The organism is Ruegeria sp. CDSC068, assembly GCF_059610545.1.
Genome location: NZ_JBXWNV010000009.1, coordinates 57,672 through 112,922 on the forward strand (window position 1 = coordinate 57,672; position 55,251 = coordinate 112,922).

Below are 55,251 nucleotides of genomic sequence, written 5' to 3' on the forward strand. Positions count from 1 at the left end.
CCTGCCGCAAGCGGCGAAGAAAAGCGCCGCGGTCCGCGCTATACCCCGCTGTCCAAGCGTCAGGACCGTCCGAACTCGATCCTGTGGCTGGTCAAGTTCCACCCTGAACTCAGCGACGGTCAGATCGCCAAGCTGGTGGGCACCACCAAACCGACCATCCAGTCGATCCGTGAACGGACCCACTGGAACATTTCCAACATGCAGCCGATTGACCCCGTTGCCCTGGGCCTGTGCAAACAGTCCGAGTTGGACGCGATCGTGCAGAAAGCCGCAGCAAAGAAAGCTGCCGAAGGTGGCGTCATGAGCGATGACGAGCGCCGCAAGCTGGTCTCGACCGAACAGTCGCTGGAAATGGACGCGGCGCCGAAGATCCCGACTGCCATCGAAGGTCTGGAAACCTTCTCGCTGTCGGACGAGCCTGCGGAAGAGAAAGAAGAAGAACCAATCCTCGACGCGGACAGCTTCTTCAACCTGCCCAAAGGCGGTGCCGACGACGAAGACGAAGACGATCCGCGCCCCTAAAGCACAGACAGCCCCGGCCTGAACGGACCGGGGCTTTTTTACGAGAAAACCATGCTGAACGTTCTTTCCAAACTATTTGGACCGCATCGCGCCGTTTCGATCTATGCCTTCCTGAAGACCTGGGGTTTGCCCGTGGCAGGCGGTGTTGGTCTTGTTGCCGTCGCTGCTGGTTTGCTGATCTTCAACGACAGCGGCGAGCACGAGCATGAGGCATTCATGACCGTCAACGTCTTGTCAGCGACACCCATCAACGGGGACCTCAAGAACGGCGTCATTGCTTCGGTCCGACTGCCGGACGGGTCTGCGACCTCGGTCACTTCGACCGACGCTCCGGTCTCACAAACCGTTGGCACCACGGCATGCATCGAAAAACGTGTGTACGTGGACAGTGGCGAGGCTCGGTATCGGTTCAAACTGCCGCGCCACTGCGAAGCAGGATAAGTAAAGCCGCCCGGTAAGAACACCGGGCGGCTTTGGTTTCAGATCATCTGGAACAGAATGCCAGCGGTGATGGCCCCAGTGATCCCCAGCCCCAGATAGGTCGCAAAGACCCGTGGTTTGACCAATGACCAGACCGCGGCCATTGCCGGGATCGAACTGACGGCACCCGCGACCATGAAGGACATCGCGGCCCCTGCGCTCATCCCTTGTTCCATCAGGCCAGCCAGCAGCGGCGGCGCGACGTAGGAGTTCAAGTAAGCGGGCATCCCGACCAACGCGGCAATGACAATGGGTACAACACCGTCACCGCCGACAACGCGCGCGATCAGATCGGCCGGCACATAGCTGACCAACAACGCCTCAAGCACATAGGCCAGAGCCAACCATTTAAGCAGGAACAAGCTGTTGTGAATGAACTCGGACCGGAAGCGCTGACGACGCTCGGGTACCTTCCAGAACTTCCAGACAGGTTTGTCCTCCTGTTTAGGTCCGCATCCGCAGCCAGCCGGTTTGTATTCGCGCAGAGGCTGGGCAAACGCGCCGCCTCGCATCAGGGCACGGACGGCAAAGCCTCCAAACAGACCCAATGCGACCGCTGCAATGGCCTTGCCGATTGCAAATGGCCAACCCAATGCGCCTGCCGTGATCAACAAGGTCGGTGGGTCAATCAGTGGCGAGCTGAGCCAGAACGCCATGACAGCCGACAATGGCGCACCAAGCGCCAGCAGACCAGCAATGAACGGAATGACTTCGCAAGAACAGAACGGTGCGAGACCGCCGAAGACTGCGGCCAAAAAGATCATCCGCGTTTCGCGCCCCTCAAAGGCGCGCGCAACCATCACTTCGGCACCGGTCGCCTTGAGGTAAGACAGCAGCAAGACGGCGAACAGAATATACTGGCCGGTATGTGCAAGGGCTTTGCCCGCAAAGGTTACAACCTCTCCCCAATTGCCGGGGTCAAGGACGGCCACAAGCGCCAAAATGGCCACGATCACCGCCCATGGGGTTTTGATCAGATCAACGGCCACCTTTGCCGGTGCCTTTGGGTTTTGTGTCAGCTCAGCCATCGTTCGCAGCCTTTCCCACTTCGTCCGCGCAGCATTCGCTAAGAATGAACTGCGCGAGGTCTCTCAATTCTTCGTAATTTGCGCGGTTGATGGTGGCGCGCCCGATTTTCTCTTGCTCGACGACCCCGCCGGCCGCGAGGAACCGCAGGTGATGGGCCAATGTCGAAGGGGCAATGCCTGTGCGGTTCTGGATTTCCCCAACGGTCAACCCAGCCTCACCAGCCCGAACCAATGTCTTGAGAACCTTCAGTCGCGCTTCAGAGCCCATGGCCGAGAATCCTGCTGCAGCTGTTTCCCACATCTGATTTCTCCATTAAACTAGATTTCTAGTTATTTAGGTGAGTCGTTCTTTTTCGTCAAGCGCCTTGTTCACGAATTCTCGAGACGAGATTAAGTCCAGATTGCCCTCACCTTAAGTCCACCCTATAAGGCGCTATGGGAATATCGGTCGACACATTCTTTCTGGAATTGAACGGACAGGGCACACTGCAGGCGCAGATCCAACAGATGATTGCCGAAGGCATCTTGTCTGGCCGGTTTCACGTTGGGGAAAAGCTGCCCTCGTCTCGTAAACTGGCGGCGCATCTGGGTGTTAGCCGGATCACGGTGACACTGGCGTATACTGAACTACTGGCCAATGACTACCTGACTGCCAAAGGCCGGTCGGGGTATTTCGTGTCGCAAAACGCGCCCGTGCCACCCAAGTATTCGCCCGTGCAAAAACGCGATGAAAATGTCGACTGGGACACGGCCCTCGCACGCAGGTTCTCGGACGGGGACGTGCTGCCCAAGCCCAGTAATTGGCGCGATTACAAATACCCTTTCATCTATGGTCAGGCAGATCGGAAATTGTTCGACCACGCCAATTGGCGTCTCTGCGCGGTCCGTGCACTGGGTCACAAGGATTTTGCCTCCCTGACCGGGGACTACATGGATCAGGATGATCCGCTGCTGATCGAATTCATCGCCCGTCACACGTTGCCGCGCCGTGGAATCGCCGCCCGCCCCGAAGAGATCTTGATCACTATGGGCGCGCAAAACGCCCTGTGGCTGGCCTCACGCATCCTGTTGAACCGCAACCGCACGGCCGTGATTGAAGACCCTTGCTATTATGCACTGCGGGATTTGCTAAATCACTCCGACTGCAAAGTTTCACCACTGGCTGTTGACCGTGACGGACTGACTCCGGATGCGTTGCCGGATGAAACAGATGTAATTTTCACCACCCCCAGCCACCAAAGCCCGACGACCGCAACCATGCCCGTCGATCGCCGCCACGAGTTGCTGAAACGCGCCCGCGAACTGGACGCCATGGTCGTCGAGGACGATTACGAGTTTGAAATGGCCTTTCTGGGATCTCCCTCCCCGGCCCTCAAGTCAATGGATCGCGACGGACGGGTGATCTATGTAGGCAGCTTCTCGAAATCGCTGTTTCCCGGATTGCGCCTTGGCTACATTGTCGGATCCGAGCCTTTTATCCGCGAGGCCCGTGCTTTGCGTTCTTTGGTGCTGCGCCACCCGCCGGGCCATATCCAGCGCACCGCGGCCTATTTCCTGTCCCTAGGCCATTATGATGCTCAGATTCGACGTATGTCGAAGACCCTTGCCCGGCGACGCGAAGCGTTGGACAGCGCGGTCGAACAGTACGGGCTTACCGTTGCCGGACGCGGAATCATGGGCGGGTCGTCGCTTTGGATGTCGGCCCCCGATCGTGTGGACACGACCAAACTTGCCAAAAAGCTGCAGAGCCAGGGCGTGCACATCGAACCAGGCGCCTCGTTCTTCAATGGGTTGCACCAACCGCGCAACTTCTATCGCCTTGGATACTCGTCCATTGGCCGAGACCGCATCGGGCCGGGCGTTAAACTGATCGCGGATGCCATCCGTTCCGCCTAGCACGACTCTGGACATATCCCGCCTAACGTTCTGGCCCTAACGCCGCTTCGCCCCTTGCGCCAAAACCGTATCAAAGGCGGGTGCTGTGCCCGAACCTTTCTTCAATTGTGCGGAGAACACTCAGATGAAAATGACCACTGAAGAGGCCTTTGTTAAGGTTCTGCAAATGCACGGTATCGAACATGCGTTCGGTATCATCGGTTCGGCCATGATGCCGATTTCGGATATCTTCCCGGCCGCAGGCATCAATTTCTGGGACTGCGCCCACGAAGGTTCGGGCGGCATGATGGCGGACGGCTACACCCGTGCCACCGGCAAGATGTCGATGATGATCGCGCAGAACGGCCCCGGCATCACCAACTTTGTGACTGCCGTTAAAACCGCATACTGGAACCACACCCCGGTTCTGCTGATCACTCCGCAGGCAGCCAACAAGACCATCGGCCAGGGTGGCTTCCAGGAAATGGAACAGATGCGCATGTTTGCGGACTGTGTTGCCTACCAGGAAGAACTGCGTGACCCCAGCCGTGTCGCCGAAGTTCTGAACCGCGTCATCCTGCAAGCCAAGCGTGCTTCAGCACCTGCTCAGATGAACATCCCGCGCGACATGTGGACTCAGGTCATCGACGTCGAACTACCCAAGATCGTCGAATTCGCAGCGACCGCTGGTGGCAACGAAGCACTGGACGAAGCCGCGGCCCTGTTGTCCGACGCCAAATTCCCGGTCATCCTGAACGGTGCTGGCGTTGTTCTGTCCGGCGCGATCCCTGCGTCCGCCGATCTGGCCGAACGTCTGACCGCACCGGTCTGCGTTGGCTATCAGCACAACGACGCCTTCCCCGGCTCGCACCCGCTGTTTGCTGGCCCGTTGGGCTATAACGGTTCGAAAGCCGGTATGGAACTGATCGCCAAAGCGGACGTTGTTCTGGCTCTGGGCACTCGTCTGAACCCGTTCTCGACCTTGCCTGGTTACGGCATCAACTACTGGCCGACCGATGCCAAGATCATTCAGGTTGACCTGAACCCTGATCGTATCGGCCTGACCAAAGATGTGACCGTTGGCATCGTCGGCGACGCCAAGAAAGTGGCCGAAGGTCTGCTGGAACGTCTGGGCGACAACGCCGGTGAAGCAGGTCGCGAAGACCGCAAGAACCTGATCGCCACCACCAAATCAGCTTGGGCGCAAGAACTGAGCTCGCTGACCCACGAGAACGACGATCCGGGCACCACCTGGAACGAGCGTGCACGTGCCGCTAAGCCCGACTGGATGAGCCCCCGCATGGCATGGCGCGCAATTCAAGCGGCGCTGCCGACCGAGGCAATCATCTCGTCCGATATCGGCAACAACTGCGCCATCGGTAACGCGTACCCGTCCTTCGAAGAAGGCCGCAAGTACCTGGCACCTGGCCTGTTTGGCCCCTGTGGTTACGGCCTGCCTGCCGTTGTTGGCGCGAAAATTGGTTGCCCGGACGTTCCGGTTGTCGGTTTCTCGGGTGACGGCGCATTTGGTATCGCTGTGAACGAACTGACCGCGATTGGCCGCGAAGAATGGCCCGCCGTGACCCAGATCGTTTTCCGCAACTACCAGTGGGGCGCTGAAAAGCGTAACTCGACCCTGTGGTTCGACGACAACTTCGTTGGCACCGAACTGGACCAACAGGTCTCTTATGCCGGTATCGCAACCGCATGTGGTCTGAAAGGCGTCGTTGCACGCACTCAGGACGAGCTGACCGCAGCCCTGAACCAGGCGATCATCGACCAGAAAAATGGCATCACCACTCTGATCGAAGCCATGATCAACCAGGAACTGGGCGATCCTTTCCGTCGCGACGCCATGAAAAAGCCGGTCCGTGTTGCCGGTATCGACGCGGCTGACATGAATACGTCGGCCGGGGCATAATCGCGTGAAGCCACTACGCACAATTCTCGGAGCTGCTAGCAGCTCCGACAAGATCATCGCCCTCGCTGAGGGCGATGATCCACGTGTTGTTGAAGGTGCATTGAAGGCCCGCAAGGAAGGTGTCGCGCGCATCATTCTGGTTGGTGACAAAGCCAAAGTAACTGCCCTGCTGGCCGAACAGGCTGGTCAGGATGTCGACGGCATCGAAATCCACGATCCATCGGACTCTCCCTATGCCGAAGCGTTTGCAGCTGAGCTTTTTGAGCGGCGCAAGCACAAGGGCATGACACCTGAAAAGGCCGCTGAAGAAATCAAACACCGCCTGAACTATGCCGCGATGCTGGTTCATACCGGTAATGCCGACGGAACCGTCGGCGGAGCTGTTGAGACCACGTCGGCCACAGTGCGCGCCGCTTTGCAGATCATCGGCAAAGCGCCCGACGCGGCCATGGTTTCCAGCTTTTTTCTGATGCTCTACTGCCGCGATCACCACACGGTCCGCGGAGCGCACATCTTTGCCGATTGCGGCCTGGTTGTTGATCCGAACGAACAGGAATTGGCCGAAATCGCCCGGGCATCTGCCGCGTCTTTCAAGGCGCTGACGCACGAGACGCCCCGCGTTGCGATGCTGTCCTTTTCCACCGGTGGCAGCGCCAATCATCCGAAAGTCACGAAGGTCAGTGAGGCCACGCAGATTGCAAAGTCGGCTGACCCCGATCTGTTGATCGACGGCGAGCTGCAATTTGACGCCGCATTCGTCCCCGAGGTGGCTGCAAAGAAAGCCAAGGATTCGCCCCTGCGCGGTGAGGCAAATGTCTTTGTGTTCCCGAACCTCGACGCAGGCAACCTTGGCTACAAGATCGCGCAACGTATTGGGGGTGCCGAAGCAATCGGCCCGGTCCTTCAGGGACTGGCGAAACCGGCCAACGACCTTTCACGCGGATGCTCCGCCGAGGACGTTCTGCACATGATCGCGGTTACGGCCGTGCAAGCAGAAACATCCAAAACCCGGACAGACGCCTCGTAAATCCGGCTAAAGCGAAATACTGTTCCGATTGATCTCTGCTCATGAGAATAATCGGACCAAAAGCCACAGGGACCAGAAATGAACCAGCCAATCATTAATACCTCTCCCAAGGTCTCTGATGAGGTCAGAAAAACAACGTGCTACATGTGCGCCTGTCGCTGCGGCATCAACGTACACATGAAGGACGGCAAGGTTGCCTATATCGAAGGCAACCGCGATCACCCGGTTAACAAGGGCGTCTTGTGCGCCAAGGGCTCGGCAGGGATCATGCAGGTCAATGCCCCTTCGCGTCTGCGCGCCCCACTGAAACGCGTCGGGCCGCGTGGCTCGGGCAAGTTCGAAGAGATCAGCTGGGACGAGGCGCTGGACATCGCCGTTGGCTGGCTCAAGCCGATCCGCGAGGATAACCCCGAAAAACTGGCCTTCTTCACCGGTCGGGACCAAAGCCAAAGCTTTACCAGCTTTTGGGCGCAGAATTTCGGCACCTGTAACTATGCAGCACACGGTGGCTTCTGTTCCGTCAACATGGCTGCGGGCGGCATCTATACGATGGGCGGTGCGTTCTGGGAATTCGGCCAGCCTGACTGGGATCACACCAAGCTGTTCATGCTGTTCGGTGTTGCCGAAGATCACGACAGCAACCCAATCAAGATGGGCATCGGCAAGATCAAGGCCCGTGGCGCACGGGTGATCGGCGTCAACCCGATCCGCTCGGGCTATAACGCAGTTGCTGACGATTGGGTCGGGATCACTCCTGGCACTGATGGGTTGTTCATCCTGTCGATGATCCACGTGCTGATGAAGGCCGGCAAGATCGATCTGGACTATCTTAGCCGTTACACCAACGCGCCGGTTCTGGTCGACGCGTCCGAAGGCCCCACCAAGGGTCTGTTCCTGCGCGATGAGGACGGCAAACCACTGGTTGTTGACCGCAACACGGGCGAACTGACGGCGTTTGACAAACCGGGCGTCCGCCCCGACCTGTCGGCCACCTTTGAAAAGGATGGCGTCACCCATCGCCCCGTGTTCCATCTGATGGCCGAACGCTACCTCAGCGACGAATACGCACCCGAGAACATCGCCGAGCAGTGCGGCATCCCCGCCACCCGTATCCGCGCCATCGCGGGCGAGTTGGCCCGCGTTGCTTTTGACGAGGCGTTCGAGTTGGAGCGCGAATGGACTGATTTCCGCGGCGAAAAGCACACCAAGATGATCGGCCGCCCGGTTGCCATGCACTCGATGCGCGGTGTCTCGGCCCATGCCAATGGCTTCCAGACTTGCCGCGCACTGCACGTGTTGCAGATTATCCTTGGCACAGTCGAAGTCCCCGGCGGCTTCCGCTTCAAGCCACCCTATCCCAAACCGGTCGAGGCGCACCCGAGACCGCACTGCAAGGTGACTCCGAATACGCCGCTCGACGGCCCGCATCTAGGCTTCGTTCAAGGACCAGAGGATCTGGCGCTGAAGGCAGACGGCAGCCCGGCGCGGATCGACAAGGCGTTCACATGGGACAACCCGATGTCCAGCCACGGGCTGATGCATATGGTGATCTCGAACGCACATGCGGGCGATCCCTACAAGATCGACACGCTGTTCATGTACATGGCCAACATGTCCTGGAACTCATCCATGAACACCAAAGGTGTCATGGAAATGCTGACGGACAAGGATGAGAACGGCGATTATGTAATCCCTCATATCATCTACTCCGACGCCTATTCGTCGGAAATGGTGGCCTATGCCGACTTGATCCTGCCGGATACCACCTATCTAGAACGCCACGACTGTATCTCGCTGCTCGATCGCCCGATCTGCGAAGCAGACGCGGCAGCCGACGCAATCCGCTGGCCTGTGATTGAACCCGACCGGGACGTCAAAGGCTTCCAGTCAGCGCTTGTCGAACTGGCCAACCGCTTGGGCCTGCCGGGCTTCACCAATGAAGACGGCAGCGCCAAATGGACAGATTACGCCGACTATATCGTCAATCACGAGCGCAAGCCCGGCATCGGCCCACTTGCCGGTTTCCGTGGTGAAAACGGCGACAAGGAAGGCCGGGGTGAGGTCAACCCCGATCAGTTGAACCGCTATATCGAAAACGGCGGCTTCTACGTGGCCCATATCCCCGAAGGCGCGGATTACTACAAACCATGGAACGCAGCCTATCAGGATTGGGCGGTCGGCATGGGCATCTATGACAGCCCGCAGCCATACCTGTTCCAGCTCTATTCCGAGCCGATGCGCAAGTTCCAGCTTGCCGCCGAAGGCCATGGCGAACGTCAGCCCCCGGAACACCTGCGGGAACGCATCAAAGAGACGTTGGACCCGATGCCCATCTGGTACGACACCGACCAGACCGGCAACGAAGGCTTCACTGTCAACGCTCTGACCCAGCGCCCCATGGCGATGTATCACAGCTGGGGCACCCAGAACGCATGGCTGCGCCAGTTGCACGGCCGCAACCCACTTTATGTTCCGACCAAGCTGATGCGCGAGAATGGCCTGAGCGACGGTGATTGGGCCAAGGTGACCTCGCCGCATGGAGAGATCACGGTTCCGGTCATGGAAATGGCGGCCCTGAACGAAAACACCGTCTGGACTTGGAACGCCATTGGCAAACGCAAAGGCGCATGGGCTCTGCAAGAAGACGCGCCCGAGGCCACCAAAGGGTTCCTGCTAAACCACCTGATCCACGAGCTGCTGCCGCCCAAGGGCGATGGTCTGCGGTGGGCAAACTCTGATCCGATCACCGGTCAGGCCGCATGGTTCGACCTGAAAGTGAAGATCGAAAAAGCTGACGCACCAACGGATGCGGAAAGCCAACCGGAGTTCCCACCGATTGAATCTCCGGTCGGAACTGGACCGAAGGATTTGGCATGGAAGGTAGGCAAATGATTCGATCCCTGCTTCATCTGGTTAAAAGTATCCCGGGGTCTAGGGCAGCGCCCCAGTCCGCCCTCACCACAAAAGCGGAGGCAAGGTAGTCATGACCCAGCTCCCCACATCCACCGACCGCAAGATGGGTCTGGTCATCGACCTGGACACCTGCGTTGGCTGCCACGCCTGCGTCATCTCATGCAAAGGCTGGAACACCGAAAACTACGGCGCGCCGCTATCCGATCAGGACGCTTATGGTGCCAACCCATCCGGCACATTCCTGAACCGGGTGCACTCTTACGAGGTGCAGCCTGCGGAAGGTCACGCCCAGCTAATCCACTTCCCAAAATCCTGCCTGCACTGCGAGGACGCGCCTTGCGTCACCGTTTGCCCCACAGGGGCCAGCTACAAGCGGGTCGAGGACGGCATCGTGCTGGTCAATGAAAGCGACTGCATCGGCTGTGGCCTGTGCGCGTGGTCCTGCCCCTACGGCGCACGTGAACTGGATCAGGCCGAAGGGGTGATGAAGAAATGCACCCTCTGCGTTGACCGTATCTACAACGAAAACCTGCCGGAAGTAGACCGTGTTCCGTCTTGCGTACGCACCTGTCCCGCAGGCGCGCGCCACTTCGGTGATCTGGGCGATGCGGACAGCGATGTCAGCAAACTGGTCGCCGAACGCGGTGGCATGGACCTGATGCCGGAAATGGGCACCAAACCCGTCAACAAATACCTGCCGCCAAGGCCCAAGGATAACGTCGAAGATCAGATCGACATCCTGGCCCCGTTGCTGGCCCCGGTCGCTGAAGAGCCCAAAGGGTTCCTTAGCTGGCTGGACAAGACCTTGGAGAAGCTCTGATGCATCCAGCACCTTCCGTCATCATTTTCACCACCCTGTCGGGTCTTGGCTTTGGACTGTTGTTCTTTTTGAGCCTCGGTCTGCCAGACGTCTCTGGCTGGGTCGCTTTTGTCTTTTTCGCCATCGCCTACGCCCTGTCCGTTGGCGGCCTGATGGCGTCCACCTTTCACCTTGGCCACCCCGAGCGGGCTTGGAAAGCGTTTACGCAATGGAAGACCAGTTGGCTCAGCCGCGAAGGCTGGTGCGCGGTCATCGCTCTGATCGTCATGGGGCTTTATGCGATTGGCGTGATCTTTCTGGGCCAGCGCTGGAGCCTTCTTGGCTGGATCGGTGCGCTGTTTTCGCTGCTGACCGTATTTACCACGTCGATGATCTACACGCAGCTCAAAACCATTCCCCGCTGGAATATGAACCTGACTCCGGCCATGTTCCTCAGCTTCAGCCTTGCGGGCGGCGCGCTGTTGGCCGGGCAGGTCCGAGTGGCACTGCCGCTACTGCTGATCGCTGCTTTGGTGCAGATCCTGTACTGGAAAAAGGGCGACAAAGCACTGGAGGAGTCCGGCACAAATCTGGGCACGGCAACCGGATTGGGCGATCGCGGCACAGTGCGTGCATTCGAGCCTCCTCATACCGGCACCAACTATTTGCTGCGTGAATTCGTTCACGTCGTTGGCCGCAAGCATGCCGAAAAACTGCGCATAATCTCGTTTGCGTTGGCGTTTGTTCTGCCGGTTATCCTGCTGCTGTTGCCATTCGGTCATTTCTTCGCGCTGCTGGCTGTGCTGTCCCATCTGGCCGGTGTTGCGACGTCACGCTGGCTGTTCTTCGCACAGGCCGAGCATGTCGTCGGGCTGTATTACGGAAAACGGTAGGGGGCTCTGCCCCCGTCGCGGCAAGCCGCGACTCCCCCGGGATATTTTTGGCCAGATGAAGTCTGGATCCGGAACAAAAAAAGGCGGCGCTCGAGGTTCGAGGCCGCCTTTTTCTTTCTTGAATTCGCCTTAGATAAGGCCTGCGTGCTGAAGCGCCGCGTCGATCGCCGATTTGGTGCTGCTTTCCAGCCCGGACAGGGGCGAGCGGACTTCTTCGCTGCACAGGCCCAATTTGCTGAGCGCGTATTTGGCGCCTACAAGACCGGGCTCGATAAAGATCGCTTCGTGCAGGGGCATCAGGCGGTCCTGATACTCCAACGCTTTGGCATAGTCGCCGTTCAGCGTCGCCTGCTGGAATTCGGCACACAGTTTGGGCGCGACGTTCGCGGTAACCGAAATACAGCCCACACCGCCATGCGCGTTGAAACCAAGCGCCGTCGCGTCCTCGCCGGACAGCTGGCAAAAGTTTGGACCGCAGGAGGCGCGCTGTTGGCTGACGCGGGCCAGATCTCCGGTCGCGTCCTTTACACCCACAATGCGCGGCAGTTTCGCCAACTCGCCCATGGTTTCAGGGGTCATGTCGATTATTGATCGACCGGGAATGTTGTAGATGATGATCGGAATATCCGCGCAATCATGCAGCGCACGGAAATGCATCAGTAGACCCTTTTGCGTGGGCTTGTTGTAATATGGCGTCACGACCAGAGCTGCATCGGCGCCTACTTTCTGCGCGAATCGCACAAACCGGATGGCCTCAACAGTGTTGTTTGACCCAGCACCTGCGATCACAGGAACACGACCAGCCGAGGCTTTGACAACCTCGTCGACAACAGTTTCATGCTCTTCGTGGCTCAGCGTGGGGCTTTCGCCGGTGGTGCCAACGGGAACCAGCCCGGTGGAGCCTTCCTGAATCTGCCATTCCACCAAGTGTTTGAGCGTCTTCAGGTCCAACTCGCCGTTGCTAAACGGTGTGACGAGGGCTGGCATAGAGCCTTTGAACATGACACGCTCCTTAGGTGCAGTTTGTAATTTTTACGCCTCGGTTTGCCAGAAATCTGTCTTTCTTGAGTTGAACCCGACGGCGCAAGCTTTATCCTGAATGGCTGTATCCTTGGTTGGTTGGGAAATGCAAGGGATGACACGCTTTCTGGCGTTTTTGACGGTCGTAATTTTGATTTCGGGCACACATGTGCGAGCCGACGCCGCAGGTGATCTGCGGGCCGGTATGAATGAAATGCGCAAGGGGGACTGGAATGAAGCCTTGCGTGTTTCTGGTGCGCGGGGTTCAGTGCCTCGGGACATCATTGTCTGGCACTGGCTGCGCGAAGGGTTTGGCAGTTCGGGTGACGTTCTGGTGTTTTTGGATCGTCGTCCAGACTGGCCTGGTCTGGCTTGGTTGCGGCGTAAAAGTGAGCCCGCCTTCACTGGCGCCGACCCGGATCGCGTTCTTAGATTCTATGCAAAACAGCCGCCGCAAACCGCTGAGGGCGCGTTGAACTATGCCGTCGCATTGAAGGCAAAGGGTCGTCAGGGAGATGCTGAGGCCGATATCGTCGCGGCCTGGCGGACGATGCCAATGGGCTCGGGTCTGCAAAAAGACTATCTTGAGAATTTTGGCAAGTTGCTGAAACCGCATCACGCCGCACGCCTGGACCGGATGCTATGGGACAACCATCTTGTCAGCGCAGGTCAGATGCTGCCGCTGGTCAGCGCCGATCAGCGCAAACTGGCTGAGGCGCGGATCGGTCTTCAGAAACGGCAACCCGGTGTCGACAGCAAGGTGGCGGCGGTTCCGAAATCGCTGGTCGATTCACCGGGCTTGGCTTTTGACAGATTCGTCTGGCGTGACAAGAAAGAGTTGGACGACAGCGCGATAGACTTGATGCTGGCGCGCTCTAACGGCCCTGATGCGTTGGGAGAACCTGACAAATGGGCCGAAGGCCGTCGCCGGTTGGCCCGGCTTGAGATGCGAAATGGGGACCAGAACCGCGCCTATCAGATTGCTGCCAATCACCACATGACGCCGGAAATGGGCTATGGCTATGCCGATCTGGAGTGGTTTTCCGGGTTTCTGGCCTTGCGGAAGCTGAATGATCCGGCGACCGCGATCCGGCATTTCCAGAACTTCTCGGACGCGGTGAAATCGCCGATCTCGAAAGGACGCGCCGGGTATTGGTTGGGTCGTGCCTATGCGGCCCATGGTGACGCCGAAAAAGCCTATGACGCTTATGCGATGGGTGCGGATTATCAGTCCTCTTTCTACGGCTTGCTGGCGGCAGAGCAGATCGGGCGTCCTTTCGATAGTGAGCTGGCTAACCCCCGCCGGGCACCCCATTGGAAACAAGCTGAGTTCTCCAATTCAAGTGTGCTGGAGGCCGGGCTACTGCTGCTGAAGGCTGACGAAGACACCCTATCTGAGCGGTTCCTGACTCATTTGGTGGAAGGGCTGGACCCGGTTCAGGCCAATCAGTTGGGCGATTTGGTGATCGAGTTGAAGCAGCCGCATCTGGCCGTGATGATCGCCAAACGCGCTGCAACAGTCGGCCTGGTTTTGCCAGCCGCCTATTACCCGGTGCATCCGGTTGCCGACATGGGTCTGCCCATGGCCAAGGAAATGACGCTGGCCATTGCCCGTCGGGAAAGCGAGTTTGACCCCGTTGTGATCAGTGGAGCCGGAGCGCGCGGGCTGATGCAGGTCATGCCGGCCACGGCAAAGCTTGTGGCCAAGGAATTGGGTATCCTAAGCGGCCACAAGACGATCAAGCTGACCTCGGATTGGCAATATAATGCCAAGTTGGGTGCCAATTACCTGTCCGGTCTGGCCGCTGATTTCAACGGAAACGTCGTGATGATGGCGGCCGGATATAACGCAGGTCCGCGTCGGCCGATGTCGTGGATGGATCGCTATGGCGACCCGCGCGCAGGTGAAATCGACGTGGTCGACTGGATTGAGGCGATCCCGTTCAGCGAGACCCGCAACTACGTGATGCGTGTGTCGGAAAGCCTGCCGGTCTATCGCGCCCGTCTTGGCCAACCTGCCTTGCCGATCCCGTTCTCGCAGGAACTGGTCGGGTCAACGCTGGCGTCTTTCGCGCCATAGGGTGAACAGCCCAGCGGCGACAACCAGCGCTGCGCCTATGACCACTTCGGGGCGCAGCGTTTCACCAAAGACCGAGATTCCCAGGATCGCGCTCCAGACCAAGTGGAAATAGGCGAAGGGCTGCACCGCGCTGGCCTCGGCCATCTCATAGCATTTGATCAGCAACCAGTGTCCAAGAACGCCGCTCACGCATAGCAGCGCCATCCAGGCCCAATCCGTTTGGGCCATCGGTTCCCAGAACCACATTCCCACTAGCGTCATGGCGACGGCACCGCTGACGCCCGTCCAGAAAAAGCTGGTGGCGGAATTGTCCCGGCGGGACACGTAACGGGTCAGCAAACCATAGACTGCAAACATGAAAGCCGAGATCAGCGGTACAATGGCCCAAGGGTTAAAGACACCCACGCCGGGCTGGAGAATGATCAGAACACCGATGCACCCAACGCCGATTGCGGCCCAGCGTCGCCAGCCGACCTGTTCGCCCAATACCGGCCCGCTGAGAGCGGCGATCAACAACGGGTAGCAGATGAATACGGCCATCGCGTCGATCAGGCCCAGAACAGTGAAACTGAACACCGCGACACAGATCTCGGCCGCCAGCAGAAGGCCACGAAATATCTGCAGCTTCAGCTGGCTTGTCTGGGTGGTGGCCTTCAATCCGCCGGGCGCACGTGCGGCCAAAGCGATGACAAAGGCGGCGAAGAACCAATAGCGGATCATCACCACCATGTATGTGTTGTATGTTCCCGCCAGATGGCGCGAAATACCATCCTGCAGTGCGAAGACGATGGTCGCCCCGATCATCAACGCAATCCCGGCGCGCGTATTGTTCTGCTGCGTCATGATTTGACCGCCCGGGTCATGTGGCGCTTGCGGCCATAACCGGGTGCGCGTGTAACTGTGAAACCGGCGTCCCCAAGCCCCCGTCGCACGAACCCGGCGGCTGTATACGTTGCCGCCGTTCCGCCAGTGGCCGTGTGGTCGGCGACTTGCTGCATCAGGTCTGCACCCCATAATTCGGGGTTTTTAGCCGGAGAGAACCCATCCAAGAACCACGCATCGGCGGCACCTTCCCATGCTTGCAGGGTTTGACGTGCATCGCCTTCAACAACCTCCAGCCGCAGGGTGCCCAAATCACATGTGCCGCCCTCCCATTGCGCAAGGAACCGGTCAGACCAAGGCGCAAGTTCAGGAAAGGCCGCCAGCGCTCGGGACATGTCCGCGGGTGCCATCGGATAGGCCTCAAAACTGGTAAAGGACAGCGGCGTGGTCTGGCCCGATCTCTCCCACTCTGACCAGACAGTCAGCATGTTCAACCCGGTGCCAAAGCCCAATTCAGCAATGTGGAAGCCAGGTGCGAACCGCGCAGGCAGTTCATTGCCCGCCAGAAACACATGCCGCGTCTCTTCCAGCCCGTTTTGCAACGAGAAATACGGATCGTCGAAACGATCCGAGACCGGGATCTGATCCTCAGTCCATGTCAGTTCGGCACGCTGGTCTGCCATCGGGGAATCCTGTAGCTAAGCGGCGCGACACTGAACAAGGTAAAGGGGAATGGCAATGGTCGATGTGACGGTGCGCGGTGCAGGGATTTTCGGCCTGTCAATCGCCTGGACCTGCGCACGGCGAGGCGCAAAGGTGCAGATCGTCGACCCTTTTGGTCCCGGAGCCGGATCCAGCGGTGGCCTGGTTGGCGCACTGGCACCGCATGTGCCCGAAAACTGGAATGCCAAGAAGGCGTTTCAGTTCGACAGCCTGATCATGGCCGAACCATTCTGGAAACAGGTCGAGGCCACAGGCGGTGTCTCACCCGGATATGCGCGGCTGGGACGGCTGCAACCCATCGCCGACACCCGAACACTGGATCTTGCCCATGCGCGCGCCATCACAGCAGCGGACCTGTGGCAAGCCCGCGCCAAATGGAGCGTTGTTGAAACAGCCGCAATCGGTGCTTGGTGCCCACCCAGCCCCACGGGCTTTGTCGTCCATGATACACTCAGCGCACGCATGCATCCCCGCCGGGCCTGTGCTGCATTGGTTGCCGCACTGGCGGTGATGGGGGTCGAGGTCGTAGCCGACGCACCAGATCGCGGACAGGTTGTCCATGCCACCGGCCTTGCCGGTCTGCAGGAACTGACCGAAGCTCTTGGCAAAACCGTTGGCAACGGCGTCAAGGGTCAAGCCGCACTTCTGCGGTTTGATGCGAGAGAGGTTCCACAACTGTTTGCGGACACAATCCACTTCATACCGCATGCGGACGGGACGTTGGCAATCGGTTCGACCTCGGAGCGTGACTATGACGACCCGACCAGCACGGATGCAGCTCTGGATGACGTTCTGGACCGGGCGATGCGGGCCGTTCCCGTCCTGCATGGCGCAGAGGTCATCGAACGATGGGCGGGTGTACGGCCGCGCAGCAAAAGCCGCGCACCGATGCTGGGCGCGCACCCGGTACACAAAGGTCAATTCATTGCCAATGGTGGTTTCAAGATCGGCTTTGGCATGGCCCCGAAAGTAGCTGAGGTCATGGCGGATCTGGTTCTTGAGAACCGGGACGCGATCCCGAGTGATTTCAGACCCGAAGCATCACTCTGATCGCGGGACAAACTCGGCGGACATGCATTGCCGCCCATCTGGTCCGCGCACCCACATCGCTTGGCCATTCCGGCACAAGGTCGCCGTCTCAGAGTGCATTAGCGGCGATGACGCGCGAAATAAAAACTGAGCCAAGGGACCTGCCAGATCCTCGGCAAACAGCATCAATAATTGTGCCAGCAAAGGGCCATGAACGACCAGGCCGTCATAGCCTTCGACATCCCGCGCGTAGTCCAAATCGTAATGGATACGGTGCCCATTGAAGGTCAGCGCCGAGTATCGGAACAAAACCGTGCTGTCGAAAGTGACGTCTCGCCTGTCGGGTTCATCGGTACGGGCCATAGGTGGCTTGGGCTTGATGTCAGTACCCGAAGGGTCAGGCCGATAAACTAGATCCTGCCATTCGCTCAGACACAATTGACCGTCCTGAGAAATCTCGTGTCGCAGGGTAACAAACCCCAGCGGTCCCGTCCGTCCGGTTTTTGTCGCCGCACTTTCAAGAACAGACCGGCGCACGGCTTTTGAGCCCGCGACCAGCGGCGCGTGAAACTGCAACCGTCCCCCGGCCCACATCCGACGTTGCAAGCCCATATCGGGGATCAGACCGCCCCCAACCTTTGGATGCCCGTCCCGCCCCAAACTGGCAGGCAACTGAGGGGACCAGAAATACAGCTGGTGAAAGAACGGCGGCAGGTGATCGCCCGCATCGAATTTCTTATGGGAACCAAGCGCAGCCAGCAGCGCGGAGGCGCGGGCCGGGTCCATCACATCTGTCTTTATATCCTCAGTCATGATGGGAGGTTATGTAGACGGATCTGCCCCGGCAAGCGGCGTCTTGATCTCAGAACCCGGCCTCCGCCCGCAGTTTCAGCATGAGTGTCCGCAGAGAACTTTCGTAACGGTCGCTCAACAATTTCCCCTGCTCATCAAACTCGTTCGAGCTGCTGGCCAGATGAATTTCTGGCCCCTGCAGGATACGAGGCTGGAACGGAACCATATAGCCGCGCAGAACCATCTGCGCCCGCTCGCCACCTGCGCGTCCTGCGGCAGCTGACATCACGGCAACCGGTTTGTCGGCCCAGGGGCGGCCATCGGTTCGACTGACCCAGTCCAAAGCGTTTTTCAGAACACCCGACGGGCCTTTGTTATATTCCGGGGTCGAAATGATCACTGCATCAGCCTGCGCGATCTGATCGGACAAAGTTTGCACTGCGGCAGGAATGCCCTCGCCATCCTCAAGATCACCATCATAAAGCGGCAGGTTCAGATCGGCTTCGATATGTGTCCCCGGCTCGAACAGCCGGGCCGCTTCGCGCAGCAATTTGCGGTTGGTCGCGCTTTGGCGCAATGAGCCGGACAGGCTCAGAAGTATGGGGTCAGACATTGGGAAACTCCGGTTCGGGTGTTTCCCAATAGCTAGCGTAACTTTCGCGCGCACCAAAGACCGGATGACGCGCAGTCAATGTGCGAAAAATGGGCACCCGAAAGTGCCCATTTCATTATGTGTTTCCGTTCGGAATGATCTCGATGTCGACCCGGCGGTTCTGGGCCTTCCCCTCGGGCGTCAGGTTAGAGGCAATCGGGCGATTTTCTCCCTGACCAATGGTCGAGATACGTGCACCACTTACACCATTGGCTTGAAGAATATCGGCGACAGACCGCGCCCGGCGTTCGGACAGGCCCTGATTATACGCAGCATCGCCGTCGCTGTCGGTATTGCCAATGACCTGCACGTTCGAATTGGGGTAATTCACCAGATTCTGCCCCACCCGGACCAGATCGGCCCGCAGTGCCGGGCGCACGGTCGCGCTGTCGGTGTCAAAGGTGATATCATTCGGGACGGTCACAATCAGCCGGTCGCCCGCGTTGGTAACGATGATGCCCTGATTGGCCAGTTGCTGACGCAGTTCTGCTGCTTGTTTGTCTAGTTGGTTGCCTATCAGGCCGCCTCCTGCTGCACCGATTGCTCCGCCTGCCACCGCACCCAAAAGCGGATCAGATCCATTGGCAATCGCGCCGACACCTGCGCCGATCAGACCGCCGAGGAGTGCACCCTGCTTGGCGTTCTGGTTCGGGTCCGAGGGCAGGTTCAATGTGCCGGGGTCCGTACAGGCCCCCAAAAACATGGCCGAACACAGCCCTGCGGCAAGAACACTCTTGGAAATCGTCATGAAATCACCTTCTGCTCTGGGGCCCGTTCACCGAACCCGCTTTGTTTGGCGCAGTATATCGCGTTACCTTATCTTAGGCTCAAGCAACAATCGGGTGAAGTCGGCAAATTACCGCCGTTCAACAGGATCCAATTGGTTCTGGTCTTGCCAGATCGCTCGCAGAGGCTCCCCCTGCCCGCAGAAATGATCGTCTGTCACGTCGCAGGCCCAGATGCGATCCGTACGAAAATGGCGAAACCCATTCCTCAGCTCGCACCACGCCGCCAACATCGTGCATTCGATGTGGTAGATCAGGGCGACGGGTCTGACGACCCGCTCGGTTCGCTCACCTTCGGCGTTCACATAGGTGATGCGAATTTTGCGTTCAGAGCGGATGGCCTCGCGATAGTTTACGACAGGCACGCACCCCTTGGCCGGATCGTCCATCGGCGCACCCCATGGGGCGACCTGCAGCCAATCCGCAGGCGCGCGCAAAGCGTCAATCTTGCGACAAACACGGTCCGCAGCTTGTTGCAGGGTACTATCACCGGTGCGCGCCAGCATCGACAGACCAACCCACAGCGCCTCGACCTCTTCAGCGTCGAAATTCAACGGTGGCAAGTCGTACCCGCGCCGCATCAAGTATCCCACGCCGGCTTCACCCTCGATCGGGGTTCGCTGTGCCTGCAAAGCGGCGATATCGCGATAGACGGTACGCGCTGACACTTCCAGCTTTTCTGCCAGCGCCTCCGCAGTCACAGGCATTTCGGCCGAACGCAGGATCTGGATGATTTCAAAAAGGCGGGTTGAGCGGCGCATAAGGTTCTCCGGGCGGTCTGCTGACATCCTAGCACACCCCACTGACAGGGTGGTGTCAGGAGTGATCTGCGATCTTTGGGAAACAAACCAAAGGAGGTCGACCATGCCATACCTCGACAATCACGTGATGATGACATTGAAACTGGACCGCTGGGCGCAGGATCACACTTTGCGCGCGTTCGAGATCGAACGTGAAATTATGGCTGCCCGTCAGCCCTGCGCACCGCGCAAACGGACCAAGCGGTTCTCGTTGGGCAACCTCAAGATGCTGTGGACAAGCACGGCCTGAGGTCAGAAATCAGCCGGGGCGCGGAATTTCATCGAAACTCCGCCCTCCGGGCTTTTCAGGCGCAGTTCCTCAGAATGCAGCATCAGACGCGGGAATTCGCGCGCTTCGCCCTCGGCGTAGAACGGATCGCCCAGAATGGGGTGGCCCAGCGCCAGCATATGAACGCGCAGTTGATGCGACCTGCCCGTTTTTGGGAACAATCGGACGCGCGTTGTCTCACCTTCGAATTTCACAAACCGCCAGTCAGTGACGGCGGGTTTTCCAGTCTCATGACAGACCATCTGGCGCGGACGGTTGGGCCAATCCACGATCAACGGCAGATCGACGGTTCCTGACTTTTGCTCGATGCGCCCCCAAACGCGCGCAACATAGGTTTTTCGGGTCTGGCGCTTTTCAAACTGCATGCTCAGATGCCGCTGTGCGTGCGGTGACTGGGCAAACACCATGACACCCGAGGTATCCCGATCCAACCGATGCACCAGCAAAGCCTGAGGAAACGCCGCCTGCACGCGGGTCAACAGGCAATCGGCCAGATGCGCGCCACGCCCCGGCACAGACAACAACCCCGAGGGCTTATTCACCACGATCAGCTGTGCATCCTCATGCAGCACATCCAACGGCGTATTCGGGGGATCATAGGTCTCGCTCATGCGCGCCTGCCTATCGCACGGCGTAGGTTCCCGCAACGTCGGGCTTGCCTGAACGGATCGGTTCAGCAACTCTCAGACCCAAACCGGAGGAGAACCCATGCACCCCACAATCGAGCGCATGCAAGACGTTGTCGCCAAGGGCGATGAAACCCTGATCCACGAATTGCTGGCCGAAGACGTACGGTTTTCCCCGCCGACTTACTACAGCACCTGGACCGGACGCGAACCGGTGGCGGCTGTTCTGGGTCACGTGGGACAGGTGTTTTCCGACTTCCGCTATCGCCGGATTATGGGTGAAGGCAAAGATTGGGCGCTGGAGTTTCAATGCAAGGTCGGGGATCTGGACGCGGTCGGCGTCGATCTGATCACATTGAACGACGAGGGTTTGATCCAAAACTTCGAAGTAGTCATGCGCCCCTACAAAACCATTGGTGCCCTGCGCGAGGCGATGATGGCCCGGGTGATGACAGACGCCCGCTTCCTCGAATACAAAAACGCGCTCAGCTAACCATGACTGCCCCGATTGCCGCCGATCAGATATTGCGTGTCCCACTGTTGCCGGTTCTGGCAGCACAGGCGATTTCCGTGCGTCGTAACGCTCAGCTGCTGCCCGAACCGTCCGGCCCGCGCCAAGGGCGCGAAGGGCGCGGCCCCCGGTTGCGGCTGCTCATCGCTGGTGACAGCTCGGCCGCGGGTGTGGGGGCTGGGCGACAGCAACAGGCACTATCGGGGTTTCTCGTGGCGCGGTTGGCCCGCCATTACAGCGTGGAGTGGCGGCTGGAGGCGACGACTGGTCACACAACACAGGATACGCTGGAACGATTGAACCACCTTGAAGGCAGCTATGACGCCGCCGTGACAGCCTTGGGTGTAAACGACGTCACGCGTGGAGTATCCCGGCAAAAGTTCACGGCTTTGCAGACCCAACTTCTGGATCATCTGACGAGCAACCTGGGTGTTCGACGCGTCGTGGTCACCGCCGTGCCACAGATGAACCGTTTTCCGGCCCTGCCCCAACCTCTGGCCTGGGCACTGGGGCGACAGGCGGCCCGGCTGGATCGGGGTTTGCAAAAGGCCGCTGCGACATTCCCGCAAGCCCGGCACCTGTCATTGGAGTTTCCGGATGACCCGGCACTGGCTGCTCCGGACGGATATCACCCAAGCCCCAAAGCCTATCGCTTGTGGGCAGAGGCCGCGGCCGACTTATTGCATCAGCGCTGACCCCGCATCTGACGGATCATCGGGATCGTATAGACCACCAAAGCCGCCCAGATCAGCGGGAAGGCGATCATACGGCCCCGATCGATCTGTTCCCCAAACACGGCAATCGCCGTGATAAAGATCATCGTCGGCGCGATGTACTGCAGGATTCCCATTGTGGACAACCGCACCAATTTGGCCCCGTTGGCATAGACCAGCAGCGGAACAGCGGTGACGATGCCGGCACAGGCCAGCAGCATGGTGTCCCCAGCGGCAGCGCCAAAGTGGCCGGTTCCTTTTGCCCCCAACCAAGTGATGTAGACCAAGGCTGGGATCAGCAGGATCAGAACCTCAAGCAGAAAGCCCTGATTGGGGCCGATGGGCAGCGAGCGTTTGAAGAAAGCATAAAACCCCCAACTGACCGTCAGGGCCAGCGCGGCCCACGGCAGCCGACCCGCTTCGACGATCAATACCAGCACACCCAAAGCAGCTAACCCCACCGCCGCCAATTGCGTACGATTCAAAGGCTCACGTAACAGGATTGCCCCTAGCGCAATGCTGAACAGCGGGTTGATGTAATAGCCCAACGCTGCGTCCAATGCGTTACCGCTGGCAATCGCCCAGACGTAAATGGCCCAATTCACCGAGATCAAAGCCGCTGTCAGACAGGCCATGCCCAGCATTTTCGGGTTTTGCAAGGCAGCCTTCAAATCCCCGGTTCGCCCTAGCGCCACCAGCAACAGCCCGGCCACAGGCACCGACCATACAATCCGATGCGCCACGATCTCGACCGGCCCGATATGCGCCAGAGCTTTCATGTAAAGCGGCAGGAAACCCCATAGAACGTAGGCGGTCACCGCCAGAGCCAATCCTTTTGGCGTGTCCTCATTCTGGGGTGATGTTGCGACGTCCGCCATCATGGATCTCCGGGTGATTCCGTTTGTCTATACGGCTGTTCCGGAGGGTTTGGAAACTGCGAAAACCGTGAACGGTCGCATCAAGAAAATTGATATGTACCAAGAAAACGGGGCGCCGCAGCGCCCCGTGTGTCGAACCTTGGCGCTAAACTTTAACGCGCTCGGATTTTGGGTCGTACATCGGCTTGAGCGACGCCTCGGCTTTGACTTTGACGCCGCACACATCGATCTCGTAGGTCGAGGCCAAAACGTCAGCCGCCTTTTCGCCTTCGCAAGGCACGTAACCCAGACCGATTGCGCCGCCCAGCGTGTGGCCATAGTTGCCCGAGGAGAGGTATCCCACATACTCGCCATCCCGAATGATCGGCTCATTGTGGAACAGCAGCGGTTCCGGATCGGTCAGCTTGAACTGAACCAAACGGTTATGCGGTCCGCTTTCCTTACGCGTAATCACCGCTACGCGCCCGATGAAATCGCTGCCCTTGTCGACCTTGACCGCAAAACCAAGACCGGCATCGACGACGTGGTCCTCGCAAGTGATGTCATGGCCGAAGTGGCGGAAGCCTTTTTCGATCCGGGCGCTATCCATCATGTGCATGCCGCACAGTTTCAACCCCATATCCTGACCTGCTTCGTGCAAGGTTTCGAACACGTGACCTGCCATGTCGGACGAGACATAGATTTCCCAGCCAAGCTCTCCCACGTAGGTAACACGGTGGGCGCGAGCCAGGCCCATGCCGATCTCGATTTCTTGTGCGGTGCCGAACGGGTTGGTCGCGTTGGTGAAAGCGTTGGGCGAGACCTTTTCAAGCAGCGTACGCGCATTTGGACCCATAATGGCCAGAACACCCTCACCCGCCGTAACATCGGTGACGACGACGTTGAAGTTGCCCGCATGGCGCTGCATCCAGGTCTGGTCAGCCAAACGGGTCGCTGCCGGGGTCACCACCAGATAAGCGGTCTCGGTCAGGCGGGTGACGGTCACGTCCGCCTCAATCCCGCCTGCGCGGTTAAGGAACTGAGTATAGACGATCTTGCCATTCGGGACCGAGTAATCGCCGCCACCGATATAGTTCATGAATGCTTCGGCATCGGGGCCGTCAACGCGGATTTTGCCAAAGGACGACATGTCATACATGCCGACATTCTCGCGCACGGCTTTATGCTCGGCGGCCGAGTTCTCAAACCAGTTCTGGCGTTTCCAGCTGTATTGATACTCGCGCTCCTGCCCTTCATTCGCGAACCAGTTGGCACGTTCCCAACCCGCCAACTCGCCCATGACCGCGCCCTGTTCTAGCAGGTGGTGGTGGAATGGGGTCCGACGCACGCCGCGCGCAGTGGCCTTTTGGCGATAGGGATAATGGTCAGCGTATAGCAGGCCTAGGGTCTCTTTCGAGCGCTCAAACAGGTACTGCTTATTCCCCTGGAACGGCTGCATCCGGCTGATGTCCACGTCTCCCAGATCGAACGGTTTTTCACCGCTGTCCATCCATTCGGCCAGGGCCATGCCAGCGCCACCGGCGGATTGGATGCCGATCGAGTTGAAGCCCGCCGCGACCCAGACATTGTCCATCTCGGGTGCGAGGCCCAGATGATAGGCGTCATCGGGGGTAAACGACTCGGGCCCGTTGAAGAAGGTATGGATACCGGCCTCGGCCAGCATCGGCATACGTTCGCACGCAGCTTCGAGGATCGGTTCGAAATGGTCAAAATCCTCGGGCAACTGGTCGAATTCAAAGGTGTCAGGAATACCGTCCATCGCCCAGGGCTTGGCATTCGGTTCAAAAGCACCCAACAGAATTTTGCCTGCGTCCTCTTTGTAATACGCGCATTCATCGGGAACGCGCAGAACCGGCAACTGGGTCAAACCGTCGATATTTTCGGTGACGATGTAGAAGTGCTCGCAGGCGTGCAACGGCACGTTCACGCCAGCCATCTGGCCGACCTGATGCCCCCACATACCGGCGCAGTTCACCACCATGTCGCATTCGATATGACCCGAAGCGCTGCCGTCATCCGCGACCCAGTCAACGCCGGTCACCTTGCGGCCCTGCTTGACGATGTCGGTGACTTTCACACGTTCTTTGACGATACCGCCACGCTGACGGGCGCCCTTGGCCAATGCCAAGGCAATGTTGGCCGGGTCACCCTGACCGTCCAGCGGCAAGTAAACAGCACCCTTCACGCCTTCGAGGTTGATGTGGGGATACAGTTCCTGAACACGTTCATTCTCGATTTCTTCGACCTCGACGCCGAAAGCGCGCGCCATGGCCGCCTGACGGTAGATCTCTTCTTTGCGCTCTTCGGTTAGCGCAACAGTGATTGATCCACAGCGTTTAAAGCCCGTGGCCACACCGGTTTCTTCTTCAAGCGAGCCATAGAGTTCCTGGCTGTACTTCGCCAGCTTTGTCATGTTCGCCGTTGCGCGCAGCTGAGCGATCAGACCCGCCGCATGCCAGGTCGTGCCGCTGGTCAGCTGCTTACGCTCCAGCAGGACAACGTCTTTCCAGCCTTTCTTGGTCAGGTGATACGCCACCGAACATCCGATGACACCACCACCGATAATGACAACACGGGCCTTGTTTGGAAGATCAGCCATTCTCATGATTCCGCTTTATGAGTTTCCACCCAAAATGACACGGAAGAGCGACACAGAATGCACGAAAAACGTCAGCCCATTTGCAAAAATCAACGTTGTTTGACTTGCCGTTTTTCACGTCGCAGCACAAAGGGTGTCACGCCGAAAAAGCTTTTGTAGACCGACGAGAAACCGTTGGGAAACCCGCAGGCTAGTCCGATTTCGCGCACGCTCATCGTTGTGTTCAGTAACAGGTTATTGGCCTTGGCCAGCCGCATTTCGCGGTAAAAGCCGTTTGGTGTGGTTCCGAAATAGTTCTTGAACTTCCGTTCCAGCGATCGGTTCGAAAGCTTTAGCGCTTCGACGATTTCGTTAATCGGCAGCGGGTCTTCGATATTGGCCTGCATCACCTTGATGCACTGGTCCAGCTTGGCGTCGCCGGTTGCCGTGGTTTTTGACCCGGAAAAGGGCTGAAGCGAGGAAAAATCCCGGATGTTCTCGTGTAGCATAATATCGGCCACGGTCATTCTTGTTGGCCCGGAAATGTAACGCCCGATCACGGCCAGCGCGACATCGGTAGTGGCCTCCATCCCGGCGCAGGTCACCACGGCGCCCTGTTCTGTTGCAATCGACAGTTTGGCCTCGAACTGGGCGCGACGTTCACGCAAGAAGGACGCGTTTTCCCAGTGGGTCGACATGTCCTCGGTCCCCTGCTCGTCGATATAGCGGCTTGCAGCTTCGGACAGCAAAAAGACCTGTGCGCCGCGGAAAGTATAATCCGACACAACACGCCCCAGAGACAGATCAGGATGATCGGGGTCGGAATTTCCGATGACGAACAAATAGTCCGCGTTGGGCTGCGACGGAATGCGGTCGGTCTGGATCGTCGCCTCGCTGCTGCTGGCGACCGGGCCACCCCTCAGAGAGCGATAGGCATAGGTGAATGGCGGGCTCGGACAAACGCGGTTGGCCAACCGCAGCACTTCAACCAATGACGCCAGTTCCAGCAGCACATAGCCCGGCGCGACAACGATGTCGAAATGTCGCTGCGCGTTAGAAGCCGGGATGTTCGACGGCGATGACATCACTTTCCTCTCAGACAATCCGGTGCCCGGCGGACCGCAATCGATCGGCAAGGACCTCTATGTGATCCGGCCCGACTTCGCAGCATCCGCCAACAATCGTTGCCCCCTGCGCTACCCATTCCATGGCATGATCGGCATAAGCCTCGGGTCCAAGATCGTGGCGCTGTGTCAACACGTCGACAGTCGGCGCGTCTTTCAGGAAATCCTGTGCAATCCCGGTGAACCCATTTGCATAGGCCCCAAATGGCCGCCCCATCGTGGCTATGACCTTGAGCGCGGCAGGAATGGCCTCGGGGCGGGAACAGTTTATCAGAACAGCGTCAGGGTTGAACCGATCCACAAGAGGCGCAATATCGGCAAGCGGTTCACCGGATCGCAGCCGTGTTCCGTCATCATCCATCACAGAAAGCGCCAGCCAAACCGGTTTACCTGCCTCAGCCGTACCACGCAGGGCCCCTTCGGCCTCTTGCACCGAGGAAACGGTTTCGATCAGGAAAAGGTCGACGTCATCGGACATGAGGGTAACCAACTCGGCGAACTTTTCGGCGGCGTCTTCCACATCAGGGTTCAGATCGGGGCGATAAGACGCCAGCAAAGGACCCAGCGCCCCGGCGATGCGCCCGGAACCGCCCGTGCGTGCGTGGTTCGCCTGGGTAACCGCCGCACGGACCAGATCGGGCAGTTGATCCTCCATATCCAGACGTTCCAGCCGAGAGCGATGGACCGCGTAGGTGTTGGTCGTCGCGACCGTCGCACCACGGCGGAAGTACTCGGCATGGACCGCTTCCACCAGTTCCGGGTGGTCGATCATCACGCGCGTCGACCACAGCGGCGTGGGTTTGTCCCCGCTGCGTTTGACCAGTTCCTGCCCGATCGAGCCATCCAGAAGCGTGATATCCGCCATTTGCCAACCTCCCTACGGAATTAGAACGAGTTTTCCCGGCAGCGCCTTGGACTGAAAGTCCTCCTGCGCCTTGGCGATGTCTCTTAGTGGATAGGTCTTGGAAACCAAAGGCTTGATGCGGCCCGCATTCATCATCTCGACAAGGCGGCCAAAGACTTCAAATGCCTGATGTGTGCAGCCGCGAATCGTGATGTCGCGCAGGTAGATCTCACGCAGGTCAGCCGAAACGATTGGTCCTGCGATTGCGCCTGAAACAGCATAGTGCCCGCCGGGTTTCAGGGCCAGGATCAGGCCGGGCCATGCCGGGCCTCCGACCACGTCGATCACGACGTCGAACATGTCCTTGGGCAGCGGCGCGTTGCGGTCCAAGGTGTCCACGGCCCCCTGCGCTTTGACCACCTCGGCCTTGGTTGATCCCGTAACGCCCCAAACCGTCGCCCCGCGTAGAGACGCCAGTTGCACGGCGGCAAGGCCCACGCCACCCGAGGCACCGGTGACCAGCACCTTATGACCAGCGGTCACGCCAGCACGGGTTAACAGGTTCTCGGCCGTGCCAAATGCACAGGGGATGGCGGCGATTTCGACATCTGACAGGGGTGAGGCCGTCACGTCATACAGGTCGTCGGCCTGAACCAGACAGTATTGCGAAAACGCTCCGTCGATTTCAGAGCCTAATGCGATAAAGCCAGTCGGATTGCCGGGGCGTGGGCGCGGCAAGTTGATCGGGCAGGTCACCCGTTGCCCGGCTTGAAACCCGGTCTCTTGCCCTGCCAATTCGACTATCCCACATAGATCGCCACCCTGAATGCGCGGAAACGCCAACGCACCTCCCCAGCCTCCGGCATCAACATCCTGATCAACGGCGTCCGTTGCCCCGGTCACGTCCGAGGAATACCAGCCGACCCGTGTATTGATGTCGGTGTTGTTTACCCCTGCAGCCGCGACCCGAACCAGAACCTGCCCCGGACCAGGCGTTGGGACCGGAATATCCTCGCGCCATTCCAGCGCTTCGGGACCGCCGTGGCGCGTCAGGTAAACGCCGGACATTTTCGTGGGCGTGGTCATCTTTAGACCCTGTCTTCCGGATGGGCTGGAACCGGCCCCATCGGCACAATGTCGTAACGCGCGTTCAGCTCGGCCATTTTCGCCTCATCTGCAAAGTCAGCCTCGGTCATTTTTGCCAGTTCAGCCAGAAACCCGTCGAACCCCGAGGGCTGAAAGATCATCAGCATTCTGGCGGGCGCGCCATCGGCGACGCGACACGCATGGGGTACTCCGGGTGGCACATGCATGGTTGTGCCGGGCGTACAGCGATGCCAGTCGCCATCAACGTAGAATTCCACCGCGCCTTCCAGAAAGTAAAAAGTCTCGGCGTGGGTATCATGGCGATGAAGGCCAAGCGCGAAGCTGGCCTTCAGATTGTCTTCCATAAGCGTGTATGCGCCATCCGTGTCCTGGCCGGAAACTTTCACAAAAGTGTGGTCGTTTTCCCAGTCATAGTTGAGACCCTCACCGGGTCCCAGTTTGGCGTATCGTTTGCTCATGGTGGTCTCCGTGAGAGTTTAAGCGCGCAACCGCTCGTTCTCAGGATCCCAGAGCGGCTGATCCTGCTCTACCACGGCGCGGCACTTTTGGCCGTAGATTTCGACTTCAAGCTCGGTGCCGGGGTTGGCAAGCTCGGCCTTGACCATGCCCAGCGCGATGGACTTGCCGACGCGGTAACCCCATGCGCCCGAAGTGGTCTCGCCCACGATCTCGCCGTTCTGCCAGATGCAGGACATGTAGGGCGCGTCGCAGTCTCCTGCATCCACTGTAATGGTGACAAAGGCCTTTTTTACGCCCTGCTGCTTTTCGTTCAGGATCGCGGCCTTGCCGGGGAAGTCCTGCGGCTTGTCGAGTTTGACGAACCGCTCCAGCCCACCTTCCAGCAGAGAGTAGTCGGTCGACAGGTCACCCTTCCATGCCCGATAGCCTTTTTCGATACGCAGTGAGTTCAGGGCATACATCCCGAACGGCGTGGCACCGGCGCCGATGATCGCGTCATAGATCGCAGGCATATGCTCGTTCAGGGCATGCACTTCCCAGCCCAGTTCACCGGCAAAAGAGACGCGGATCAGGTAGGCGGGCTGGCCAGCAACGGTGGCGGACTGGTGGGTCAGCCAACCAGTGGTCAGATCGGCGTCCGTCAGGTTCGACAGGATCTCGCGCGATTTCGGGCCCGTGACGATCAGAGTATCACGCGAGGTTGTCACGTCCTCGATCGACACACTGGCAGGCATTGCGTTCATCAGGATGTCACGGTCATGCCATTGCGCAGTGGCGGCGGTGATCATGACGAATTCGTCCTCGCCCAGACGGATACAGGACATCTCGGTCAGAATGCGGCCACGATCATCAGAGACATAGATGAGGTTCATCCGGCCAACCTTTGGCAGCCCTCCGGTTGCGAGACCGCGCAACGCCTCAGCGGCGCCCTCTCCCTTGACCATGAAGCGCGAGAAGCCTGGCAGATCCAGCACTCCACAATCATCTCGCACGGCCTCGCATTCTTCTTGGATCCGCTGCTCCCACGGGCCGGACCGACCCCAGGTATGGGTGGCATCAAGCGACGTGTCGTCGCCCGGCTTTGCGAACCAGTTGGCCCGCTCCCATCCATTATAGGCACCCATCACGCCGCCCAGCGCTTTGACCTTGTCATGTACCGGCGACAGTTTCTTGTCGCGTGCGGCAGGCCATTCGTGATGAGGGAAGTGCATGGCGTATTCGTTGCCATAAACTTCCAGACCTTTCTGGTTGCAGTAGTCCTGATCTGTGTAGTCGGTGTAGCGGCGCGGATCGACGGCCCACATGTCCCATTCGGTCGCGCCATCGACGATCCATTCGGCCAGCACTTTGCCCGCGCCACCGCCCTGCGCGATGCCGAAAGTAAAGGTGTGCGCTTCGAACGCGTTTCTAACTCCCGGCATCGGGCCGATCAGCGGCAGACCATCCGGTGCATAGGGGATCGGGCCGTTGATGACACGGCCAACGCCCGAGGTTGCCATCAGCGGAACCCGCTCCATCGCGTCAGTGACGATATCCTCGATGCGGTCCAGATCATCGTTCCACAGCTGGAACGAGAAATCCTCGGGCATAGCATCGTCTTCAGTCATCCAATGGCCCTTGCAGTTAGGCTCATACGGACCAAGGTTGAAGCCATTCTTTTCCTGCCGCAGGTAGTACGAGATATCCACGTCGCGCAGCAGTGGCAGTTTCTTACCACCGTTCGCTTTGGACCATTCTTCAATTTCTGGAACTTCGTCGGTCAGCAAATACTGGTGGCTCATCACCATCGCGGGAACTGTGCGGCCGCCGAAAGGTTTGAACCACTCTCCCACGCGCTGCGCGTAATACCCAGCCGCGTTCACAACATAGTCGCAGGCGATATCGCCTTTGTCGGTGTGTACGGTCCAGGAGCCGTCGTCGTGCTGAGTTACGCCAGTTGCCGGGCAAAAGCGGATGATCTTCTGGCCCATGTCACGGGCGCCCTTGGCCAGCGCCTGTGTCAGCTGCGCCGGATCAATGTCACCATCGGTGGGATCGTACAGAACGCCTTCAAGATCGTGCGTCTCCAGGAATGGATAGCGCTCTTTAGCTTCTTCCGGTGTCCACATCTCCATCGGGATGCCTTGATAGCGTCCCATCGCCATGGCGTGTTCGAACTCTTGCATCCGCTCTTTGCTGTGCGCCAGACGGATCGAACCCGAAACGTGGTAGTTCATCGGATAGTCGACCTCTTCGCCCAGACGCGAATACAGCTCGGTCGAGTATCGCTGCATGTTCATGATCGCCCATGAATTCGAGAAGGTCGGAACGTTGCCCGCCGCGTGCCAGGTCGAGCCTGCCGTCAGTTCGTTCTTTTCCAGCAGGACACAGTCGGTCCAGCCCTTCTTGGCCAGATGATACAGCGAGGAGGCCCCCACCACACCGCCACCGATAACAACCACGCGGGCTTTTGTCGGAAAATCGCTCATTGGTCTTGATCCTTGTTACTGTGCCCGTTGGGGCAGATCGTCTGTGATGTCGTAATAATCGCCCTTGTCGGCCACAAAGATGTGCCGGGCGAGCTGTAATCCGGTGGGCGTATCGAAAGCCCCCATGGAAATCGAAATCGTGTCCTCGTCATTGTGCTGCCAAAAGAGGAACGAGCCGCAGGAACGGCAGAAACCGCGGCGGGCGGTGTCCGAAGCGCGGAACCACGTAAGCGTATCGCTGGCGGTGAAGCTGACGTTATCCTGATGTGTCCAGGTCGAAGACCAAACATGGCCGGACTGCTTGCGGCATTGACCGCAATGGCAGGCCGAAGGCTGTGAAAGCTCTCCGTCAATCGTGAACGCGACTGCGCCGCAGAGGCAAGAACCGTTTTGCATCTGATTACCCCCTAGCTGCGGGCGTGGAGCTGGCACCCAGCAACACGCCATAGATGATGAAACAGGCGGCCATGACACGACGCACCCAAGTGTTGAAAACCGCTCCTAGCGCCGCTTTGCCCATCAATGTACCCATCAGGGTGAACCCGGTATAGCTGAGCGTGGTAATGACCAGCGCTGTGGGCATGACGACGACCATCTGCTGCCAGATCGGCACATCCGGTTGCACAAACTGTGAAAAGGCGGCGAGATACCCCGCCACGCTTTTGGGGTTGATCGTCGCGACCGCCAATGCGTGCAGATACACGTGACGCGCGGGGCGTTCGGTAACTGGTGCCGGACGCGTGGCATTTATCCAACCGCGAACCCCAACCCAGATCAGGAACCCTGCACCAACCAGTTTGGCGATGAAAAACCCGGTTGGGGAGGCTGCGATCAACGCGGTCACACCTAGTGCTGACAAAATCAGAAACGCGCTGGCCTGCGTTAGAATCGCCAGCACACCTAGCATCGCCTTGGGAAACGGCAGGCTCATTCCGTTCGAGATGCAGTTTACAGCATTCGGACCCGGCGTGGTGACGAACACCACCCAGAACAATGCGAATATGGTCCAGGCCTCGAAACTCATCAGTACACCGGCGGGGCAATCACCCAGATGGCCACGGCGGGCTCATCATAAGGGTTCGACCATTGGTAGGGTTGGTGTTTGATGCGGAAGCTGTCGCCGGGCCCCACAAGGAATCGGCGGTCTCCGATCGTCAAATCCAACTGACCGGACACCATGTACCCAACCTCCTGCGTGGGTCGGTTGGCCGGGGTTTGCATTTTTGAGCGTGGTTTGAACGTAGAGTGCACCATCTCGAAATCATCGGTCAGGTCGGGCGAAAGCAGCTCTTCAATCAACCCTTCCTCGCCCGAGCCCATCGGGCGGCGGGATCCGGCACGCACGACATAACCCTGTTCGTCCGCAGGCGCCGAAGAGTGCCCAAACAACATAGACATCGGAACGCCCAGACATTCGGCGATCTGGCGAAGGTCCGAAATTGATGGATCCGACATATCACGCTCGACCTGGCTCAACCAACCGACCGAGCGTCCAAGGCGCGCTGCAATCTCGCTCAGCGTCAGCCCGCGCGCTTTGCGCAATGCGCGAAGGTCGGCTCCGAGTGTGGCGCTGTGCGGGGCTTGGCTGTTCACTGAACGCTCCGAAGTTTGGTGAAATTTTCTCCTCGTTTTTCACGATGCATTGATTCCGTGAAAAATCCAAGATTTTTTTCACTTGGGTCCACGACATTGTTTGGATATCCGTCAACCATGTGGATTGCGGTGATTTATCTGTGGGTCGTCAACACCCTGACTTTGCTTGCCTTTGGCTGGGATAAGCTGCGGGCAAGACGGCGGAAAGGGCGTATCCCGGAACGAAAACTATTGTGGCTGGCGGCGCTGGGCGGCAGTCCAGGCGCATTGCTGGGGCGGTGGATTTTCGGACACAAAACCCGCAAGCGGCTGTTTTCATGCTACATCTTTGGGATTTTCGGCGCTCAGGCTGTCCTGGCCTATCTTCTGGCGGCCTTGGAATTGCCCAGCCTGGTCTAGCGCGAGATTTCCATCAGGGATTAGGTGCTAACCATTTGGGAAACTGTCTGCTACACTCCCATTCTATCTGAATATGATTATTCTTACGCATTCGCAAAGGGTTGAATGACAAATGGACAACGGCATCGGTTTCTTCGACATAGTCTGGTCAATCTTCTGGCTGTTCCTGATGGTGGCCTGGTTCTGGGTGATGATTTCGGTTGTGGCCGATGTCTTCCGCTCCAAGGATCTAAGCGGCGGTGGAAAGGCAGTCTGGATCGCCTTTGTCATCCTGATTCCATGGATGGGCGTTCTGGCCTACCTGATCGTTCGCGGCGACAAGATGCATCAACATAATGCCGAGGCCATGAGCCAGATCGAACAGGCGCAAAAGGACTATATCCGCTCGGTCGCCACAGTATCTGCTGCGGATGAGTTGGAACGGCTTGCTGCGCTCAAGGAAAAAGGCGTTCTGACGGATGAGGAATTTGCGGCGCAGAAAGCCAAGCTTCTGAGCACCTGATAGGAAGCACACACTAATCAAAATAGCCGGGGGCACGCCCTCGGCCATTGTTATTTGGCGAATACGCTGGACAGAATTTCGCCCAGTTGGCTTGCGTCTTGTTCATTGAACGCATCGGGTTGATCGCTGTCGATATCGAACACCGCAATGACGTCACCGGCGGCGTTGTGCACTGGCAGCACCACCTCGGATCTGGTCGAAGATGCGCAGGCGATATGGCCCGGAAACGCATCCACATCCGGCACCAACTGTACCTCACCCGTACGGGCGGCAGCGCCACAAACACCGCGGTCGAACGGGATGACCAGACAGCCGTGCCCACCCTGATAGGGCCCGATTTTCAAAAGCCCCGGCTCGGTGACACGGTAGAAGCCTGTCCAGTCAAAACGATCATCGGAATGATGCACCTCGCACGCGATGGTGGCCATCAGGGCCACGTCGTCGGTTTCACCCTCGGTCAGTGCGGCGATGGTCTTGGCAAGTGTATCGTAATCAGCTGTCATGTCGGAACTCGTGGCAGGGCTTTGCGCCGGAGTATTTGGAAAAAGGTGAAGCGTCAAACGCGTTCGATGGCTATCGCCGTGCCTTCGCCGCCGCCGATGCAGATGGCCGCCACCCCGCGTTTCAGGTTTCGCTTTTCCAACGCGTTCAGCAGGGTGACCATGATCCGTGCACCCGACGCACCAATCGGATGCCCAAGTGCGCAAGCCCCACCATTCACATTGACGATATCGCGGGGCAAGCCCATCTCGTGCATGAACGCCATCGGCACGACGGCAAAGGCTTCGTTAACCTCCCACAGATCGACGTCTTCTTTCGACCAACCGATGTTGGTCAGCAGTTTCTGGGCGGCTGGAACTGGTGCGGTCGTAAACAGCGCTGGAGCCTGCGCGTGGCTGGCGTGGCCGACAATACGGGCGCGGACGCTCAGGCCCTGCGCCTGTGACGCGTCCTCCGATGCCAGCACCAATGCAGCCGCGCCATCCGATATCGAAGAGGAGTTTGCCGCCGTAACAGTGCCATCCTTTCGAAAGGCTGGCTTGAGCGTTGGGATTTTCTCGGGCCGCGCCGAAAGCGGCTGTTCATCCGTGGCCTGAGTGACCTCGCCCTTACGGGTGCGGACCGTAACCGGCGTGATTTCATCCGCGAATGCGCCGTTTTCCTGTGCGGCCAGCGCATTTGATAAAGAACGCAGTGCATATTCGTCCTGCGCTTCGCGTGTGAACTGATAGGCCTCGGCACAATCTTCGGCGAATGTGCCCATCAGGCGACCTTTGTCATAGGCGTCCTCGAGCCCGTCCAGAAACATATGATCCATTGCCTGCGCATGACCCAATCGCGCGCCTTCGCGCATTTTGGGTAAAAGGTAGGGGGCATTCGTCATGCTCTCCATCCCGCCTGCGATCATTGTATCGGCATGCCCTAAAGCGATCTGGTCATAGGCCATCATGGCCGCTTTCATGCCCGATCCGCACATTTTGTTCAGCGTTGTGGCGGGAACGTCTTCGCCCAACCCTGCCGCAAAACCGGCCTGGCGTGCGGGCGCCTGCCCCTGCCCGGCCGGCAAAACACATCCCATAAGGACTTCGTCAACCGTTTCAGTACCGGCCCCTTGCAACGCTGCCCTGATGGCGTCGCCGCCCAGATCGGCCGCTGTCACGGTATCGAACATCCCCTGAAACCCACCCATCGGGGTCCGCGCCGCGCCGGCGATAACGACTTGCTTCATCTGGATGCTCCTTTGCTTTTCTACTGGAATGGATACAGAATGGTAAGAATTGTCGTCTAGCGTATTTCTACGAGTGATTTTCAGTTTAGAGAGCCCGTGCGCATGGCCCTGACCAGTAAGATAACAGACACGACGCAGATCATTACCGTGCATTCGGACCGGATTGATGCCGCAATGGCCATTCAGTTCAAGGAAGACATGCGCAATGAGGCCGACGGTGGCGCGTCGCGCGTTGTTCTGGACCTGACGGGGGTCGAATTTATCGATTCAAGCGGCCTAGGGGCCATCGTCGCGTCGATGAAACAACTGGGCAGTGACCGCAGGTTGGATTTGGCCGGGTTGCACCCGTTTGTCGAAAAGGTGTTTCGGCTGACCCGCATGGATACGGTTTTCAACCTCTATCCTACCCTGGACGACGCTCTGGCACCGCCGGCGGAATGACTTCACGGATTGAATAGGCGCGATGTCGATGGGGAACGGGAACTGCTTGGATCTGAGCTTTACTGCAACCGAAACCGAAGCCAGTGTTGGTATCGCCCAGCTAAGCAAAGGGCTGGAGGCGCAGGGTCTACCGCCACACAAGGCGAGCGACGTGAAAATCGCTCTGGCCGAGGCGATCAACAATGTGGTGGAGCATGCTTATTCGGACGTCACCCCGGCCAAGGTCCGGGTGCATTGTCGGCTGCACCAAAATTGGCTGGATATTTTGATCTTTGACACCGGGACTCCTTTGCCGGGATTTCGCGTGCCCGATAGTGTGCCCGCGCCTTTGGGATCGACACTCGACGAGTTGCCCGAAGGCGGGTTTGGCTGGTTCCTGATCCACGAACTGACCAGCGACATTCGCTATGAACATCGCAATGGCTGCAACCGGTTGTCCCTGCGGTTTGACTTTCCAAACCCGACCACCTGACCCAAAATAGTCACATAATGGCCCAGATCGCACCATTGCCGCGCCGCAAACAAAGGGCAAAAAGGTATCCGTAGCTCAGATAGCTTCCCTCGGCGCCTCGTGTCACAGCCCCCACCCAGTGAACGGCGCCGAGGATCTTCTCCTTGATGTGACTAGACAATCTCTGACCACGCTTTACCTTCGGCTCGTTCAAAGGGAGAAGGCAAAGCTATGCGGGATTTTCACACTCCGGGTCGGTCCGAAGTTTTGGCAACCGAAGGAATGTGCGCCACATCACATCCTCTGGCCGCGCAGGCTGCGGTGAGTATTCTCCAACAAGGCGGCAATGCCATGGACGCCGCCATCTCAGGTGCCGTGCTGCTGGGCATTTGTGAACCGCAGATGACTGGAATCGGCGGTGATTGCTTTGTTCTGTTCAATCGCGCGGGCGAAGATCAAATTCGGGCTCTGAACGGGTCTGGCCGTGCGCCAGCAGCTGCGGATGCCGATCGGTTGCGGGCCGAAGGGCTGGATTCAGTGCCATTGAACACGCCCGATGCTGTGACTATTCCCGGTGCAATTGATGCGTTATGCCATTTGGCAGAATCCGAAGGAAAGCTTGGGCTGGACGCAATTCTACAGCCAGCCATACACTATGCCGAGGTGGGTGTCCCAGTTGCACCCCGCGTCGCCATTGATTGGAAAACGGGGGCCGCCACGTTACAGGGCGCCGCGCGCAGACACTACCTGACCGGCGGCGAAGCGCCGAAAACAGGTCAGGTCTTTCGCGCGCCAGGGCAAGCCGAGGTTCTGCGCCAGATTGCACGCAATGGTCGTGACGCCTTTTATTCCGGTGAAATTGCACAGGATATGATTGACGCCCTAACAGCATTGGGTGGTGTTCACACGGCCGAGGATTTTCTGGCCACGCAATGCACAAAATCCCAGCCTGTCAGCGGAAACTACAACGGCATCGATCTTGTCGAACACCCGCCAAACGGACAGGGTGCGACTGCAATCCTGCTTTTGAACATCCTAAAGAACTTCGATCTGGCCGGTCTTGACCCATTTGGCCCAGAACTCATCCATCTTGAGGCCGAGGCCTCGAAACTCGCTTATGACGCGCGCAATCGGTTCATTGCGGACCCCGATCACACAACCCACGCTGAACGATTCCTCAACCAGAGCGTGGCGAATAAGCTGGCCGCGTTGATTGACCCCAAGCGCGCCATGCCAGCGGCAGCCCCACTAACCGAGTCCATTCACAAGGACACGGTCTATATTACGGTTGTTGACCGGGATCGGATGGCCGTTTCGCTGATCTATTCCATATTTCACAGCTTTGGGTCTGGCATCGCATCGGAAAAATACGGGATTTTGCTGCAAAACCGCGGCTCAGGCTTCAACCTGAGCCCCGGTCACCCAAACGAGCTTGGCCCGGGCAAACGCCCGATGCACACGATCATTCCCGGTATGCTCAAACAGGATGGCCGTGTGCTCATGCCATTTGGCGTGATGGGCGGAGCTTTTCAACCAACAGGCCATGCACGCCTATTGTCCAACCTCACTGATCATGGGTTGGGTTTGCAGGCCTCTGTGGACGCCCCGCGCGCCTTTGCAGACGGCGGTGTTCTGAAACTTGAACGCGGAATTCCGCCCAGCACATCTCAACAATTGAGCGATTTTGGGCACAACGTTCAGGTTCCAGAAACGCCCCTTGGCGGAGCGCAAGCAATCCGAATCCGCACAGATGGTGTTCTGGAAGGCGCAAGTGACCCCAGAAAAGACGGTTGTGCGTTAGGTTACTGACCACTAGGGCGCGAAATCTGGCGCACCAAATCACTTAGTTCAAATTAAAGTGCAGCGGGTACGCGCCATTCTCGAAAGGACCGAACATGTCAGGAATATCAGGATGCTCAACCGGTTCCCCGGATTGGTCGGCAACCAGATTTTGTTCTGAAACATAAGCCACATAGAAGGATTGGTCGTTTTCTGCGAGCAGATGGTAAAACGGCTGATCCTTGATGGGGCGGCTGTCCTCGGGAATGGCCTGATACCACTCTTCTGTGTTGGAAAATTCCGGGTCCACGTCAAAAATCACCCCTCGGAAGGGATGCTTTTTATGGCGGACCACCTGTCCCAGGCGGTACTTGGCATTTGTCTTCAGCATTATCTCAGCCCCCAGAGATCTTACTACCTCTTTCCGGGCCGGAATGCCAATCATTGATCGGAAATTAAAGGAAACAGTCTGTGAACATCTTACTGACAGTGTTCGAAATTGTGGCGCCGGTTTTTCTGCTGGCGGGCATTGGATTCACCTGGGTCAAACTTGGTTTTGAGTACCGTTTGGAGTTTGTGACGCGCCTTGCCGTGACGCTTGCCGTGCCCAGCCTGATCTTTGTGGCGCTGATGCAAACCGAGATCCCGGCAGGAGAGTTGACCCGCTTCACACTGGCCGCAATTGCGGGTCATATTGGCCTTGCCGTGGCCTTTGGCGTTTTCGTTCGACTTTCAAACCTGGACCGTCGGACTTACCTGTCGCCACTGATTTTTGGCAATACCGGAAATCTGGGCCTGCCGCTGTGTATTTTTGCGTTTGGTCAGGCAGGTCTGGGTTTTGCAGTCATTTTCCTGGCAATTACCGCCCTGTTTTCTTTCACCTATGGAATTTACCTCGTCGCTGGAAAGGGTGCATTCGGCAAAGTTGCGCGCGAACCGATGGTTTGGGCAACCCTGCTTGGGGCCTTATTCCTATGGCAAGACTGGGAAACGCCACTGTTCCTGACCAATACGCTAGAGCTGCTAGGCCAAATGGCCATCCCCATGATGTTGATTACAGTCGGCGTGGCAATTGCAAGGCTGACGACCCGCAAATTGGGTCAGGCGATCTGGCTGTCCGTCCTGAAGCTGCTGGTCTGCTTCGCGCTCGGCTGGGCAATAGCTCGATTCTTTGATCTGGACGCAACCGCTTTTGGAGTATTGGTCCTGCAGATGTGCACCCCGGTCGCGGTTACATCGTACCTGCTGGCCGAGCGGTTTGACGCGGATTCGGACGCGGTTGCAGGGATGGTCATGGTATCAACTGTGCTAAGCGTGGGCGCTTTGCCTATAATTCTAGCCATTGTTCTATAACGATTGTGATTTCCTAATCGCTCAATTTGCGCTAGAATAAAGAAAAAAGGCACGAGGCACATGAGCAGAATTCTTTTCGTACTCTTCGGGGTGCTGCTTTTGGCATCCTGCGGCGGCGGGTCCAAACAGCCCCCGAGCAGATTGAATGACGCGTGCAGCATTGCGCGCGAACGGCCTGATTTTATCAAGGCGTTCAAAAGCACCGAACGAAAATGGGGCGTCCCAATTCACGTTCAAATGGCGACGATCTATCAGGAAAGCCGCTATAAACACGACGCACGTACGCCGCACCAATACGTTCTGGGTGTGATCCCCATGGGCCGTCAAAGCAGCGCCTACGGATTCAGCCAGGCGCTGGACGGCACCTGGGATGAATATCGCAAGGAAACCGGCAAACGCCGCGCCAAGCGGGACCGCATCCGCGATGCGTCAGATTTCATCGGCTGGTACATGAACAAAAGCCATCAGCGGAACGGTATTCACCCCACAGATACGCGCAACCAGTATCTGGCGTATCACGAGGGGCACACCGGCTTTGCCCGCGGCAGCCATAACAGCAAATCCTGGCTGTTGAACGTCGCCAATGACGTGGATGCACGCGCCAAGCTCTATCAGGCGCAGCTGGCCAATTGCCGCTACTGACAGGAGTGCGGGTCAGCGATTGCCTGACCCGCTTCTTTTTGATCTGGAAAACAGATCGTTGCTGAGATTTCCGCCGGTACTCAGCTGCCCCAGCAGAACGGTCGTCTGACTGCCGGCATTGTCGTGAATGACCCATTTGCGCAGCTCGATCGGGTCCCCCGTGAACATCAGTTCAATCCGGCCGGAATCGGGGTTCTTTGGGTCCCGAGCGGTAACAACCGTGGCCGTCCCGTCAAAATCATGGGCAACCACCATATTCGCCTGCCCCAGATTGACGTTACGCGCCAGCACCAGCGACAGGGGTGTGCGTTTTAACGGATACTGTTCAGGGGGCTGGTTAGATTTCGGATCAAAGATCTGCACCGTACCTGCGCGCGCCAGAACCACAGCGCTGTTGGGCGGGTCATATTCGAACCGCATCTTACCGGGGCGTTCTATCCACAGCTTTCCGGTGCTCAGCGAGCCGTCATCGTTGACTTGTGTAAACGTGGTCTCAACGGTTTTGAGGCCATTGAGGTAGTTTGAGATTTGGGACAACGGCAGCTTATCAGCCGCCCAGGCCGCAGGCGCGGCGAGTGTCAAAGCAAGGGCAAAGGCAATCTGTTTCATAAGTTCCCAGATAAGCGCTCTGCCCTTGTTATTAAATATCCTATTGTTCGGGTACGAGGATTTCGCGTTTCCCGACATGATTTGCCGACGAAACAACGCCTTCATCTTCCATTTGCTCAACAAGTCGCGCAGCTTTGTTGTAGCCAATGGCAAGTTTCCGCTGAATGTACGAGGTCGAGCATTTGCGATCCTTGATCACAATCGCCACCGCCTGATCGTATAGCGCGTCTTCCCCGTTGGTGTTGCCACCGGTGTTGAGGCCCAATACGGCATCGATGTTGTCGGCTTTATCTTCAGATGGGCCGTCCAGTACGGTGTTTACATAGTCCGGTGGGCCGAACTGTTTCAGGTGGTTGACGATTTCCTCGACTTCCTCGTCCGAAACAAACGGGCCGTGGCAACGGGTGATCTTGGCGCCACCTGCCATATACAGCATGTCGCCCTGCCCCAGCAGTTGCTCGGCCCCCATTTCGCCCAGAATAGTGCGGCTGTCGACTTTCGAGGTCACCTGGAACGAAATCCGGGTTGGGAAGTTCGCCTTGATCGTACCGGTAATCACATCGACCGAGGGGCGCTGCGTGGCCATGATCAGGTGAATACCCGAGGCCCTTGCCATCTGCGCCAGTCGCTGGATACAGGCCTCGATCTCTTTGCCCGCGACCATCATCAGGTCGGCCATCTCATCAACAATCACGACGATGTATGGCATCGCTTCGGGCGCGAACTCTTCTGTCTCGAACGTTGGCTCGCCGGTTTCATCGTCGAACCCGGTCTGCACGGTGCGGCTGAACATCTCGCCCTTGGCCAACGCGTCCTTCACGCGACCATTGTAACCCGCGATGTTGCGCACGCCCATCTTGGACATCTTGCGATAGCGGTCTTCCATCTCGCCCACGACCCATTTCAGGGCGACAACCGCCTTTTTCGGGTCGGTCACAACGGGCGACAGCAGATGCGGAATGCCATCATAGACGGACAGTTCCAGCATCTTGGGGTCGATCATGATCAGGCGACATTCGTCCGGTGTCAGCTTATATAGCAGCGATAGGATCATGGTGTTGATCGCAACCGACTTACCGGAACCGGTTGTCCCCGCAATCAACAAGTGGGGCATCTTGGCCAGGTTTGCGACCATGGATTCGCCGCCGATATCCTTGCCCAGCGCCAGTGGCAGCGCGTGGTTACCATCACCAAAATCACGGCTGGCAAGGATTTCGCGCAACACCACCATCTCGCGGTTTTCATTGGGCAATTCGATCCCGATCACCGAACGACCCGGCAGGGTCGAAACACGTGCCGACAGTGCCGACATCGAGCGCGCGATATCGTCGGCCAGACCGATAACCCGGCTCGCTTTCAGGCCCGGAGCAGGCTCTAGTTCGTACATGGTAACAACCGGGCCGGGGCGGACACTGGTGATCTCACCCTTGACGCCATAGTCGTCCAGCACGTTTTCCAACATGCGCGCGTTTTCTTCCAATGCCTCATCGCTGAGGTGATGGCGCTGAATGCTGGAAGGGTTGGACAGCAAGCTCAAAGGCGGCAGCTCAAAGTCCGAATGCCGGTCTTCAAAGGACAACCCAGGCTGTGCTTCGGCCTGTGCACGACGCGACGGCGCAGGGGTGCGGCGAACAGGCTGTGCCACTACGGGTTTGCGCGGCTCGGCCACTGGAATTTTCATCGCAGGAAGCGGGGCCGGTTCGGGTTCGGGTGCGTCTTCAAATACGGCCTCATCCTCAAAGACGGGCTCGGGGGCAAAATCATGATGCAGGGGTTCCTGATGCCACTCGGGTTCAGGCTCTGCTGTCAGCATCGGCTCAGGCGGCAGACCGTCCAATGTCATCGGCGGCTCGGGGGGAAGCTCCTCTCCGCCTCTGGCGTTCAAAATCAACGGGTCCGGCCCCCGGCCACGCCCTTTGGTCAAAGGCAGGGTTGGATCGACCTCTGGCGCCACTTCACCCGCGGCCACTTTGCGATTGCGCACGGCTGCGGAAATCTTGGACTTGATACGATCTTCACCCGGCATTTCATCGAATCCGGCAACCGGTTCGCGGGCGACCAGTTCAGGTTCCGGCATGGGATCGGCGCGGCGGATCAGGCTTGGCATCCGCGCCAGCAGACCGGGTTTTGCGGGTTCGGGCTCTTCGAAATCCGGCTCTTCGAACATCGGATCGGCATACGCCATATCGTCGTCAAACACCGCGTCGTTGGCCTCTGCGCGGATGGCCTTGCGCTCTTCCCACTGTGCCCGGCGATCTCGTGCCGCCTGTGCGGTAACCGACGCACTGCGACCCAAGAGGTTCATCAACATGTCATAGGACATCACAAGGCCCAACAAGAAGGCACGCGTGCCTTTGCGCACGTCGACTTTTGTGAATCCAAGGACAAATGTACCCAGCACCAGCATGCCAGCTGCCATCGCCAGCGACATCAGTTTGACCATGAAATGTGACGATATAGGCAGCAGTGTCAGCAACGCACCCATGACGGTATCACCGAACAAGCCCCCCAGACCAAAGCTGTGGGTCGTGCGCCATGCCTCACCCGGCACCAAAGTCGCGGCATAAACGGAAACGATGGCAATCCAGATCGGAGCAAAGATAAGGCGGGCCACTGCGCGTTCCTCGCCGAAGTGCCCGGCAAAGCGTATGCCCCAGCCAATCAGCACCAGCGCGATGCTCCAACTGCCCCATCCGACGATCATGAACAGCGGCGCGGCGATCGACGCCCCAATCCGCCCCATCCAGTTCTGCACTGGCGCGTCTGTCGACACCATCCAGTTCGGATCATCCGGCGTGTAGGACCAGATCATCGCGGCTGAAGCCAGCCCCAGCAGGATCAGGGCGATCCCGATCAGTTCCTTGCTACGCCTTTCGATGGCGGCCTGGGTCGTACTGTCCAGCAATGGATCGCGGTTGCGCGCGTTATATGATGCCATTTTGCCCTCGTACCTCACGAATAGATGCAGTCACGGAGCGTAATCAGCCCCTGCCGCAACTCTGTTTTTGGGGCCACCATTGCGACCCGGATAAATTGTTCGCCCGGGTTTTGCCCCGGATCACCTTGAGAAAGATATGCACCAGGCAGCACCCGAACACCGGTTTCCTGCCACAGCCTTAATGTGGTTTGCTCGCCATTTTCGACTGGCAGCCATAGGAAAAACCCGGCTTCAGGCGCCATATAGCCCTGCACGCCCGCGAAAACCTCATCCGCGATCGTGTATTTTTCCTGATACAGCGCGCGGTTCTCTACAACATGCACCTCATCTGCCCAAACTTTTGCGGCGGCAGCCTGCAAAGGTAGCGGTAAAGGCGCACCTGCGTAGTTGCGTAACTGCTTGACCCTCTTGATGGTCTCGGGACCACCGGCGATCAGGCCCGAGCGCAGACCAGCCAGATTGGACCGCTTCGACAGTGAATTGAACAAGGTGATCCGCTCCGGATCGGCCCCGAGTTCCTGCGCGACGGTCAGCACACCGGTTGGTGCCGTGTCGCGGTAAATTTCGGAATAACATTCATCCGCGAAGATGCGGAAATCATAGGTTTCGGCCAGTTGGATCAGTTCGACCCAATAGTCGCGCGAGGCGACTGCGCCCTGCGGATTGGCGGGAGAACAGATATAGGCCGCTACGGTGCGGTTCAGAACGTCCTTTGGTAGCCCCGAATAGTTCGGCAAGTGACCTGTGGCGGCAGTTGCGGATACGAATACAGGCTCGGCACGAACCGACAGCGAGGCCACCATATAGACCTGGTAGAATGGATTCGGGCACAGTATGACGGGCTTTTCACCGTTTTTCTGCTCGGGGCACAGCGCCATCGCGGCGTTGTACAATCCTTCGCGCGTGCCATTCAACGCCATCACGTTGGTGTCAGGGTCCATCGAAACGCCATAGCGGCGATCAATCCAGTCAGTAATCGCCGACCGCAACTCGGGCGACCCTTCGTTTGGAGGGTATCCTTTAAACCCGGCCGCGTTTTCTGTGATCACATCGGTGACCCACGCCGGAAAATCATGCATAGGCGCGCCAATGGTCATGTGAATCACTTCGCCACCCGGCTGGTGATGATCCAACAGGGTGCGCAGACGCGGGAATGCATATTCCGGTAGGTCCGAAAACCGTTCGGGGAAATTCATAACTACTGCCTCAATACCGGGATCATTTCGCCCCGTTTTACAGGCAGACTACAGATCGCACCCGGTTTCGTCCAGACAAAGAGGTGGCGAATCAGGGGATTGTGGCATTCAGGCCAACGCCGTCTCGGCGGCTGATCCCAGCCTTAGCAGGGCCTCTTCTGACCCCGGATATCCCATCATCATCACGCCACACCCGGGTATTCCGGTCGGCAGTGTCAGTGCAGCAAGTCCCATCAGATTGCCAATACGGGTGTTGCGCAGCGCCAACAGATTTTCCGTGACATAGTAGTCATGGTCATTCATCAACCGATCCAGATTCGGCGGCAAAATGGGCGCTGTCGGCGCAAGCACCGCATCAAACCCGGATGTGGCGGCATCCCATGCAGCCCGACAGGCTTTCAGCCTGGACCAGGCCGCGATGTAATCGGCACCGGTCGCGTTTTGACCCGACCGAAACCGTTCCAGTATCTCGGGATACATGGCGTCAGGGTTGGCCTCGATCACATCGCGCCACAACCCATAAGCTTCGGTCGTGTACAGAATGCCGGACAGCGCCATGGCGTCGTGCAGCTCGGGGACGTCCAGCGGTACGATCTCGGCCCCTGCCTCGGTGAGTTTTTGCAACCCATCCTCAAAGGCCTTACGCGGTTCATCCCTCAGGTCGTCCTGTGCCACAGTCTGAAGATTGGCAAAGCGGCGGCCTTTCAGGCTGGCACCGCGAAGATCCGGTGGAGAGCGCCCCTCGAGCAAGGCCAGCATCTGAGCCGCGTCCTCGACTGAGCGGGTCAGTGGACCAACAGTGTCGAACCGCAGACACAAGGGCACTGTACCCTCAAGGCTGACGCGCCCGGCGGTGGTTTTCAGCCCGACCAGATTGTTCCAGGCCGCTGGAATGCGCACTGACCCGCCCGTATCCGAACCAATCCCACAGGCGGCAAGCCCCCAGGCCACCGATGCGGCCGCGCCGGAAGAAGAGCCTCCGGATACGGCGTCTTCATCGTCAATGCATGGGGGCGTGCCAGTGATCGGGTTCAGGCCAAGGCCTGAGAAGGCCAGCTCGCTCATATGCGTCTTGCCCAGACAGACCGTGCCCATGGCGGTGGCGTTACGCACAACGACCGCGTCCATTTCGGGCACCCGGCCTTTCAGCAAGGCCGAGCCTGCCTCAGTCGCGGTGCCGGCGGTGTCGAACAGATCTTTCCAGCTGATCGGCACACCATCCAACAGGGACCGCCGCAGGCCCAGATTGGCGCGCTCCTGCGCAGCCTGTGCCTCGGCCCTGGCACGATCATGCGTAACGCGGGCATAGATCCTGTCGCGGTGCGGATGCGCGTCGATGGCGGTCAGATAGGTCTCGGTCAATTCAACTGGATCGATCTGTCCCATGCCGATACCCCGACCCAGATCACACGCCGTCATGGTCAGCCAGCCCTGCATCCCTGCCCCCTTGCGAAAAAAGCACTTTGAGGGACGGTAGCGACAGGACCGCACATGGACAATCCCGAAAGGGCGCGCATATTGCAGGCCATGGAACACAACTCGGATATCCTGATTGTAGGCGGCGGCCTAAACGGCCCGGCCCTGGCACTGGCACTGGCCCAGACAGGGCATTCTGTCACCGTCATCGACGCATTGGCCGAAAAAGCACGGAAAAACGCGGCTTTTGACGGGCGCGCCTATGCGCTGGCGCTGGCCTCGCAGCGGCTGCTGGATGCGGTTGGCGTCTGGGACAAGGTGACAGAACATGCCCAACCCATGCTTGAGATCAAAGTCACTGATGGGCATTCTGGTGCAGGCCCATCCCCGTTTTTCCTGCATTTTGACCATGCCGAGATTGAAGAAGGCCCGATGGGTTACATGGTCGAAGACCGCCACCTGCGCCGCGCGTTTCTGGATGCCATGGCCGAACAGGACGGCATCACGCAGATCAGCGGCAAAACCGTTGTCGCACAAGCCACCGACGACACCGGCGTAACGCTGACGCTGGATGATGGCACGACCCTGACCGGCGGATTGTTGGTTGGCTGTGACGGGCGCCGCAGTGGCACCGCAGCGCGTGCTGGGATCAAGCGCACCGGTTGGGACTACGGCCAGACCGCGCTGGTCTGTGCCATTGAGCATGACCTGCCCCATAACGGCGTGGCGCATCAGTTCTTCATGCCCCCCGGCCCCTTGGCGATTCTGCCGCTGACCGGCAATCGCAGCTCGATCGTCTGGAGCGAACGCTCCGAAATGGCCAAACGCATCAACGCCATGCCCGAGGCGGACTATCTGCAGGTATTGCGCCCGCGCTTTGGTGATTTTCTGGGTGACATCCGCCTTCAGGGCGACCGATTCACCTATCCGCTAAACCTGACGATCGCCAATTCCTTTATCGGTGACCGCATGGCTTTGGTCGGGGACGCCGCCCACGGCATGCATCCAATTGCAGGTCAGGGTTTGAACGCAGGTCTTCGGGACGTAGGTGCCTTGGCGGAAGTTCTGACACTGGCCGGACGGCGTGGCGAAGATATCAGTTCGGTATTGGTTTTGGAACGTTACCAGGAATGGAGACGGTTCGACACGGCGGCGCTGGCCATGGCGACCGATGTGTTCAACAAGCTGTTTTCGAACGACAACCCGATTCTGCGCTTCGGGCGCGACATCGGGATGGAGATCGTCGGCTCGATCCCCGGACTACGTCGCGGCTTTGTCCGTGAGGCCGCCGGGCTGACCGGAGATCTGCCGAAACTTCTGCAAGGGCGCGCGATTTAGTCAAGGTGCCGGGCTTCATCCACCAGCATCACCGGGATACCGTTGCGGATCGGAAAGGCTAGATTGGCAGCTTTGGACACCAGTTCCTGCTTTTCGGCGTCGTAGTGCAAAGTAGTGTGCGTCTGCGGACAGATCAGCGCCTCAAGCATGTGGCGATCAAATAGGTGTTCAGGTTCGGTCATTGCAGTTTTTCCTCGCTCGATCCGCCGCGCATGGCGAATTCAATCAACGTCACCAATGTCTCGCGGCGCGTGCGAAGGCAAGGTGCCTCAAGCAGCGCCTGTTTCTCTTCGGGATCGAAATCCAGCAGCATCGACAGAGAATTCACTAGCAGCTCGTCATCGGCATCCTTCAACGTGTCCCAGTCGGTCGACAGCTGGCGCGAGGAAAAAAACCGTTCAAGCAGATCCAAAAATCGCAACCGATCGAACGCATTGTCCGCCTCGGCCTTGCCAAGATCGCGGTCAAACCCGTCCCATGAAACAGCACAACGGCGATAAGGCGTAAACGCATCCAGCTCGGACTTGATCCGAAATCGCGAGATGCCGGACAATGTAATCAGGTAGCGACCATCTTCGGTTTCAGAAAACTGTGTCACACGTCCGGCACAACCGATTTGGTGCAGCTTGCTTTCGTTGGACTGACAGGGGTTCGGCTGGGCCATGCCGATCAAGCGTTCAGGCGTTTTCAGCGCGTCGTCCAGCATTTGCAGGTAGCGCGGCTCAAAAATATGTAGCGGCAAGCGAGACCGGGGCAGCAAAAGCGCCCCGGGCAATGGGAAAACGGATACCGTCTCCGGCAGATCAGCGGGATGCATCATGTACCCGAGTGTAGCCCTGATCAGGAATTAGGCAAATATCATCGAGCTGAGCTTGCGCCGCCCGTTCAGAACAATCGGATCATTGGGCTTCAGCGCGTCAAAAATGGTGAACAGTTGCGCCTTTGCGGCACCGTCATCCCACTCGCGGTCGCGGCGGAACAGTTCCAACAATTGCGTAACAGCCTCTTCAACTTCACCACTGGCGTGCAGCGCCTGTGCAAGATCGAACCGCGCCTGATGGTTGTCGGCATCTGCCTCAACCGCTGCTTTCAGCTCACCCACAGGACCAGCATCGGCAGCCTGTTTCGCCAGCTCCAGTTGGGCATGGGCGGCCTCAACCTCGGCCGAGGTTGAAATCTCTGCGGGTGCGCCGTTCAAAATCGCCTCGGCCTGCTCCAGATCGCCTGCTGCAATATGGGCGCGCACCAGACCGCCATAAGCGGCGGCGTGGTTCGGGTCTTCCCCCAGAATGGCGGAAAAGGTCTGTGCGGCATCCACAGCTGCGCCATCGGCCAGCATTTCTTCGGCGGCCAGAACAGCGTCATCCAACTGACCGCCGGGGCTTTCACCACCTGCGGCCTCAATAACTCGGTCCACGAACGCCTTGATCTCGGACCCCGGCACGGCGCCCTGAAACCCATCGACCGGCTGGCCTTTGTAGAACGCGTATACCGTCGGGATCGATTGAACGCGCATTTGAGAGGCGATCATCTGCGCCTCATCCACATTGATCTTAACAATCTTCACCGCCCCTTTGGCGGCGGTCACAGCCTCTTCCAACAGCGGCCCAAGCGTTTTGCACGGACCACACCATGGGGCCCAGAAATCCACGATCACAGGGATTTCCTGCGAGGCCTCGACGACATCGGCCATAAAGGTGGCCTCGGATCCGTCCTTGATCAGATCGGCGGTATCGGGTCCGGCTGCGGCGTTCAGAAGGTCCATGGCATTCACTCTTTCGTTCGAATTTGGCCCCTATATGCAACTGCAAAGGGCAGAAACCAAGGGGAGAGTTGCAGGGTCAAAGGTCGAATGTCGCAAAGACTGGTGCGTGGTCGCTGGGTTTTTCCCACCCGCGCGCATCGCGCAGAACGCGGCTGGAGTGCCCTGCGTTCGAAATATCCTGCGTGGCCCAGACATGGTCCAGACGTCGCCCCTTGTCGGCTGCGTCCCAATCGCGGGCCCGGTAGGACCACCAACTGTATAGCTGCCCGTCGGGGATGTCCTGACGGGTAATGTCCACCCATCCGCCTGCGTCCTGCGTTTCGGCCAGCGCCTCAACCTCGATCGGCGTGTGTGAGACGACCTTGAGAAGTTGCTTATGCGACCAGACATCATCCTCGCGCGGGGCGATGTTCAGATCGCCAACCAGAATGGACTTTTCGGGCTTTTCGGCATGGAACCAGTCGCGCATATCCGTGAGATAGTCGAGCTTCTGCCCGAACTTCTCGTTCTTTTCACGGTCCGGGATGTCGCCACCGGCCGGGACGTAGAAATTGTGAATGGTGACACCGTTTTCCAATCGCCCAGCGATGTGGCGCGCGTGGCCGAGACCTGCAAAATCCTTGTCACCGACTTCTTCCATCGGCAGGCGCGACAGGATGGCGACGCCGTTATACCCCTTCTGGCCCCTTGCAACCATGTGGGTGTACCCCAGTTCGGCAAATCCGTCGGTTGGGATCTTCTCAACCGGCGACTTGCACTCCTGCAAACACAATACATCGGGAGCTTCTTCCTGCAGTAATTTCAGCACGATAGGCTCGCGCAGGCGGACCGAGTTGATGTTCCAGGTAGCAAGAGTAAAGGGCATGGGGGATTCCTCTGTCGCGGTTGGGCGGAGGTTAGCGTGGTGTGGGATGGGGTGCCATGAGAAATGTGTGCCCGGGGTGAGCTTCTGCAAAAACGTAATTTGGGCTTGATGCCGACCTTGCTTTTGAGATCAGTTGAGACTTGAACCACTGCGCGGGCGTCTTATTGACGAGAATAATATTATGAAAAACAGAACTTATCTAATTCAGTTTGCGGCCTCAGCCTTGCTTTCATTTGTCGCTGCAAATGCAGTCTTTGCCAAAGAAGTCCGTTTCTGGGACATGCCAAGCGGCTGCAGTTGGACTGTCGAGTATTCGAACGGCAACATCTGGGTCAACACCTTCGACGGGCAGCGATCTGGCAAGTACATCGTCACCACAAAGGATAAATCTGGAAACAAAAACAGAGTAAAGACAACCGAGTACGACAAAGAGGGCTTGATGACCCAGCGCACTTGGGCGAACGGAAAGTGGGAGATGTTCGAACCACACAGCTGTTTTGGTGTTCCGGGAAAGTGCTCTTACACCTATCGAAACGCCGATGGTATCGTTTCACAAACAACGTCAAAGACCACTGTAGTAGGACCTACACGTTATCGCGTTAAAGCCAGATCAGGTGACGCAGGTACATACTCGGTTGATACTGTAACGACCACTCACTTTGGTCTTGCCTTAAGCTCAAAAAACAAAAACTCTTGGGCCAAAATCACCGAGTTCCGAAATTGTGGCATTGCTGCTTCATAGGCCGCAGCTTAATTCCTCCCAACAAAAAAGGCCGGGCCATAAGGCCCGGCAGTCCAACAGGGAGGTGCATGTCATAACCCGGACATGCGCGGGTTGGGAGTACTCTAATTACACATCCAGAGTATCACTTTGATCCACGTCAATCCACCCAGAGTTACGAGACCAAGCGATATCCGCCCGATTCTGTGACCAAAAGGCGCGCGTTCGATGGATCGGGTTCGATCTTTTGGCGCAGACGATAGATGTGGGTTTCCAGCGTATGTGTGGTGACACCAGCGTTATAGCCCCAGACCTCGTGCAGCAGGACGTCGCGGGCGACCACGCCATCTGCCGAGCGGTATAGGAACTTGAGAATGTTGGTTTCTTTTTCGGTCAGGCGGATCTTGCGATCCTCTTCGGTGATCAACATCTTCATCGCCGGCTTGAAGGTGTATGGTCCCAACACAAAGACCGCGTCCTCGGATTGCTCATGCTGGCGCAACTGCGCGCGGATGCGGGCCAGCAGGACCGGAAATTTGAACGGCTTGGAGACGTAATCATTGGCACCGGCATCTAAACCCAGAATGGTATCTGCGTCGCTGTCATGGCCGGTCAGCATCAGGATCGGGCTTTTGACGCCTTGTTTGCGCATCAGACGGCACAGCTCACGACCGTCCGTATCCGGCAGACCGACGTCCAGAATGACCAGATCGTAAATCGCCTCGCGTGCGCGCTCCATGGCGGATTGACCGTCTGCCGCTTCGAACACGTCGAAATCCTCGGTCATCACGAGTTGCTCGCTGAGCGCCTCGCGCAGATCTTCATCGTCATCCACCAGCAGGATTTTCTTGAGCTGAGCCATGTCCGGTCCTCCTAAGCCTTTTCCACCATTTGCGTGCGGAAGATGCAATCAACAAGATTTACTGCAATGGTCTCACGCCCTCGTGTCTGACGCAGAGGAATTGTTTCACTTTTTCTTCTGTTCGGGTTAGACGAAGACCAACACGTTATAGGGTAACATAGATGAGTCTTATCCCCGATATCTCGGAATTGCTGGCACGGGCCCGCGCGGATCTGCGTATGGGCGTTCCCGTCGTATTGACTGATGACAGCGGGTTCAGCGTCATAGCGATAGCGTCCGAGACATTAAGCGCACAACGGCTGGCCGACCTACGGAACTTCGAAGGTCAGCCTGTGGTCGCGATCACCGTAAGACGCGCAGAAACGCTGAAGGCACGCGCCTATGATGGCGACCTCGCACGGGTAATTATCCCATCAGACACCGACATCGCATGGGTTCAGGCGGTCGCCGATCCCTCGGATGATCTGAATACCCCAATGAAAGGCCCCCTGATGTCCGAGCGTCAGGGTAGTGCCAACCTGCACCGTATTGCCATCGCTTTGACGAAGTCCGCGCGCCTCTTGCCGGCCGCCGTGGTGGTTCCAATTGATGACGGTCGCGATTTTGCGGTGGCACATGGCCTGACCTGCATCGACCATACCCGCGCTGCGCCGCATCTGGCAGATCGAAGCACCCTGCACGCGATTGCCGCCGCGCGCCTGCCGATGGAAGTGTCCGAGGCCGGTCGGCTGCACGTTTTCCGCCCCGAAGATGGCGGAGAAGAGCATTATGCCGTGGAAATTGGGCGTCCGGACCGAAGCAAACCTGTGCTGGCCCGTTTGCATTCGGCCTGTTTCACAGGCGACTTGATGGGCAGCTTGAAATGCGATTGCGGGCCGCAGCTGCGTGGTGCGCTTGCCCAGATGGGGTCCGAGGGCGCAGGCGTGTTGCTGTACCTCAATCAAGAAGGGCGCGGCATCGGCCTTGCCAACAAGATGCGGGCCTATTTCCTGCAGGATCAGGGTTTTGATACGGTCGAGGCCAATCACCGATTGGGGTTCGAAGACGATGAACGTGATTTCCGACTGGGATCGGACATTCTGAAAGAACTTGGGTTTTCGTCGGTTCGATTGCTGACAAACAACCCGGCGAAAATCGCGATGATGGAAAAGACAGGCATCGCGGTGACCGAAAGAGTACCGCTGAAAGTGGGCGAAACAGCCCATAATCGGGGATACCTGGCAACCAAGGCCGCAAAGTCGGGCCATTTGCTGTGACCCCGGACGATCTGGTTCTTACTCCGCGGGGCATCCGGTTTGCCGGGCGCCTCTTTCCTTGTTCGATCGGAAAAGGCGGCCTGACGGATGACAAGCACGAAGGCGATGGGGCAACGCCAATCGGTGTGCATCACATAGTCAGTATGCTGTTTCGACCAGATAGAATAGCAGCTCCGTCCTCATGGGCCATCCCAATAGGCCCCGGTGATCTTTGGTCTGATGACAGCGCGGACAGCCAGTACAATCAGATGGTCAGCGCGCCCTATGCCCCCAGCCACGAAAAGCTGCGGCGCGCGGACCCCCTGTACGATCTTGTTCTGATCACCGACTGGAACTGGCCGAACTCTGTGTCAGGCCGGGGATCAGCCATTTTCCTTCACCAGTGGAGACGCCCCGGCTACCCGACCGAAGGCTGTGTCGCTTTTCGCCGCGACCATCTGCATTGGATCGCGCGTAGAATTTCCCCCGGAACGCGTCTGATTATCCCGCAGGTTTGACCCTCTCGCCAAAGATGGCGGACCCCACGCGCACATGGGTGGCCCCCAACGCGATCGCCTGCTCGAAGTCACCGCTCATCCCCATCGAGAGCCCTTCTAAACCGTTGCGTTCGGCGATCTTGGCCAGCAACGCAAAATGCAGCGAGGGTTCCTCTTCAACCGGCGGGATTGCCATCAGACCCTGAACCGGCAAATCCAGTTCGCGGCACTCGGCGATGAAGGCGTCCGCATCAACCGGCATGATCCCTGCTTTTTGCTCTTCTTCTCCGGTATTGACCTGAATGAACAGATCCGGGCAGTGGCCAACCTCTTGCGCCAACCGTGCCAGCGTTTTGGCAAGCTTGGGCCGATCCACCGAGTGAATCGCGTTGAACAGTTCAATTGCCTGCCGGGCCTTGTTGGTTTGCAGCGGTCCGATCAGATGCAGGTCTATCCCTGAGAATTGCTCCTTAAAGCCCGGCCACTTTTCGGCCGCTTCCTGCACGCGGTTTTCCCCAAAACAGCGGTGGCCTTGGCTCAGCACAGCCTCAACACGTTCATTCGGCTGGACCTTTGAAACCGCGATCAGCTTTGTCGAACCCGCAAGTCGTCCGGCGGCGGATTCGGCCTTGGCGATGCGGGCAGTGATGTCGTGCAGCGACATGGATTTCCTCTCTCTGCTTTGGGGCAGGAAAACACCAAGTCCGCGCAAAAGAAAAGGGCAGGTCCGAAGACCTGCCCTTAAACTTTGTGGTTTAGCTCAACTTAGAAGTTGAACTGAGCACCGAAGTCGGCACGTACACGGCTGTCGCCGTCGCCGCGCTTCTCTTGGCCGAGACCACCGCGCAGCGATGCACCGCCGCCCAGGTCGTACTTAACGCCGATACCATACTGCTGCAGGTCGTCATCCGCCGAACCGTCACCGTAAGCAGCGGTCAGAGTGGTTGCCGCGCCCAGGTTGTAGGCCAGCGACAGACCGTATGCGGTGCCGTTGCGATCGTCGTTTACAACGTCATCGTCAGCTACAAACAGAGTACCCGAGAAGTCACCGAATTCTGCACCCAGGGTCAGAACGGTCAGCGACTGCTTTTCGCTCGCGCTGTTCACGTTCGCCTTGGTCTGACCATAGGCCAGTGCAGCGGTGATGTTGTTGAAGTTGTAG

Annotated in this window: 58 protein-coding genes (2 of these 58 running past the window's edge); 24 read left to right on the forward strand and 34 right to left on the reverse strand. The window is 58.4% G+C overall.

The annotated features are described in order from the left end of the window. A protein-coding gene (locus AC2FID_RS17425) for a DUF1013 domain-containing protein (protein WP_108861163.1) crosses the window boundary here: on the forward strand, positions 1–522 show its 3' portion. The gene continues 240 nt to the left of window position 1, outside the view; 522 of the gene's 762 nt are visible here — the last part of the coding sequence; the start codon falls outside the window, past its left edge; its stop codon occupies positions 520–522. Between the two features lie 51 nt (positions 523–573). Beyond that, positions 574–963: a hypothetical protein gene (locus AC2FID_RS17430; RefSeq protein WP_108861162.1), complete on the forward strand. Its 390-nt coding sequence runs from the start codon at positions 574–576 to the stop codon at positions 961–963. Between the two features lie 38 nt (positions 964–1,001). Here AC2FID_RS17430 and AC2FID_RS17435 read toward each other — a convergent pair whose 3' ends face one another. Next, positions 1,002–2,030: a permease gene (locus AC2FID_RS17435; protein WP_496837947.1), complete on the reverse strand. Its 1,029-nt coding sequence runs from the start codon at positions 2,028–2,030 to the stop codon at positions 1,002–1,004. Continuing rightward, positions 2,023–2,331, reverse strand: coding sequence for an ArsR/SmtB family transcription factor (locus AC2FID_RS17440; RefSeq protein WP_108861160.1), 309 nt, complete (start codon positions 2,329–2,331; stop codon positions 2,023–2,025). Before AC2FID_RS17440 ends, AC2FID_RS17435 begins: the two co-directional genes overlap by 8 nt. Before the next feature lie 134 nt (positions 2,332–2,465). Between AC2FID_RS17440 and pdxR the strand changes: the two genes are divergently transcribed. From pdxR to AC2FID_RS17470, 6 genes are all read left to right on the forward strand, one after another. Then, positions 2,466–3,926 carry a MocR-like pyridoxine biosynthesis transcription factor PdxR gene (gene pdxR / locus AC2FID_RS17445; protein WP_058272523.1) on the forward strand — a complete coding sequence of 487 codons (1,461 nt, stop codon included), beginning with the start codon at positions 2,466–2,468 and terminating at the stop codon, positions 3,924–3,926. Positions 3,927–4,050: 124 nt separating this feature from the next. After that, complete coding sequence (gene xsc / locus AC2FID_RS17450; protein WP_058272524.1) at positions 4,051–5,826, forward strand: sulfoacetaldehyde acetyltransferase; 1,776 nt, start codon at positions 4,051–4,053, stop codon at positions 5,824–5,826. A 4-nt stretch (positions 5,827–5,830) separates the two neighbouring features. Next, positions 5,831–6,853 carry a phosphate acetyltransferase gene (gene pta / locus AC2FID_RS17455; protein ID WP_496706368.1) on the forward strand — a complete coding sequence of 341 codons (1,023 nt, stop codon included), beginning with the start codon at positions 5,831–5,833 and terminating at the stop codon, positions 6,851–6,853. 78 nt (positions 6,854–6,931) lie between these two features. After that, complete coding sequence (locus AC2FID_RS17460; RefSeq protein WP_496837950.1) at positions 6,932–9,745, forward strand: molybdopterin oxidoreductase family protein; 2,814 nt, start codon at positions 6,932–6,934, stop codon at positions 9,743–9,745. A 91-nt stretch (positions 9,746–9,836) separates the two neighbouring features. Next, entirely contained in the window at positions 9,837–10,586 is a 750-nt protein-coding gene (locus AC2FID_RS17465) for a 4Fe-4S dicluster domain-containing protein (RefSeq protein WP_108861155.1), read from the forward strand. Next, entirely contained in the window at positions 10,586–11,458 is an 873-nt protein-coding gene (locus AC2FID_RS17470) for a dimethyl sulfoxide reductase anchor subunit family protein (protein WP_282170465.1), read from the forward strand. Before AC2FID_RS17465 ends, AC2FID_RS17470 begins: the two co-directional genes overlap by 1 nt. A gap of 129 nt (positions 11,459–11,587) precedes the next feature. On the opposite strand, the gene dapA is transcribed toward AC2FID_RS17470, so the two are convergent. Then, positions 11,588–12,460: a 4-hydroxy-tetrahydrodipicolinate synthase gene (gene dapA / locus AC2FID_RS17475; protein WP_496706373.1), complete on the reverse strand. Its 873-nt coding sequence runs from the start codon at positions 12,458–12,460 to the stop codon at positions 11,588–11,590. 133 nt (positions 12,461–12,593) lie between these two features. On the opposite strand from dapA, the gene AC2FID_RS17480 reads away from it, so the two are divergent. Further along, complete coding sequence (locus tag AC2FID_RS17480) at positions 12,594–14,558, forward strand: lytic transglycosylase domain-containing protein (protein WP_282170466.1); 1,965 nt, start codon at positions 12,594–12,596, stop codon at positions 14,556–14,558. Here the strand turns inward: AC2FID_RS17480 and AC2FID_RS17485 are convergent. Together AC2FID_RS17485 and mnmC2 are read right to left on the reverse strand one after the other, a co-directional pair. After that, positions 14,532–15,401 (reverse strand): DMT family transporter, encoded by an 870-nt coding sequence (locus tag AC2FID_RS17485; protein WP_282120289.1) that lies wholly within the window; start codon positions 15,399–15,401, stop codon positions 14,532–14,534. The two genes, AC2FID_RS17480 and AC2FID_RS17485, sit on opposite strands and share 27 nt — an antisense overlap. Further along, on the reverse strand, positions 15,398–16,063 hold the full coding sequence (mnmC2, locus tag AC2FID_RS17490) for a tRNA (5-methylaminomethyl-2-thiouridine)(34)-methyltransferase MnmC2 (RefSeq protein WP_496837952.1): 666 nt from the start codon (positions 16,061–16,063) through the stop codon (positions 15,398–15,400). Before mnmC2 ends, AC2FID_RS17485 begins: the two co-directional genes overlap by 4 nt. Positions 16,064–16,112: 49 nt before the next feature. On the opposite strand from mnmC2, the gene AC2FID_RS17495 reads away from it, so the two are divergent. Continuing rightward, positions 16,113–17,153, forward strand: coding sequence for an NAD(P)/FAD-dependent oxidoreductase (locus tag AC2FID_RS17495; RefSeq protein ID WP_496837953.1), 1,041 nt, complete (start codon positions 16,113–16,115; stop codon positions 17,151–17,153). Here the strand turns inward: AC2FID_RS17495 and AC2FID_RS17500 are convergent. The 4 genes from AC2FID_RS17500 to AC2FID_RS17515 all read right to left on the reverse strand — a co-directional run bounded on the left by AC2FID_RS17500 (position 17,145) and on the right by AC2FID_RS17515 (position 20,122). Continuing rightward, positions 17,145–17,945 (reverse strand): HTD2 family dehydratase, encoded by an 801-nt coding sequence (locus AC2FID_RS17500; protein WP_496837955.1) that lies wholly within the window; start codon positions 17,943–17,945, stop codon positions 17,145–17,147. The genes AC2FID_RS17495 and AC2FID_RS17500 overlap by 9 nt on opposite strands. Before the next feature lie 49 nt (positions 17,946–17,994). Continuing rightward, the gene (locus tag AC2FID_RS17505) at positions 17,995–18,537 is read right to left on the reverse strand and encodes an NADPH-dependent FMN reductase (RefSeq protein WP_496837957.1); all 543 of its coding nucleotides are present in this window, start codon (positions 18,535–18,537) and stop codon (positions 17,995–17,997) included. A 115-nt stretch (positions 18,538–18,652) separates the two neighbouring features. Beyond that, positions 18,653–19,324 (reverse strand): YiaD family glycine zipper/OmpA-like lipoprotein, encoded by a 672-nt coding sequence (locus AC2FID_RS17510; protein ID WP_058272535.1) that lies wholly within the window; start codon positions 19,322–19,324, stop codon positions 18,653–18,655. A gap of 108 nt (positions 19,325–19,432) precedes the next feature. Further along, positions 19,433–20,122 carry a helix-turn-helix transcriptional regulator gene (locus AC2FID_RS17515; RefSeq protein ID WP_282120294.1) on the reverse strand — a complete coding sequence of 230 codons (690 nt, stop codon included), beginning with the start codon at positions 20,120–20,122 and terminating at the stop codon, positions 19,433–19,435. Between the two features lie 103 nt (positions 20,123–20,225). Here AC2FID_RS17515 and AC2FID_RS17520 point away from each other — a divergent pair, with 103 nt between their 5' ends. Beyond that, positions 20,226–20,411, forward strand: a complete 186-nt coding sequence (locus tag AC2FID_RS17520; RefSeq protein ID WP_058272537.1) for a hypothetical protein — start codon at positions 20,226–20,228, stop codon at positions 20,409–20,411. 2 nt (positions 20,412–20,413) lie between these two features. On the opposite strand, the gene AC2FID_RS17525 is transcribed toward AC2FID_RS17520, so the two are convergent. Beyond that, positions 20,414–21,061, reverse strand: a complete 648-nt coding sequence (locus AC2FID_RS17525; RefSeq protein ID WP_282120295.1) for an RluA family pseudouridine synthase — start codon at positions 21,059–21,061, stop codon at positions 20,414–20,416. A gap of 97 nt (positions 21,062–21,158) precedes the next feature. On the opposite strand from AC2FID_RS17525, the gene AC2FID_RS17530 reads away from it, so the two are divergent. Beyond that, positions 21,159–21,569 carry a nuclear transport factor 2 family protein gene (locus AC2FID_RS17530; protein WP_108861144.1) on the forward strand — a complete coding sequence of 137 codons (411 nt, stop codon included), beginning with the start codon at positions 21,159–21,161 and terminating at the stop codon, positions 21,567–21,569. 2 nt (positions 21,570–21,571) lie between these two features. Beyond that, the gene (locus AC2FID_RS17535; protein WP_109310692.1) at positions 21,572–22,282 is read left to right on the forward strand and encodes an SGNH/GDSL hydrolase family protein; all 711 of its coding nucleotides are present in this window, start codon (positions 21,572–21,574) and stop codon (positions 22,280–22,282) included. On the opposite strand, the gene rarD is transcribed toward AC2FID_RS17535, so the two are convergent. The 10 genes from rarD to AC2FID_RS17585 all read right to left on the reverse strand — a co-directional run bounded on the left by rarD (position 22,273) and on the right by AC2FID_RS17585 (position 33,351). Next, positions 22,273–23,178, reverse strand: a complete 906-nt coding sequence (gene rarD / locus AC2FID_RS17540) for an EamA family transporter RarD (protein ID WP_282170475.1) — start codon at positions 23,176–23,178, stop codon at positions 22,273–22,275. The genes AC2FID_RS17535 and rarD overlap by 10 nt on opposite strands. A 145-nt stretch (positions 23,179–23,323) precedes the next feature. Beyond that, on the reverse strand, positions 23,324–25,777 hold the full coding sequence (locus tag AC2FID_RS17545; RefSeq protein ID WP_496837960.1) for a GcvT family protein: 2,454 nt from the start codon (positions 25,775–25,777) through the stop codon (positions 23,324–23,326). A gap of 89 nt (positions 25,778–25,866) precedes the next feature. After that, positions 25,867–26,841: a GlxA family transcriptional regulator gene (locus AC2FID_RS17550; RefSeq protein ID WP_496837962.1), complete on the reverse strand. Its 975-nt coding sequence runs from the start codon at positions 26,839–26,841 to the stop codon at positions 25,867–25,869. 10 nt (positions 26,842–26,851) lie between these two features. After that, positions 26,852–27,745: a homocysteine S-methyltransferase family protein gene (locus AC2FID_RS17555; RefSeq protein WP_282170478.1), complete on the reverse strand. Its 894-nt coding sequence runs from the start codon at positions 27,743–27,745 to the stop codon at positions 26,852–26,854. Between the two features lie 12 nt (positions 27,746–27,757). After that, positions 27,758–28,810 (reverse strand): zinc-binding dehydrogenase, encoded by a 1,053-nt coding sequence (locus AC2FID_RS17560; protein WP_282170479.1) that lies wholly within the window; start codon positions 28,808–28,810, stop codon positions 27,758–27,760. Positions 28,811–28,812: 2 nt separating this feature from the next. Further along, positions 28,813–29,289: a cupin domain-containing protein gene (locus AC2FID_RS17565; protein ID WP_282120300.1), complete on the reverse strand. Its 477-nt coding sequence runs from the start codon at positions 29,287–29,289 to the stop codon at positions 28,813–28,815. A gap of 18 nt (positions 29,290–29,307) precedes the next feature. Next, positions 29,308–31,758, reverse strand: coding sequence for a GcvT family protein (locus AC2FID_RS17570; RefSeq protein WP_496706399.1), 2,451 nt, complete (start codon positions 31,756–31,758; stop codon positions 29,308–29,310). Positions 31,759–31,773: 15 nt separating this feature from the next. Next, positions 31,774–32,154 (reverse strand): GFA family protein, encoded by a 381-nt coding sequence (locus AC2FID_RS17575; RefSeq protein ID WP_496706400.1) that lies wholly within the window; start codon positions 32,152–32,154, stop codon positions 31,774–31,776. A 4-nt stretch (positions 32,155–32,158) separates the two neighbouring features. Further along, positions 32,159–32,782, reverse strand: a complete 624-nt coding sequence (locus AC2FID_RS17580) for a LysE family translocator (RefSeq protein ID WP_496699379.1) — start codon at positions 32,780–32,782, stop codon at positions 32,159–32,161. Then, entirely contained in the window at positions 32,782–33,351 is a 570-nt protein-coding gene (locus AC2FID_RS17585; RefSeq protein WP_496757028.1) for a helix-turn-helix domain-containing protein, read from the reverse strand. The genes AC2FID_RS17580 and AC2FID_RS17585 overlap by 1 nt, the downstream gene beginning before the upstream one ends. 117 nt (positions 33,352–33,468) lie before the next feature. Here AC2FID_RS17585 and AC2FID_RS17590 point away from each other — a divergent pair, with 117 nt between their 5' ends. Both AC2FID_RS17590 and AC2FID_RS17595 read left to right on the forward strand, forming a co-directional pair. After that, positions 33,469–33,750, forward strand: a complete 282-nt coding sequence (locus AC2FID_RS17590) for a DUF1294 domain-containing protein (protein WP_496757030.1) — start codon at positions 33,469–33,471, stop codon at positions 33,748–33,750. A gap of 112 nt (positions 33,751–33,862) precedes the next feature. After that, positions 33,863–34,252, forward strand: coding sequence for an SHOCT domain-containing protein (locus AC2FID_RS17595; protein WP_058279764.1), 390 nt, complete (start codon positions 33,863–33,865; stop codon positions 34,250–34,252). A 50-nt stretch (positions 34,253–34,302) separates the two neighbouring features. On the opposite strand, the gene AC2FID_RS17600 is transcribed toward AC2FID_RS17595, so the two are convergent. Both AC2FID_RS17600 and AC2FID_RS17605 read right to left on the reverse strand, forming a co-directional pair. Further along, positions 34,303–34,755: a GAF domain-containing protein gene (locus tag AC2FID_RS17600; protein WP_496757032.1), complete on the reverse strand. Its 453-nt coding sequence runs from the start codon at positions 34,753–34,755 to the stop codon at positions 34,303–34,305. 53 nt (positions 34,756–34,808) lie between these two features. Next, entirely contained in the window at positions 34,809–35,981 is a 1,173-nt protein-coding gene (locus AC2FID_RS17605) for a thiolase family protein (protein ID WP_496837966.1), read from the reverse strand. 102 nt (positions 35,982–36,083) lie between these two features. Here AC2FID_RS17605 and AC2FID_RS17610 point away from each other — a divergent pair, with 102 nt between their 5' ends. The 3 genes from AC2FID_RS17610 to AC2FID_RS17620 all read left to right on the forward strand — a co-directional run bounded on the left by AC2FID_RS17610 (position 36,084) and on the right by AC2FID_RS17620 (position 38,682). Further along, the gene (locus tag AC2FID_RS17610; protein ID WP_108861130.1) at positions 36,084–36,422 is read left to right on the forward strand and encodes an STAS domain-containing protein; all 339 of its coding nucleotides are present in this window, start codon (positions 36,084–36,086) and stop codon (positions 36,420–36,422) included. Positions 36,423–36,450: 28 nt separating this feature from the next. Next, on the forward strand, positions 36,451–36,894 hold the full coding sequence (locus tag AC2FID_RS17615; protein ID WP_496757039.1) for an ATP-binding protein: 444 nt from the start codon (positions 36,451–36,453) through the stop codon (positions 36,892–36,894). 210 nt (positions 36,895–37,104) lie between these two features. Continuing rightward, positions 37,105–38,682: a gamma-glutamyltransferase family protein gene (locus AC2FID_RS17620; RefSeq protein ID WP_496837969.1), complete on the forward strand. Its 1,578-nt coding sequence runs from the start codon at positions 37,105–37,107 to the stop codon at positions 38,680–38,682. Positions 38,683–38,716: 34 nt separating this feature from the next. Here the strand turns inward: AC2FID_RS17620 and hspQ are convergent, their stop codons facing one another. Then, entirely contained in the window at positions 38,717–39,043 is a 327-nt protein-coding gene (gene hspQ / locus AC2FID_RS17625) for a heat shock protein HspQ (RefSeq protein WP_108861127.1), read from the reverse strand. Positions 39,044–39,123: 80 nt separating this feature from the next. Between hspQ and AC2FID_RS17630 the strand changes: the two genes are divergently transcribed. Next, entirely contained in the window at positions 39,124–40,005 is an 882-nt protein-coding gene (locus AC2FID_RS17630; protein WP_282120309.1) for an AEC family transporter, read from the forward strand. A 60-nt stretch (positions 40,006–40,065) separates the two neighbouring features. Continuing rightward, positions 40,066–40,647: a transglycosylase SLT domain-containing protein gene (locus AC2FID_RS17635; protein WP_058272557.1), complete on the forward strand. Its 582-nt coding sequence runs from the start codon at positions 40,066–40,068 to the stop codon at positions 40,645–40,647. Positions 40,648–40,659: 12 nt separating this feature from the next. Here AC2FID_RS17635 and AC2FID_RS17640 read toward each other — a convergent pair whose 3' ends face one another. The 4 genes from AC2FID_RS17640 to AC2FID_RS17655 all read right to left on the reverse strand — a co-directional run bounded on the left by AC2FID_RS17640 (position 40,660) and on the right by AC2FID_RS17655 (position 46,827). Further along, complete coding sequence (locus AC2FID_RS17640) at positions 40,660–41,256, reverse strand: LolA family protein (protein ID WP_282120310.1); 597 nt, start codon at positions 41,254–41,256, stop codon at positions 40,660–40,662. Positions 41,257–41,296: 40 nt separating this feature from the next. Further along, positions 41,297–44,194 carry a DNA translocase FtsK gene (locus AC2FID_RS17645; RefSeq protein WP_282170489.1) on the reverse strand — a complete coding sequence of 966 codons (2,898 nt, stop codon included), beginning with the start codon at positions 44,192–44,194 and terminating at the stop codon, positions 41,297–41,299. A gap of 14 nt (positions 44,195–44,208) precedes the next feature. Continuing rightward, complete coding sequence (locus tag AC2FID_RS17650) at positions 44,209–45,390, reverse strand: aminotransferase class I/II-fold pyridoxal phosphate-dependent enzyme (RefSeq protein ID WP_496837970.1); 1,182 nt, start codon at positions 45,388–45,390, stop codon at positions 44,209–44,211. 108 nt (positions 45,391–45,498) lie between these two features. Further along, a complete protein-coding gene (locus AC2FID_RS17655) occupies positions 45,499–46,827 on the reverse strand; it encodes an amidase (protein WP_496837972.1) in 1,329 nt (442 codons plus the stop codon). A 54-nt stretch (positions 46,828–46,881) separates the two neighbouring features. On the opposite strand from AC2FID_RS17655, the gene AC2FID_RS17660 reads away from it, so the two are divergent. Beyond that, a complete protein-coding gene (locus AC2FID_RS17660; RefSeq protein ID WP_496837974.1) occupies positions 46,882–48,144 on the forward strand; it encodes an FAD-dependent monooxygenase in 1,263 nt (420 codons plus the stop codon). Here AC2FID_RS17660 and AC2FID_RS17665 read toward each other — a convergent pair. The 4 genes from AC2FID_RS17665 to AC2FID_RS17680 all read right to left on the reverse strand — a co-directional run bounded on the left by AC2FID_RS17665 (position 48,141) and on the right by AC2FID_RS17680 (position 50,774). Then, positions 48,141–48,326: a Trm112 family protein gene (locus AC2FID_RS17665; protein WP_496837976.1), complete on the reverse strand. Its 186-nt coding sequence runs from the start codon at positions 48,324–48,326 to the stop codon at positions 48,141–48,143. The two genes, AC2FID_RS17660 and AC2FID_RS17665, sit on opposite strands and share 4 nt — an antisense overlap. Continuing rightward, on the reverse strand, positions 48,323–48,964 hold the full coding sequence (locus AC2FID_RS17670) for an LON peptidase substrate-binding domain-containing protein (protein ID WP_282170494.1): 642 nt from the start codon (positions 48,962–48,964) through the stop codon (positions 48,323–48,325). The genes AC2FID_RS17665 and AC2FID_RS17670 overlap by 4 nt, the downstream gene beginning before the upstream one ends. A 27-nt stretch (positions 48,965–48,991) precedes the next feature. Beyond that, on the reverse strand, positions 48,992–49,909 hold the full coding sequence (trxA, locus tag AC2FID_RS17675; RefSeq protein WP_496837978.1) for a thioredoxin: 918 nt from the start codon (positions 49,907–49,909) through the stop codon (positions 48,992–48,994). Positions 49,910–49,985: 76 nt separating this feature from the next. After that, positions 49,986–50,774: an exodeoxyribonuclease III gene (locus tag AC2FID_RS17680; RefSeq protein WP_282152973.1), complete on the reverse strand. Its 789-nt coding sequence runs from the start codon at positions 50,772–50,774 to the stop codon at positions 49,986–49,988. A 181-nt stretch (positions 50,775–50,955) separates the two neighbouring features. Here AC2FID_RS17680 and AC2FID_RS17685 point away from each other — a divergent pair, with 181 nt between their 5' ends. Next, positions 50,956–51,516 carry a hypothetical protein gene (locus AC2FID_RS17685; protein ID WP_496837980.1) on the forward strand — a complete coding sequence of 187 codons (561 nt, stop codon included), beginning with the start codon at positions 50,956–50,958 and terminating at the stop codon, positions 51,514–51,516. 154 nt (positions 51,517–51,670) lie between these two features. Here AC2FID_RS17685 and AC2FID_RS17690 read toward each other — a convergent pair whose 3' ends face one another. Next, positions 51,671–52,357 (reverse strand): response regulator transcription factor, encoded by a 687-nt coding sequence (locus AC2FID_RS17690; protein ID WP_058272567.1) that lies wholly within the window; start codon positions 52,355–52,357, stop codon positions 51,671–51,673. A gap of 161 nt (positions 52,358–52,518) precedes the next feature. On the opposite strand from AC2FID_RS17690, the gene ribA reads away from it, so the two are divergent. Beyond that, entirely contained in the window at positions 52,519–53,613 is a 1,095-nt protein-coding gene (gene ribA, locus AC2FID_RS17695) for a GTP cyclohydrolase II (protein WP_282170497.1), read from the forward strand. After that, complete coding sequence (locus tag AC2FID_RS17700; RefSeq protein WP_282170498.1) at positions 53,610–54,110, forward strand: L,D-transpeptidase family protein; 501 nt, start codon at positions 53,610–53,612, stop codon at positions 54,108–54,110. The genes ribA and AC2FID_RS17700 overlap by 4 nt, the downstream gene beginning before the upstream one ends. On the opposite strand, the gene AC2FID_RS17705 is transcribed toward AC2FID_RS17700, so the two are convergent. Together AC2FID_RS17705 and AC2FID_RS17710 are read right to left on the reverse strand one after the other, a co-directional pair. Then, positions 54,094–54,753: a YggS family pyridoxal phosphate-dependent enzyme gene (locus AC2FID_RS17705; protein WP_109310663.1), complete on the reverse strand. Its 660-nt coding sequence runs from the start codon at positions 54,751–54,753 to the stop codon at positions 54,094–54,096. The genes AC2FID_RS17700 and AC2FID_RS17705 overlap by 17 nt on opposite strands. A 101-nt stretch (positions 54,754–54,854) precedes the next feature. Next, positions 54,855–55,251, reverse strand: partial view of a porin gene (locus tag AC2FID_RS17710; protein ID WP_282120321.1) — the end only. It continues 629 nt past the right edge of the window; only the last 397 of its 1,026 coding nucleotides appear in the window; the start codon falls outside the window, past its right edge — the gene reads right to left on this strand; it ends in the stop codon at positions 54,855–54,857.

What these genes read in the sequence shown, in the direction of transcription:
- AC2FID_RS17430 (WP_108861162.1), top strand. Translation starts at nt 574, where the DNA reads ATGCTGAACGTTCTTTCCAAACTATTTGGACCGCATCGCGCCGTTTCG.
- AC2FID_RS17435 (WP_496837947.1), bottom strand. Translation starts at nt 2,030, where the DNA reads ATGGCTGAGCTGACACAAAACCCAAAGGCACCGGCAAAGGTGGCCGTT.
- AC2FID_RS17440 (WP_108861160.1), bottom strand. Translation starts at nt 2,331, where the DNA reads ATGTGGGAAACAGCTGCAGCAGGATTCTCGGCCATGGGCTCTGAAGCG.
- pdxR (WP_058272523.1), top strand. Translation starts at nt 2,466, where the DNA reads ATGGGAATATCGGTCGACACATTCTTTCTGGAATTGAACGGACAGGGC.
- xsc (WP_058272524.1), top strand. Translation starts at nt 4,051, where the DNA reads ATGAAAATGACCACTGAAGAGGCCTTTGTTAAGGTTCTGCAAATGCAC.
- AC2FID_RS17460 (WP_496837950.1), top strand. Translation starts at nt 6,932, where the DNA reads ATGAACCAGCCAATCATTAATACCTCTCCCAAGGTCTCTGATGAGGTC.
- AC2FID_RS17465 (WP_108861155.1), top strand. Translation starts at nt 9,837, where the DNA reads ATGACCCAGCTCCCCACATCCACCGACCGCAAGATGGGTCTGGTCATC.
- AC2FID_RS17470 (WP_282170465.1), top strand. Translation starts at nt 10,586, where the DNA reads ATGCATCCAGCACCTTCCGTCATCATTTTCACCACCCTGTCGGGTCTT.
- dapA (WP_496706373.1), bottom strand. Translation starts at nt 12,460, where the DNA reads ATGTTCAAAGGCTCTATGCCAGCCCTCGTCACACCGTTTAGCAACGGC.
- AC2FID_RS17480 (WP_282170466.1), top strand. Translation starts at nt 12,594, where the DNA reads ATGACACGCTTTCTGGCGTTTTTGACGGTCGTAATTTTGATTTCGGGC.
- AC2FID_RS17485 (WP_282120289.1), bottom strand. Translation starts at nt 15,401, where the DNA reads ATGACGCAGCAGAACAATACGCGCGCCGGGATTGCGTTGATGATCGGG.
- mnmC2 (WP_496837952.1), bottom strand. Translation starts at nt 16,063, where the DNA reads ATGGCAGACCAGCGTGCCGAACTGACATGGACTGAGGATCAGATCCCG.
- AC2FID_RS17495 (WP_496837953.1), top strand. Translation starts at nt 16,113, where the DNA reads ATGGCAATGGTCGATGTGACGGTGCGCGGTGCAGGGATTTTCGGCCTG.
- AC2FID_RS17500 (WP_496837955.1), bottom strand. Translation starts at nt 17,945, where the DNA reads ATGACTGAGGATATAAAGACAGATGTGATGGACCCGGCCCGCGCCTCC.
- AC2FID_RS17505 (WP_496837957.1), bottom strand. Translation starts at nt 18,537, where the DNA reads ATGTCTGACCCCATACTTCTGAGCCTGTCCGGCTCATTGCGCCAAAGC.
- AC2FID_RS17510 (WP_058272535.1), bottom strand. Translation starts at nt 19,324, where the DNA reads ATGACGATTTCCAAGAGTGTTCTTGCCGCAGGGCTGTGTTCGGCCATG.
- AC2FID_RS17515 (WP_282120294.1), bottom strand. Translation starts at nt 20,122, where the DNA reads ATGCGCCGCTCAACCCGCCTTTTTGAAATCATCCAGATCCTGCGTTCG.
- AC2FID_RS17520 (WP_058272537.1), top strand. Translation starts at nt 20,226, where the DNA reads ATGCCATACCTCGACAATCACGTGATGATGACATTGAAACTGGACCGC.
- AC2FID_RS17525 (WP_282120295.1), bottom strand. Translation starts at nt 21,061, where the DNA reads ATGAGCGAGACCTATGATCCCCCGAATACGCCGTTGGATGTGCTGCAT.
- AC2FID_RS17530 (WP_108861144.1), top strand. Translation starts at nt 21,159, where the DNA reads ATGCACCCCACAATCGAGCGCATGCAAGACGTTGTCGCCAAGGGCGAT.
- AC2FID_RS17535 (WP_109310692.1), top strand. Translation starts at nt 21,572, where the DNA reads ATGACTGCCCCGATTGCCGCCGATCAGATATTGCGTGTCCCACTGTTG.
- rarD (WP_282170475.1), bottom strand. Translation starts at nt 23,178, where the DNA reads ATGGCGGACGTCGCAACATCACCCCAGAATGAGGACACGCCAAAAGGA.
- AC2FID_RS17545 (WP_496837960.1), bottom strand. Translation starts at nt 25,777, where the DNA reads ATGGCTGATCTTCCAAACAAGGCCCGTGTTGTCATTATCGGTGGTGGT.
- AC2FID_RS17550 (WP_496837962.1), bottom strand. Translation starts at nt 26,841, where the DNA reads ATGTCATCGCCGTCGAACATCCCGGCTTCTAACGCGCAGCGACATTTC.
- AC2FID_RS17555 (WP_282170478.1), bottom strand. Translation starts at nt 27,745, where the DNA reads ATGGCGGATATCACGCTTCTGGATGGCTCGATCGGGCAGGAACTGGTC.
- AC2FID_RS17560 (WP_282170479.1), bottom strand. Translation starts at nt 28,810, where the DNA reads ATGACCACGCCCACGAAAATGTCCGGCGTTTACCTGACGCGCCACGGC.
- AC2FID_RS17565 (WP_282120300.1), bottom strand. Translation starts at nt 29,289, where the DNA reads ATGAGCAAACGATACGCCAAACTGGGACCCGGTGAGGGTCTCAACTAT.
- AC2FID_RS17570 (WP_496706399.1), bottom strand. Translation starts at nt 31,758, where the DNA reads ATGAGCGATTTTCCGACAAAAGCCCGCGTGGTTGTTATCGGTGGCGGT.
- AC2FID_RS17575 (WP_496706400.1), bottom strand. Translation starts at nt 32,154, where the DNA reads ATGCAAAACGGTTCTTGCCTCTGCGGCGCAGTCGCGTTCACGATTGAC.
- AC2FID_RS17580 (WP_496699379.1), bottom strand. Translation starts at nt 32,782, where the DNA reads ATGAGTTTCGAGGCCTGGACCATATTCGCATTGTTCTGGGTGGTGTTC.
- AC2FID_RS17590 (WP_496757030.1), top strand. Translation starts at nt 33,469, where the DNA reads ATGTGGATTGCGGTGATTTATCTGTGGGTCGTCAACACCCTGACTTTG.
- AC2FID_RS17595 (WP_058279764.1), top strand. Translation starts at nt 33,863, where the DNA reads ATGGACAACGGCATCGGTTTCTTCGACATAGTCTGGTCAATCTTCTGG.
- AC2FID_RS17600 (WP_496757032.1), bottom strand. Translation starts at nt 34,755, where the DNA reads ATGACAGCTGATTACGATACACTTGCCAAGACCATCGCCGCACTGACC.
- AC2FID_RS17605 (WP_496837966.1), bottom strand. Translation starts at nt 35,981, where the DNA reads ATGAAGCAAGTCGTTATCGCCGGCGCGGCGCGGACCCCGATGGGTGGG.
- AC2FID_RS17610 (WP_108861130.1), top strand. Translation starts at nt 36,084, where the DNA reads ATGGCCCTGACCAGTAAGATAACAGACACGACGCAGATCATTACCGTG.
- AC2FID_RS17615 (WP_496757039.1), top strand. Translation starts at nt 36,451, where the DNA reads ATGGGGAACGGGAACTGCTTGGATCTGAGCTTTACTGCAACCGAAACC.
- AC2FID_RS17620 (WP_496837969.1), top strand. Translation starts at nt 37,105, where the DNA reads ATGCGGGATTTTCACACTCCGGGTCGGTCCGAAGTTTTGGCAACCGAA.
- hspQ (WP_108861127.1), bottom strand. Translation starts at nt 39,043, where the DNA reads ATGCTGAAGACAAATGCCAAGTACCGCCTGGGACAGGTGGTCCGCCAT.
- AC2FID_RS17635 (WP_058272557.1), top strand. Translation starts at nt 40,066, where the DNA reads ATGAGCAGAATTCTTTTCGTACTCTTCGGGGTGCTGCTTTTGGCATCC.
- AC2FID_RS17640 (WP_282120310.1), bottom strand. Translation starts at nt 41,256, where the DNA reads ATGAAACAGATTGCCTTTGCCCTTGCTTTGACACTCGCCGCGCCTGCG.
- AC2FID_RS17645 (WP_282170489.1), bottom strand. Translation starts at nt 44,194, where the DNA reads ATGGCATCATATAACGCGCGCAACCGCGATCCATTGCTGGACAGTACG.
- AC2FID_RS17650 (WP_496837970.1), bottom strand. Translation starts at nt 45,390, where the DNA reads ATGAATTTCCCCGAACGGTTTTCGGACCTACCGGAATATGCATTCCCG.
- AC2FID_RS17655 (WP_496837972.1), bottom strand. Translation starts at nt 46,827, where the DNA reads ATGCAGGGCTGGCTGACCATGACGGCGTGTGATCTGGGTCGGGGTATC.
- AC2FID_RS17660 (WP_496837974.1), top strand. Translation starts at nt 46,882, where the DNA reads ATGGACAATCCCGAAAGGGCGCGCATATTGCAGGCCATGGAACACAAC.
- AC2FID_RS17665 (WP_496837976.1), bottom strand. Translation starts at nt 48,326, where the DNA reads ATGACCGAACCTGAACACCTATTTGATCGCCACATGCTTGAGGCGCTG.
- AC2FID_RS17670 (WP_282170494.1), bottom strand. Translation starts at nt 48,964, where the DNA reads ATGATGCATCCCGCTGATCTGCCGGAGACGGTATCCGTTTTCCCATTG.
- trxA (WP_496837978.1), bottom strand. Translation starts at nt 49,909, where the DNA reads ATGGACCTTCTGAACGCCGCAGCCGGACCCGATACCGCCGATCTGATC.
- AC2FID_RS17680 (WP_282152973.1), bottom strand. Translation starts at nt 50,774, where the DNA reads ATGCCCTTTACTCTTGCTACCTGGAACATCAACTCGGTCCGCCTGCGC.
- AC2FID_RS17685 (WP_496837980.1), top strand. Translation starts at nt 50,956, where the DNA reads ATGAAAAACAGAACTTATCTAATTCAGTTTGCGGCCTCAGCCTTGCTT.
- AC2FID_RS17690 (WP_058272567.1), bottom strand. Translation starts at nt 52,357, where the DNA reads ATGGCTCAGCTCAAGAAAATCCTGCTGGTGGATGACGATGAAGATCTG.
- ribA (WP_282170497.1), top strand. Translation starts at nt 52,519, where the DNA reads ATGAGTCTTATCCCCGATATCTCGGAATTGCTGGCACGGGCCCGCGCG.
- AC2FID_RS17705 (WP_109310663.1), bottom strand. Translation starts at nt 54,753, where the DNA reads ATGTCGCTGCACGACATCACTGCCCGCATCGCCAAGGCCGAATCCGCC.